Raw genomic sequence first — 57252 nt, forward strand, 5'->3', positions numbered from 1 at the left:
GGAGAAACAGCTGCTGATTGCACGGGGGGTATTGACCAACAGTATCGCGCGAAAAGCGGCCTATATACCGGACCCTCGAGCGTGAAATATATAAAAGAGCTGAATCAACGGGTGGTTAACCTGGTCAAAACATTAAAATAAATAGGTTTAACATGGAAGACTTTAACGGGCAGGTCGCCATCGTCACGGGGGCGGCATCGGGTATCGGTCTGGCGATAGGACACAATCTGCTGGCGAAGGGTGCGCAAGTGATCCTGTTCGATCTGAACAGCGAGGGGCTGCACGAAGAGTTCGATAAGTATGGGGATCGCGCCGTTCCGGTATCGATCGATGTGAGCGACCAGGCGCTGGTCGAGCGGACCGTAAAGGATATGGCGGGCCGTTTTGTGAAGATCGACATCCTGGTCAATTGTGCGGGCATCACGGGCCTGACGAATATCTTCAGTCACGAGGTGGACAGCGCGGACCTGCACAAGGTATTCGAGGTGAACTTCATGAGTAGCTTCTATACGTCCAGGGCGGTGCTGCCGCATATGATCGACAGGGGTATGGGCGCATCTTGCATATCGCCTCGATCTCGGGGAAAGAGGGGAATGTGGGGATGCTCGCATATTCGGCCAGTAAAGCCGCGGTGATCTGCATGGCCAAGGTCCAGGGAAAGGAGTATGCGGAACGGGGGATCACGGTCAACGCGCTTCGCGCCGGCGGTCATCCGGACGCCCTTAGTGGACAATATGCCGGAGAAGCAGGTGAGGTATATGACGGACAAGATCCCGATGAAACGGTGCGGGACGCTCGAAGAAGCGGCGAATATCGCGGCGTACTATCGTGTCGCCCTATAATAGCTTTTCCACGGGATTTACGTTTGACCTTTCGGGTGGGAGGGCGACCTACTGATATGAAACTGCTGAATTTTTGGGAAAATGGCCTTCTTTGCCGGGGGACCCTTACGCCGGAGGGCGTAGTCGATGAGTCGGGGGCGCTGAGGAAGGAGGAAGATCTCCTGATCGGGCCCTGCGTGGGGACGCCTTCGAAGATCATTTGCATAGGACTGAACTACCGGCAGCACGCTTTCGAGAGCGGTATGGCGATCCCCGCGGTACCGGTAGTCTTTACAAAATATAATAATACGTTGGTCGGTTATGGCGGGGACGTGTCCCTTGGAAAGGTGGGATCGCAGTTCGACTACGAGGTGGAGCTGGGGGTGGTGATCGGCCGGAAATGCAAGGACGTGGCGGCTTCGGAGGCCCTGGACTATGTGCTGGGGTACTGCGTGGCGAACGACCTGTCCTGCCGGGACCTTCAATTCAGAACAAGTCAGTGGTTAATGGGTAAAAGCCTGGATCATTTTTTACCTTTGGGCAAATATCTGGTGACCGCCGACGAGGTAGGGGACCCGCAGCGGCTGCAATTGCGTTGCAAGCTGAATGGCGAGGTCAGGCAGGATTCCAACACGTCCGATATGATATTTTCCGTCGCGGAGATCATAGAGGACCTTTCGAAGCACATGACGCTGGAACCGGGTGATCTGATCCTGACAGGGACGCCGCAGGGCGTCATAATGGGGCTAGCAGAGAAGAACTGGCTAAGGCCGGGCGACGTGGTGGAAGCTGGAGATAGAAAAGTTGGGGGCGACCAGGAACAAAATGATTCAATGAGTGATTCACTTGTAGCGGAGCTGGAGCAGCATTTTCCGGCGACGCGTCTTAAGAGCAAGGCTGATCGACAGGCATGCATATTCTTCCGATGCAAGCTTTTATACCCGGTCCCCAGGGCGATAGTTTTTCCTGAAACGGTAGATGAGATCAAGTTGCTATTCCGGCTCGCGGCGGGTTTTGGAACTTCGCTGACCTTCCGTACCGGTGGAACGGAGTCTTTCGGGCCAGTCGGTGACGGACGGCATCCTGGTGGATGTTTCGAAGCACTGGCCCCTTGTGCGGGTGGAAGACGGCGGCGGCCAGGGTCCGGGTGCAGCCCGGCGTGACCGGCGCGGTCGTGAATCACGTCCTCCGGGGATACGGTCGTAAGATCGGCCCCGACCCGGCATAGCATCAACGCCGCAATGATCGGCGGCATACTTTCCAATAACTCCAGCGGCATGTGCTGTGGGGTTGTGGACAATTCCTATCATACTTTATTGCACCTGCGCTTTATCCTGGCCGATGGATCGGTGTTCGATACGGAGGTCCCGGACGACTATGCGCGCTTTGAGCATTCACGGCCTGAGCTATTCGCGGGGCTTCTGGCGCTGAGGCGAAAGGTGATGGAGGACGCTTCGCTGGTGGCCGAGATCAGGGAGAAATACAAGATCAAGAATACGGTGGGGTATGGGATCAATGCATTCGTTGACTATAAGCACCCGTTGGATATTCTGGCGCATCTGCTGATAGGGGCCGAGGGGACACTGGCTTTTATCGCGGAGGCAGTACTACGGACGATACCGGACAAACCGCTGAAGAGCGCGGCGCTGCTGTTCTTCGATTCGCCCCGCAGTGCCTGCGACGCGGTGCCTGCCCTGAGAGATTCAGGGGCCGAGGCGCTCGGAATTCATGGACCGGGCGGCCCTGCGTTCGATAGAGCATCTGGCGATTGCTCCTCCATTCCTGCGGGAATTGCCCGAAGGGGCGTCCTGTTTGCTTTGTGAGTATCAGGCGGAGAGCCTTGCCGCGCTGGAAGAGAAATTGGTCGCGGCCCGTCGGTGCGTTGGTGGGTTATCCCCGGTTTCTGAGGCGGCATTCACGTCCGATGAAAAGATTCGTGGAGACTATTGGAAGATTCGGGGAAAGGAATGTATCCTTCCGTAGCGGCCGTACGTGACAAGGGGACTTCGGTGATGCTGGAGGACGTGGCTGTGCCTGTTGATAGACTGGGGGACGCGATCATGGCGCTGCAGGAACTGTTTCAGCGCTTTTCCTATCATAATGCGATCGTGTTTGGGCATGCGAAGGACGGGAACCTGCACTTTGTAGTTTCACAGGCGGTGTCGACGCCCGAAGAGATCCGGTTCTTTGGCGAGTTCAATGACGCGCTGGCGGAACTGGTGATCGTTCGCTTTGGCGGCGCGCTGAAGGCCGAGCACGGAACGGGAAGACAGATAGCGCCCTATGTGGAGGCCGAGTGGGGCCCGGCAGCCTATGCGGTGATGAAGGAGCTGAAGGCCCTGGTCGATCCGGCGAATATCGTCAACCCCGGGGTGATCCTGAGTCCTGGTCCTGATAGCCATTTGCAGCACTTGGAAGTCCCTGCCGGTGGTAGAAGGGGAGGTCGACAAATGCGTGGAGTCGCGTGTTACTGCGAGGGCAGCTGCCCGAGCCGCAATTTCACGCTGACCCCGAGGCAGCGTATTGTCCTTCGGCGCTCTCTGGCCAGACTGAAGGCAGCGGGAGATTCTGCCGCTCATGATGAAATTTTACACGACTATACGTTTGACGGGATGGATACCCTGTGCGGTGGACGGGATGTGCGCGACCAACTGCCCGGTGGATATCAATACGGGGGAGCTGATCAAGCGCCTGCGGCGCGAGAATCATTCTGCTTCGGCGAATAAGACGGCGCTGCGGGTGGCGAAATCGTTTGCTTTTGTCGAAAGGCTGGTGAAAGTGGGGCTGCGGGTTGGTGGCGTATTCGGGCCTTCGGCGATGGGGCGGCTGAGTGCCGCCGTCCGTCGCGTGGTTCCGGACTTTCCACTATGGACACGCGAGCTGACAGGGCCGGTTAAAGTGCCTGCGTCGTCTGGTTCGGGGGCTGTCTATTTCCCGACCTGTATCACACGGATGATGGGCAAGGATATTTCAGAACGGGATACGATCGTGGACGTGTTTTTGAGGGTGGCTCGTCGGGCGGGGATTCAACTGTTTGTGCCCTCTTCGATGACAGGTGTTTGTTGTGGACAGGCATTCTCGTCGAAGGGATTTGCAGACGCGTACAAATGGAAGGTGAATGAGACGGTTGAGAAAATATGGGAGTGGACCCGTCAGGGAGCTATTCCGGTGGTGCTGGACATCAGCAGTTGTCACTCAATCGCTGCATACCAGCCGGCCTTATCTGACGGTAGAGAATCAGGCGCGTTTCGACAAACTGCGGATCCTGGACAGCCTGGAGTTCGCGGTTGATGTTCTGGCGCCGCGGCTGAAAATAAATAAATTGGCGGGAAAGGCGGTTTTCCATCCGGTGTGCTCGCTGCACAAGATGGGTACCTATAAGAAGCTGGAGCAGCTGGGTGCGATGACGGTTGCCGAACCGGTGATACCGTTTTCTTCGGGATGCTGCGGTATGGCGGGGGACAGAGGCTTTTATTATCCGGGGCTGACGGCTGCGGCGGGTATGGCGGAGGGAGCCGAGGCCGCGGCGGTGGATGGCCGCGGGTATTACTCGACGGGTAAGACCTGTGAGATGGCGTTGTCTGCCGTATCGGGGAAGGAGTACCGGTCGATACTTTACCTTCTGGATGAGGTGAGTTCGGACCAGACGCGGCCGCGACGGTGAAGTCCAAATTTCCCCCTATAATGTCCAGTTGATACCCCCGTGAAGTGCTCATTTAACGGGAAATTTGGACATGTCAAATTATAAGGAATTTTATCAGCTGCACCACCAGGCCGACCCATTCATTCTGGCCAACGTGTGGAATGTCAGAAGCGCACAGATAGTACAAAACTGTGGATTTAAGGCGATTGCAACATCAAGCGGCGCCATTTCTGAATCGCTTGGATATCCGGATGGTGAGCAGATCCCGTTCGCCGAACTACTTTATATCATCGGGCGTATCAAAAAGAATACTTCAATCCCATTGTCAGTCGATTTTGAAAGGGGTTATTCGAATGATCTGGACAAGCTAACGGACAACATACAGAAATTGCTCGACGCCGGGGTCGTTGGAATTAACCTGGAAGACAATGAAGGAGAGGCGGTGTATTTGAAAAAACTGAGCGCCATCAGGAACTATTTGCTTAAGACTGGACAGGAGCTATTTATCAATGCAAGAACGGATGGCTTTTTGCAGAAACTGCCATCCCCGCTGGAAACAACCATCCGAAGGGCGGGGCTATACCTCGGGGCCGGCGCCGATGGTCTTTTTGTGACCGGAGTGCAGGACGCTGACATCATCCGAAATATAACCTCCTCCACAGCGTTGCCGGTCAACGTAGTTGGGGGTCCAAAGATAGCCAGTGCAGGCGTGCTGGCGGAATGTGGAGTAAAACGCATCAGTATGGCCCCACTCTTGTATAAGGCCACCTATAATAATATGGAAAGGATCGCGGCGGAAATATTGCAAAAGCAATCGCTGGCGCCTTTGTTCCAGTAGCAGCGCGGATGGCCTTGATCAGACCTGACTTCCGGTAAGGAATCGCCCCTTATATTCTTTGGGGATAAGACCCGTGTGTTTTTTGAAGTGACGATAAAAATTAGAGAGGTTCTCGAAGCCGCTCTGGTAGCATACTTCGGATATATTGTGATTTCCTTCCATTAGTAGCCTGCAGGCATTGCTGATGCGGATCTCCGTGACATAGTTCGAGAAGGTCTTTCTTGTATGGTGTTTAAAGTAGCGGGAGAAGGAGGCAATGCTCATGTTCAGTTTTTCCGCTATTTCTTCTATGTATATTTCGTTCTTGTAGTTTTTCAGGATGAACTGGAAGACAGAGTCGATCTTGTCCGTGTCGCTGCTATTGCTGGCGGTGAAGGTGCGGGACAGGATGGGTTCAAGGTCTTTGCTGGTCGATAGAAAGACGAGGATCTCCATCAGCCGGATCAGCCGGTTGGCGGGCGGGATCGTCTCCATCTCTTTTAATTTTCCTTTTACGTATTTGTTGGCTTTGCCGAGGATCTCCAGACCGAGCGAGGACCGGTCGAGCAGGCGGCGGACGAGTTTCATTTCGGGCAGCTGGAAAAACTGTCCCCCAGGAAGTCGTCGGTAAAATGGATAAAGCTTGAGCGGGCCACGAGGCCCTTGTTCTGGTAATATTCTTCCGTGTTCCGGTAGAGGTGCGGGATATTGGGACCGATAAGCATGAGGTCGCTCTCTTTGATGAAGTTGACCTTGTCGCCGATAAAGCGGGTGCCCTCCGTCCTGTCGATTAGTACGAGCTCGTATTCCTTGTGAAAATGCCAGGCCTTGTCAAAATAATTACATTCCCAATTAATATAAATAAAGGACGAGTCGGGTGACAGCGGAAGTTTATGCAACTGGGGCCTCATGCTACAGAATCGATTGGTTAGAACCTGATTAGCAATATATGGATTTTCCCCCATCCCGCCGAAATTTGTTCACTTCCGCATTTCCCCCGGCCAGCGGCTCACCCGTTTCCGCCAACCGCTAAACGCCTTTTTCTGGCCGGGGGGCTGTCGTACTTTAGGCCGGTCGGGTGATCCAAATATTAGTACATTTAAGAATGTGGCGCTCTCTCTTTTTGGTTTTTTTACAGAGCCTGATGGCTGGAGGGCCGTCCGTCGAAGCTCAGTCGACCAGGGCGGCCCCTTTTCATGGGTCTTTTGTGTCCCGGAACATCGACGTGGTAAATGGCCTGATGAGCAACAACGTCCTCTCGATCGCCCAGGACAAAAAAGGCTTTGTCTGGATCGGGACGGATAAGGGCATGCAGCGCTATGACGGCCTCCGATTCGTCACCTGCAATCTGCAGGGGACCTCGCCGAACGCGCTCGACGTTCCCGCTATCTACCCCGACGACGCCCAGGGCAGGATCCTATACCGCCGGGCGGACGACAGCCTTTGGCAGTGGGATCCGCTGCGCCATACAGCAGCGCCGGTAGCCACTCCTCCGGTGTCTTCGAAGGACCTCGTCTACACGGACCAGCAAGGGAAGCACCTGACCATCCGCCCGGTATGGAAGGACGGAGACGTACCGCAGAAGAACGGATTAGTATTGGTTCATGAGGAGGGCGGCGACCAGGACAAGCCAGCCACCTACCTGAGAGACAGCGCCCGTGGCCGGCCTGGCTCCTCATCCGCGGCGGTGGCTTCCAGCTGCTGGACGAGATCCGGCGGACGACATTGGCTGCTCCGCTACCCATCAATCCTATCACCATCCACTCCATCTTCTCCGACAGGAACGACAACCTCTGGTTGATCAGCTGGTCAAGAGAATTTTATCGGTACGAGCTGAAGACGCATAAACTGCATTCCTACTCGCTCGCCAATATTCTTACGCAGGAAGGAAATGACAGCACCCTTCCGGTATGGATCTCCGCGATGCTGCACGACAACCACGGCGCCCTCTGGCTGGCAACCGGCCAGGCAGGCCTGTTGCGATACGATCAGACGAGCGATTCTTTTTTATATATTCTGCGCCAGACCGGCAATAGTCTGGGGCTGCAGTACACAGACCAGCTTAATACCATTTTCCAGGACAAGGAAGAAAATATCTGGCTCGGTACCGACAAAGGGATCAGCATCATTCATCCTTACCGGCAATATTTTTCCGTGCTTTCGAACCTTGAGGCGGCTACGCCCTCGAAGATCGTCAGTGATATCATACCGGTGCGGCTGATAAAAAACCAGCTTTGGGTGGGTTCATGGGGAGGCGGGATAAAGGTCTATGATACGGCCTGGAAACTCCGGAAACATTACTTTTTCCCTGGTCTGTATGACGAGAATATGGTCTGGTGTTTCCTTGAAAGGGAAGACGGGACTGTCTGGGCGGGATGTCAGTCGGGAGCGATCCATATCATCGATGCGCATGGTCAGCTTGTCCGGACGATGCGGCCTCCGGAATTGGAGCACCACACGGTAAAATGCATGACGGACGATGGGCGGGGAAATATTTTGCTCGGCCTGCAGAACGGCTGGATCGTGGTCTACGACAAAGTCAGCGACCGATTTCTACGCCATGTGCCGGATAGTTTTTTTCGCCGTACACCGGTGGAAGGGCTCTATATGGCAAAAGACGGGACATGCTGGACGAGCACCAGCCGGGGTCTTGCCGCGTTTGATACCTACGCCCGTCACTACACGGGGCTTTACCGGCCGGCAGCAGTCGACGTCCGGTGCTGGGGAGTTTGCCCATACAGGGATTCTTTGCTGATTGTCGGCACGGAGAACGCCGGGATGTATTATTTTAACATCCGGACAAAGCGTTTTAACAGGATCCTGGTGAACAACGAACAGCAGTATTGGTCCGCCCACGCGATAAAGGTCGACAGCTCGGGAAAGATCTGGTTTACCGACGACCACACCGTATGCTGCTACGATCCGCAGAGCGGTAATTTCTTTTCCAGTCAGCCTGAAAGGGGATTGCTGAACAGTTCATTCCAGGGACAGGAATTTCTCGCCGCTCCCGACGGAAAGTGGATGACGGCGACGGGCACGGAGGTAGTAGCTTTTTCTGTACAGAATCTTCTGGCCCGGTGGCGGGCCGCTCCAAGAGTAGCCATCACGGGATTCCGGGTCTTTTCCCATCCGATCTTTATCGACTCTTTGTTGCAGGAGGGCAAACCCGTCAGGCTGGCGGCGGGACAAAATTTCCTCGACATTGAATTCTCGGGTCTCCAGTATGCCGGTATCGAACAGGCGAAATACCTCTACAAGCTGGAAGGCGTGGATCCGGGCTGGGTGACAGGCGGGACACTGGGTGTGGCCAGCTACACAGACCTGGCGCCGGGAAAATATACATTCCGGGTCCGGACGGAAAGCTCCTCCGGCGAGCAGGAAATGGCGGTAATGCAGATTTATATCGCGGCTCCTTTCTGGGCCACCTGGTGGTTCGATGCACTTGTTCTGGCGACGGCCGTTCTGATCGTTTTCCTTCTGTTTCGCTGGCGGGAAAATTCACTCCGGAATAAAGAACGCCTCAAGCAGCAGGTGGCCGAGACCGAGATGATGGCTCTCAGGGCCCAGATGAACCCGCATTTTATATTCAACTGCATCAACAGTATCGACGCGCTCATCCAAAGCAATGACAAGTATCACGCGACCGTCTATCTGAATAAATTTGCAAGACTTATCCGAAATGTTCTTGAAACGAGCAAGCAAAAGACCATTCCGCTGATGCGCGATATGGAGAACCTGCAGCTGTATATCGACCTCGAGCAGTTTCGGGATGAGAACAGATTTGCCTGCGAGATCACCCTCGACCAGGAGCTATTGGAAGAGGACTGCAGGGTGCCGCCGCTGATCATCCAGCCTTACGTCGAAAACGCGATCGTACATGGCCTTCGTACGCGGGAAGACGGACAGGGCCGGTTGATCATCAGGATCATGAGGGAGGACGAGCACCTGGTCTATCTGATCGAGGACAATGGGGTAGGGAGGACGGCGGCGCTAAAAAGAATGGCCACCGGTCATTGGGAATGGAAATGAGCCGTGAAAGGGTCAACCTGTTCAATGGGGAGGCATATTTTCCGGTCATTATAACCGATCTTTTTGAGTTCGGCAAAGCTGCGGGGACCCGGGTGCAGGTCTCTTTAAAAATCAACTGACGATGAACGCAATTATTATTGACGACGAATCAAAGGGACGCCTTGCCCTTCGGGAAAAGCTGAAAAACTATTGTCCCGGCATCACACTGGCAGGCGAAGCCGAGGATGGCGAAGCAGGCCTGGCGCTGATCGAACGGCTCCAGCCGGATATCGTTTTTCTGGATATACAGATGCCCAGAATGGATGGTTTTGAAATGCTGCAGCAGCTGCAGCGGAAATCATTTCATCTCATTTTTACCACAGCATATGACCAATACGCTATAAAGGCTATCCGGTTTGCCGCATTCGACTATCTGCTAAAACCAGTCGATATTGAAGAGCTGAAGGCGGCGGTTGAAAAAATAATTCAGATGGGTCAGCCTGTTAACAATGGTGGACGGCTGGAAACACTGGCTTACAATCTGCAAACAGCACTTAATAAAATAGTCATTTCTACTGTCGAAGGACTGCTGTTCTTCGATATCAGCGAAATTGTTCACATAGAAGCGCAAAGCAACTACACCGTATTCAGTTTTACCAATCGCCCCCGCCTTACCGTGAGCAGAACCCTGAAGGAATTTGAAGACCTGCTGCCGGCGGAACAGTTTTTTCGGACCCACCACTCCCATATCATCAATCTCCAGTTTATCAAAAGGTATATAAAGGGTGACGGCGGTCAGATCGAGCTCAAGAATGGCGAACTGGTGGATGTTTCCAGGAAGAAAAAGGAGGAATTCCTGAAATTGTTGGGCATGAGATGAAAAAAGAAATAAAACATAAATAATGGACAAACGATCCCTCAGCTACGTCTATCTCTGTTCGATTCCCGTGTTGACCTTTGTTTTCGCTTTTACTACCGGTCATATCAGCTACAAGCTATATATCCCCATATGGCTGCTGAACTTTTGTATCATGGCGCTCGCTACATGGACGCTGTCTAAGTCGGCCCCGAAGGAAAAAAATTCCTGATCTTTGGCGGCTGTCTACTCGTCCTGCCCATTGCCATGCTTTCGATACTATTTGGGATGGGGGCTCCGCCAGACACCATCCGGGGATGGGTGGATACGGCTACCGAACAAAAGGTGCGGTTCGATATTTTGCTCGTTGACGGGATCCTGGTAGCCCTGGGACTGTCCCTCATTAAGCACTTTCTTCAGGAGGAAGGCGAGAAGCTCTTCACCCAGCTGGGCTTTACCGCCATAGTCATCGCCATTCCATTGTTCTTTATCAATACCTCGTTCTGGCATAGCTTTGCTCTGCAAACCTATAAGATCAAAATTGCCGGGAACAGCCCCGAAAAACCACTGGAATGGTTTGCTCCCGCCGCTCAACAGATCTGGGTCATTACCATCGGTCAGGTACTGCTTACCTATTTTTCTGTTGCTATGTTTGCCGCCTCGCTGCGACAAACCGGGATATTCAGGCGGACGCCCATGTTCATCTATATTGCATTCAGCATCATCGCCATTCTGTCCATCACGCTATTCCCTCTCTATCCGGGCGCGACAGCTTTCTCCGGATTTCCCTATTATCCGTTCATGATACCGGCCGTTCCGATCATGCTATTTTATTATGTGGGGGTCAATCTGCTGAGATATGCAGGAAAAGCTTCTCCCGCCCTGACCATTCGGTAAAAGCGGCCGCCTTTTATGAGGGCGTTCCGGTCCCTGTCTCACAGAGGGACTTCAGGCTTTTCATGAATAACGCCCACTGGTAGTTGCATTCGGCGTAGAGGTCCGTCACGGCCCTCCAGCCGCCATGGGTAAAACGCAGTACGGTATTCCCGTTCCTTTCCGTCAGATCGAAAGAGATCGTGGTGTCAACCCATTCGTCGACGGATTTGATACCCTTCCATTCGACCTTTTTACCGGGGGTGAGGTTGGATATTTTGAATTCACTCACGTCCTTTCCAAACGTAAACACGTTGGTGAATCCCAGCTCCGGTTTGGCAACCGTATTCTTACACCACCAGGACTCGAGACCTTTCTGGCTCGTAATTGCTTCGTAAACTTTTTCCGGACTAACCTTTATGACCAGCTTATGGATAATTTCTGCCACGACTTCGGTTTTAATGATTAAGTGATTGTTTGTTTGACAAAACTCCTTCTTAATCGGCAATTTTTCTGGGTGCCATATGGACTTTGTGGAGGGGAGATTTGGACGAATCCCCTAACTTTAAGCTATGTCAGGACCCCCGTGTATTATGAAATTGGATAAGGATGCCCCGCTGCCTATGTCCTTGTTGTTGCTCGCCGACGAGACAGTCGGAAGCGATCGAAAAATATATTTACCGCTGTGACGTGTATGTTCTGGTTCTGGATCATATCGGACAAATAGGCGTTTTTGCCTTGCACCAGAATAGCCCGGAGGAGGTCGAATTAAAAAATATGGCCGTTCTTGAATCTTTTCAGGGGCAAAGGGATGGGCGGTTTTATGCTCAGTGAGATACGACAAATTGCTGCCCGGGACGGTTATCGCAGGTTACTCGTGGGAACTGCGACCGTCGGAAGACAAGTCGATTTTTATATAAAGAATGGTTTCTCGCCCTGCGGCCTTCGCAAGAACTTCTTTCCGGACAATTATCCTGAGCCGATCTTCGAAGAGGGGAGAACGGCTTTGCGATATGTTGCTGCTTGAAATGAAGTTGTGACCCCACTTTACTTTACTGCGAGCAGCGTAACCGCCTCGATCCGCGGAGGTACGGAGAGAAGCTCGTCCGCCTTTTCCATTAGCGCCCGTGCGATCGGTCCGCCGAGATGCGCCTGGCGGCCGTCCTCCGCAGCAAACGTATCGAAGATGCCGTATATCGAGGGCCCCGGCTGAAGCGCATACCACCGGATAGTTTCCGGTTCGCTCTGAGCCAGCGCCAGCGCGCTTTTGATAAATTCTTCGAGTTCTTTTTCCTTTCCGGGTCTGGCCTCTAGTCTGACGAGGAGTGCTAGTTTTTCCATGGCTCGAATCTCCCAAAACTTTGGGGCTCTGCAAATGACAAAACTTCCCGAGGCGTTGCCTAAACGGGAAAAAATAAGAAATCGGATTTTATTTAGGGAAATCTGTATAAAGGTTTGGGTGTAATAGTCATTGCCGGCGCATGGACGCGCGGCTAATTTTACACCAGTTATTTAATCGACCAAACTTGGTCAATTGATTAGTTAACCGGAAAAAATAAAAAATGAAAAAGAATCTTTTTGCCCTCTCATTTGCAGTAGTATGTATCCTCAGTGTAAAAGCCCAGAAGCAGGAAATCTTCTCGCCTGGCGGTAAAGCCATCGACGGCTATGACGCGGTGGCTTTTTTCGCCAGTCCAAGCCAGTAATGGGCGCAGACAGCCTTTCTTATATGTACAAGGACGCTAAATGGCTTTTCGCGACAAGGGCGGACCTGGACGCTTTCAAAGAAAGCCCCGAGCACTATACTCCTCAGTATGGCGGGTATTGTGCATATGGTACGGCGCAGGGTCATAAGGCGCCCACAAAACCTGAGACCTGGACGATCGTCAACGACAAACTATATTTCAATTATAACCTCAAGGTAAAAGAAGCATGGATGAAGGATCAGCAGGCCTTTATCGAAAAGGCGGATAAGAGCTGGCCCGATCTGAAAGACAAACAATAATACTCAATATATGCCCCTGCCCGCGACGCTCGTTTTTATCGGCTGTCTGATCCTGGCCTGGTCCCGCAGGAGCCAGCTACTGAGTTTATTTAAAATGAATAACCACAAGGTACTATGAACCCCATACTTACCGGACAGCTGAAGGCTATAATAAATCAGTTGGAGGATATGCTCCTCAGGTTGTCCGATGAGGAGTATAGCTCCAATATAGAATTGCTGTCCAATGCCACACTAGGACAGCACACGCGGCACATTATTGAATTTTTTATCGAACTGTTCATCGGTTACGACAATGGAACCGTCAACTACGACCGGAGAAAGCGGGATCTGATGATCGAAACCCACCGGGAATATGCCCGGAGTCACCTTGGGGCGATCACGGCATTCCTCGATTGTAAGGACAAGGAGTTGGTTCTGGCGGCCGATTTTGGCGGTCAGACGGTCAGGGTGGAAACCAATTTTCACCGCGAACTGGTTTACAACCTGGAACATGCAGTTCATCACATGGCCCTTTTGCGAATTGGCGTGAGTTTCGTTTCCGGTTTGTCTCTTCCTGCGGATTTTGGCGTGGCCGCGTCGACGATAAAATACAGACAGGAATGTGCACGGTAACGTTCGTTCCTTCCGCAGAAGGATTTTATCTTACGTCGAATCGCGACGAACGCGCAGGCCGCGGAATTGCACAACCGCCGAAGGTGTATTCAGATGGACCCGAAGGGCTGATTTATCCAAAGGATCCCGATGCGGGCGGCAGCTGGATCGTTATGAAAGAAAGCGGTTCGGCGGCCGTCCTCCTGAACGGAGCATTCCTGAGGCACCAGCGGAGAAGCCGGTACCGGATTAGCAGGGGGCTGGTTCTGCTGGAAATCATCCGGGAGACCGACCCGTTGGCCCATTTTCGTGATATGGATTTGGAGGACGTCGAACCATTCACCCTGATCCTGCTTTCAGATGGAACGCTTAGGGACTGCCGGTGGGACGGCATTCGGAAATATGTGCTTACTCCCGATCCGGAAAGACCGCATATCTGGTCTTCTGTAACACTATATGATGAGGCGGCGGCGAAAGAGAGAATGCAATGGTTTGAAGAATGGTGCCGGGGCAGAAAAAGCCCCGCGTCAGCCGATGTGATCCAATTCCACCGGTCGGCGGGCAAGGGAGACATCCGGAACGATCTCGTCATGAACAGGGATGATAGGTTGTTTACGGTAAGCGTGACATCTATCGTTCGGGCAAATGGGGACTCACGGATGGTCTACAACGATCTGAAGTCGGGTATCGATGCTGCAGTTTCGTTTGACAACCGGTCCCGCGGCACAAATAAAGAGAGTGCATGGGATCGTTTTTGCTGGTTTTCGAAAAGATTTCTTACCCGGCTAACCCACTGGGAGTACTGGCCTGCGCATGTGGTGTATGGACCGCTCTATCTCTATTGGTTGTGGCTGAGTATCCGCGCGAGGTCCCTGTTCTTTTTCAGTGCTGCCAATCCGGGTATTGAATACGCCGGGTTTACGCACGAGCGAAAAAGCAGCATCTACCGGCAGATGCCCCCGGATCTTTTTCCACGGACCTGGTTGTGTCCGTTAGGCACTGACTGGGAGGCGCTGACGAAAGAACTGGACCAAAGACAGTTGTATTTCCCGCTGATCGCCAAACCGGATATCGGGGAAAGGGGCAGACAGGTGCGCCTTGTCAGGTCGGCCTCCGAACTGCGGGCCTATTGGCTCGGCAGCCAGGTCGATTTCCTGGTACAGGAATTTGTCGACCTTAAAATGGAAGCCGGTATTTTTTATGCCCGCATTCCCGGCCAGGACAGGGGACAGATCACGGGTATCGTCGGCAAGCAACTGCTGACGGTGACTGGCGACGGTCGCTCTTCGATAAGGATACTGCTCCGGCAGAACCCCCGCTACCATCTGCACCTTCGGTCTCTGAGCGCGAGATTTGGAAGCTATCTCGATACCGTTTTGCCAGAGGGCGTCCGCGAGACGCTGGTGCCCTATGGGAATCATAGCCGTGGGGCTAAATTCGTCGACTGGAGCGACAAGATCACAGAAGATCTGACGAGGGCAATCGATACGGTCTGCCGGCAGATTCCCGACTTCTATTTTGGGCGCCTGGATATCAAATTCTCCAGCTGGGACGATCTGCTTCAGGGAAAGAACTTTTCCATCATTGAACTGAACGGGGCAGGAAGCGAGCCCACACATATCTACGATCCGGATCACTCGCTGTTGTTTGCCTGGAAAGAGATCATTCGTCACTGGCGTTTGCTCCGCCGGATCAGTCTGGCCAATTCAAAGAACAGAAATATTCCTTTGATGCAGCTGGCAGAAGGACTGAAAATGCTGCGACTTCACGCCCGCCACTTGCAACTAATAAGGGAACTATGAAAAGGTTGTTTTGCTGGGCCTTGTCTGTCAGCTTCCTCGGGTCGTTGCCTCTCGGCACCCTAAACCTGAGCGTGGCTAATTATGCTTTTCAGCAGAATACCACCGGAGCGGTCGGTTTTTCACTCGCTGCCATTTTTGTAGAAGTGGCTCTTGTTCGCCTCGCGGCAAGCGCGGTGCAGCGGCTGGAAAGGATGAATCGATTTATCTTTTTTCAGGATGCTAACCTGTGGCATTTTACTGCTGCTTGCCGGCAACAGCCTGCTTGCCGCCTGGCAAATGGAGACATTTCGCTCCGGCCTGCCAGTTACATTGCCAAACCCCGTACTGTCTGGATTTGTTCTTAGTCTGATCAATCCGCTGCACCTGCCGTTCTGGTTGGGCTGGACGGCATTGTTCAGATCCAAAAATTTACTCGATGACCAGCCCCGGTCCTACAATATCTTTGTACTGGCTGTCGGCCTGGGCACAGAGCGCCGCTTTTTTCTGTATGGTTTTGCCGGAGGATTCCTCATACAGCAGCTGGGTAGCCGGCAGGTACTGCTGAACTGGATCGTTGGCGTTTCCCTGCTAATCACCGCGGGATGGCAGATCTATAGAGCTTTTTATAAAAAAGCGGGGCATGGCCCCGCCGGTTTTTCACGGTAAAGTATACCGCTGGAAAAAATCCCATAAGAGATCGGTCGCGTTTAGCGCCGTAGACGGTGGATCGGCCTTGTCCCTCGGCTTTTGTCCTCCCGGCCAGGGAATGTCCGCCGTCGGAAGTGAGATAGCTGTCGATCGCAACGCGACCGTGCAGGTCCTTCCACTCCGTGAGCGTGTAGCCCGCACCATCGGTGACAGACGGCGGCGTGTCGCAGCTATCGTTCATTGCCCAGACGCTCAGCCCGGAATCCACTGGTGAAAAATAAACATTGTCCATTCCATACCCGCCATTGAACGGAACCTTCGTGTCCAGCGCCGAATGGATATGGAGGATAGGAACAGCCCGCGACGGCTGGCAGGGAGAAGAAGCCATCAGCGTACCGCTCACCGATGTGATAGCGGCGATCTTTTCAGATAAAGCACAGGCCAGCGTGTAGGTCATCATGGCGCCATTGGACATACCGGCGACATAGACCTTCTTGGGATCGATCTTGTAGTTGGCGACCAGTTGGTCGATGAGTGAACTAATAAAATGTACGTCGTCGATATTATCGCTTTCGGCGACGAAGCAGCACCTTCCGGCGTTCCAGCTTCTTAGTCTGAACGGCCCGTTACTGGGGACACCGTCGGGGTAGGCGACCACGAATCCCTCGGCATTTCCCTTGTCGGTGATCCCATAGTCCCTTTCCATCTCTGCGGATGTTCCGCCAAAGCCGTGCAGGGCGATTACCAGCGGCAGGTTGGAGCTCTCATAATAGTTAGGAGGCAGATTCAGTAAATAGGTGCGGGACAGGCCGTCGACGGACAGCCGTCCGTTGAAACGAAAGGTTTTGCCAGGGTCGCCCTTCTGGCAGTTCGCGAATGCGATCGGACATAAAAGTAATAGTGCGATACGGAAGAGATAGCGTGTCATAGCCTTTTTTCTGTAAAAATGCGCACCGGCGTTAGACCCTATGTTGGGAATCACTGCGAGGCGGGCAAAAGCCCAAAGGAAGCGGGCTGCCCGCTTCATCCGATTTTTGGGCCGTTTCACCGGCAATTTCCGGCCCGGACGGAAAAAAGGTGAATTTTGCGCCATGCTGAAGCTCTACAATACCAGGGCCGGCCTGGTCTTTTCCGTTTCTATCGCGACGATAGCGGTGTTGCTGCCGCGGCTTATCCGTCTCGATACGGACAGACTGTTCCTCACACTGTTCAATTTTATCTACCTCACCTGCGCCTTTTTCTTCTGCTGGCTGGCCCATCACTTCTTTCTGTTGACCTTCCGGCATCGACTGACGCCGCTGCTGAGCATCTGCTGCTGCGTCTCTGTGATCGCTATTCTGACGTGGGGCCTGCACGTGATACCGCTCAACCGGTTTTCCGGGGTAGAGGTGAGGCGCGGGCAGGTGCCTTTTTATCCGCTTGTTCCGGGCGTTCATCATCAGTGCGATCGCGTGGATCGCCGTCTTTTATTTCCGGCTTTTCGTGCTGTACCAGCAGTCCCGTCTGGAGAACGAATACCTCAAACAGGGCAATCTGCAGGCACAGCTGGCTTCCCTTCGGCAACAGATAAGCCCTCATTTCCTGTTCAATTCACTGAATACGCTGTCCAGCCTTTCCCATGAGGCGCCGGTGAAAGAATATGTACTGAAGATGAGCGAAGTCTATAGATATGTCCTGCACTACCAGGACCAACAGCTGACCACCGTAGAGGCGGAGCTGGCATTCATTCGCAGCTATATCTATATTCTCGAAACAAGATTTGAAGAGGGGCTGAAGATCCGGATACAGGTTGGCCCCGGCGCCCTGGGCCGGAAGATTCTGCCGTTCGCCCTTCAGTTGCTGGTAGAGAATGCGGTCAAGCACAATGTCATTTCCTTCAGAACGCCGTTGTCTCTGTTTATCTATGACCAGGACGAAATGCTGGTCGTCGAGAACGATCTCCGGCCGCGTACTACGATGGAGACCCCTTCCGGTATGGGTTTGAATAATCTGTCGCAGCGCTACCTGCTGACGGCTGGTAAAGATCTTTGCATCAGCCGCGGCGAATCCCGATTTAAAGTCGAAATTCCCTTGTTGTCATGAAAGTACTCATCATCGAAGACGAAAGAAAAGCCGCTATAGAACTGCGATCCATGATCCTGAGCCTCCGGCCGGACTGGATCATCGCAGACATCCTCCCTTCAGCGGAAGAAGCTATCGAATGGCTGACCGAGAACAAGGCGCCCGACCTCATTTTCAGCGATATCCAGCTGGCGGACACGGTCAGCTTTCGCGTATTTCAAACAGTTAAGACCGACTGTCCCATCATCTTCTGCACGGCCTATGACGAATACGCCATACAGGCCTTCGAGACCAACGGCATCGACTATCTCCTCAAGCCGGTGGACATGGCGAGGCTCGGGCGCTCGTTGGCTAAGCTCGAATTACTGCAGCGCAATAGCGGGGCGCCCGTCGCCGACATCAACAGGCTGATCGGCCAGTTGTCGGCACCATATAAAAAGACGATCCTCGTTCATCTCAAGGACAAGATCGTCCCCGTCGCCTATACCGATATCGCCTTCTTCTACTACACGCGCGGTATCGTCACCATCCGGCTGATGGGCGGCACCTCCTATCATATCGGCCAGGGCATCGACGAAATAGAGGCGGCCGCCGATCCCCATCTCTTCTACCGGGCGAACCGCCAGTTCCTGATCAACCGGGAAGCCGTCCGGACCATCGAAAAATTCTTTGCGAGAAAATTGGTGGTGAAGCTGTCGATCGATACGCCGGAGACGCTGGTCATTAGTAAGGCGAAGGCCAGTGATTTTTTGAACTGGGTGGAGAAGGGACGATAGGTTCTGCCCGTTTTACCTGAGTTTTTGCCCGTTTCGACGGGGTCCTTGCGATCCCATCGCCCGCCGACGGTCAAATTTGCAAAAATGTAAAAAATGAAAATAAGATTTGCAACCGTATTTCTGGCCGCTTTTCTTCTTGTGGGAACCGTCGCCGCGCGCGCACAATCCGCCGACAGTACGCGCACGGCGGAGGGCCGGGCCAACCAACTTACGGAGAGAATGAAAACAGAACTTTCTCTCACGGAAGAACAATACCCGAAAGTGCAGGCCATCAATCTCAGGCATGCACAGAAGAACGAGGCTATCTTCCAGGGCACCGGAGCCCGATTTGCCAAATTCAGATCGCTAAAGTCCTCCCAAAAAGACAAAAGCAAAGAGATGAAGTCCGTCCTCACAAGCGACCAGTACAAAAAGTATGAGCAGATGATGGAAGAGATGAAGAACAAGGCCCGCCAGCAATACCAGAGCCGGGGTCAGTCGGCGGGGTAGCCCGTCTATCGCTCTACAGTTGATTTCCCTTCCAACCGGCCGATATCGAGAACGATGCGGGTGAACAGGAACCGGCCGTTGAACCCGAACTGGTTGGCGCCAAATAGTAAACGGCCCCTGTTGGACGCATCCCGGGCTGAATTATATCCCCCAGGCGCCTTATTTGCCCCTGCGATAGGATTGTCGTGTACCGCTGAGAGGGAGTTGCGGGGATCAACGAATACCCTGTCCGGATAGACGTCGAATAGGTTGTTCCCGCCTATGGATAAGATCACGCCAGCGCCGGCCTTATAGGATACAACAATATCGGTTGTGACTTTCGCACTGAACACCTGGTCCGTGCCGGTCCCGATATCATTAAAAAATGCGCCGTTGGAAGGGTTTATCAGGCCCGGGTCGATATTGTTGAGGAACTGCACCTTGCCGAACCGGACGGCACGCACGAGGAAATCCCACCGGCTCAGATTGTAGGATGCGGTTAGATTGATTTTATTCTGCGGCTGACCTGTTTCGATACGTCCTTTCTGCTGGCGGTCGAATAAAGTAGCGGCAAGATCGTTGGAAGGATTGGCGGCCTTATTGTTGAGGCTCGGGTTATACTTTGGATCGTCGATGACGGAATTGGTATGCAGCCGGCCAACTACGGAATTTTTATTAAAATTTGCTGCCAGCAGAAGGGTAGCATTGCCCTTGCCCAGCCGAAACTTTTCCGTGATCACCGCGTCGATGCCCCTGGTTTCCGTATTGATGGCGTTAGTCCAGAATTGAAGGGACGAAGTGGAAGGGTCGACGTGATTTGCCTTCAAAATGGTATCCACCAGCGGATTACTTCTGTTAAAGGCAGTGGACAGCACGATCCTGTCTCTGATGGAGATGAAATAGGCGTCTACCGTCACCGTAAGGCCAGTACTGATCTTTCCGACGAAACCCAGACTATAACTGACAGCCGTCTCGGGTTTCAGCTCCCTGATGCCAAAAGCGTTTCGTACGATGGAGTTTTGATTATTGGCGGTAAGGGAGTTCTGGGGTTGGCCTCCGACGAACTGTGTCGACGTATTCTGAAAGTAACGCTGATGCAGCGACGGGGCCCGGAACCCATTGCTCACCGAAGCCCTTAGGGAGAACCGGGACGACAATTCATAACGGGTGCTGAGCTTCCCGCTGAGGTTGTGATAGCTGAAGCCCTGTTCGGCATAATCCTCAAAGCGTCCGGCGCCGTCTATCAGCAATTTGCCGAGAGAAAACTCCAGATCGCCATACGCAGCGTATATATTTCGGGTAGCTTTAACCGCATCGACGTCCTTGAAGCCCGGAAAGACCTGCGATCCCGAGGCCGCCGCCACCGTGCCGAAGCTGGTCCATCTGGTAGTTCCGGGATAGGGAGGGATCGAGTCTACTGTAGCGATCCTGTTACCGTTGATGTAGGAATTGGCCTCGCCCGACGATATCTGAAACGCTTCATGACGGAGCTCTCCTCCAAATGCTACGTTCAGGGATGCCCCGGTATGATAGTCGTACCGGCGGCTGATATCCAGGTTTACCGTATTTTGTAAAAAGGACAGCTCGCCGGCATAGAACCTGGTTTGGACCTGGTCGCTTGCCGATAGGGATGCATTACCGGAATTCTGCACTTCATAACGGACGCTATTGCGACCGGCCATATTGCTGAAATCGACCTTCCAGCCGCCCGCCCGGATGGAAAAACCCGTCAGGAGATTCCAATCGACGATCCTGGGAGCTATTTGTGGCAAAAAACCATTGTAGTAAAAACGTTCGCCACTCGCAAGCACCGGTTCCTGGCTAATAGCGTTGGGATTCCTGCTGAATCCGCTGGCTACCCCATCGCGTTTGTTGATGCCCGCCGTGAGGTAAAAGTCGATGTTACTGCTCAGGCGGGTGCCGGCGTTGACGTATGTGGAGAGATTTTGTTCGTAGGAGTTGCCGGCGACGATGTTATGGCGGCTGTATCCTTGTTTTCTGACGATATCCGCATCCAGGTCCATCAGGTATCTTCTGTAGTCTGCATCGGAAACGGCCGACGCATACGGATTGGTGGGAAAAGCGCCGTTGTTGCCTGCGTAGACCAGGGGATATTGTCATCGCCGCTGCGATTGGTATTATACCTCCGCGAGAACTGACCGCTGATATTCAGGTATGTTCCATTGTCTTTGGCGAAGCCGCCGCTGAAGTCTATTTGCTGGTTGACGCCATCATACATATGTATCCCGCCTTTATAAGGCAGGGTGGTTATATTCTGTCCGAGCAGGCTCGACACGGTAAAACCATTGTAGTTCTTTTTCAATACTACATTGATGACCCCGGCGATAGCATCCGATCCATACTGTGCGGCCGCTCCGTCGCGCAAAACTTCGATACGCTCGATCGCCGCGGCTGGAATGGTGTTCAGGTCGGTGCCCACGGATCCTCTGCCAACCGTGCCATTGATATTTACCAGAGCAGCGGAATGCAGGCGGCGGCCATTCAGCAGTATGAGCGTTTGATCGGGGCCCAGACCGCGCAGACCGGCAGGATCGATATGGTCTGTTCCGTCTGATATGGTCTGGCGGGCAGACTGAAAGGAGGGAATAGTGTAGGTGAGCATCTGCGATACATCCGTCTGGGCAAAGGGCTTGATCTCCTTTGTGCTGATCACATCGACGGGAACTGTAGTGGAAAGCTTTGATCTCACGCCCGCCCTCGAACCTACGATGACGACTCCTTCGAGGTCCTGCATTCTGATCGTGTCTGTCGTGGATGGTTTGGCGGTGTTTTTTCCTGTGCCGGTCTGTGCCGGAAGCTGTTCCAGAATAAAAAGGAACAGCAGGCAGGATAAGAAATTTCTCATAGTGCTAGCTTAGGTTGTTTGAACGTGAAACTAGAAAGTTGAAATTTATCCTTCGTCCGTGTTTTCCCTGCGGAGCCCATTTTTTCCCAATCGGACGGATTCGAAAAGTTCGTGCAAAAAGCAGAAGATATTTATCTTAGCGGCATCATGAAAAGACTTGCCGCCCTCTTATCCCTCGTTCTCCTTTCATTTTATGCCTGTTTTGCCCAGTCCGCTACGGGCAAACAGGAAGTAGATTTTGTCAACACGATCATTGGAACACCCTTTGCCGGTTTTGCGCCGGGTTTGGAAGGCGGGGGGACGATACCCGCGGTAGGACGCCCTTATGCCATGACGAATTTTCTGGCACAAACGGGAGAAAGCAAGATGGGGCGGACCTCCTATGTCTACGAGGACCAGCGGATCATGGGATTTCTGGCCTCTCATCAGCCAACTGTATGGATGGGAGACTATGGCTATGTCTCTGTCATGCCTCAGATAGGAGAGCTCAAAGTAATGCCCAAACAGCGGGCATTGCCTTTCAGTCATGCCGATGAAGTGACCAAACCCTACTATTATTCCGTTTTGATGGATGCGGGCGCCAGTCAGAAAATAAAGGCGGAGATCAGCGCGGCATCGCGGGCGGCGATCTTTCAATTTACCTTTCCTGCCAGCCAGGCGGCGCATCTGGTCATACAGGGGATCAATCTGAATCCCGAACTTTCAGACGAATCCAACGACTATACAGAAAGGATCGGTAAGTTAAAGGGATATATAAAGATCGATCAGGAAAGAGGGGAGATCACCGGTTACAATCCTGACCGGGTGTCCGCTCGGCTGGGGCCGGACCTGCCTAATTTTAAGGGGTATTTTATCCTCCAGTTCGACAAGAAATTCAATTCTTTTGGCGTCTGGGATAAAGGGACGGTGACCCCTTCGACTTCGGAAGGATACGGGACGAGGGCGGGTGCCTATATTGACTTTGCCACGCATGAAGGGGAAACAGTAAAGGTCCGGATCGCCACCTCTTTTATCAGCATTGAGCAGGCCCGGATCAATATGGAAAAGGAATTGCCGGGCTGGGACTTTCAGCAGCTGGTGACGTCTACCAGGAATATCTGGCAGGAGAATTTAAGCCGTTTGAAAGTGGAAGGAGTCTCGGATGATACGAAGTCCATTTTTTATACTGCGCTATTTCATACGATGCAGTTCCCCGGGAATTTTCCGAATACGGAAAATATTACAGCGCATTCGACGACAAAATTCATAGCGGGGTTTCCTATACCGACTTTTCTCTTTGGGATACCTATCGCGCACTGCACCCTTTGTTATTATTTACCCAGCCCGATAGGGTGGAGGGCATGATTACCGCGCTGATCCAGATGTATAAGGAGGAGGCCGGTTGCCGATGTGGCCCAATCCTGCCGAGACGAATATCATGATCAGTACGCATGCCGATGCGGTGATCGCGGATGCGTATATAAAGGGAGTTCGGGGATATGACGTGAGTACGGCATATGCCGCCCTTTTAAAAGACGCGATGGTGCCACCCGTCGATGATGTTTCGCTGCCTTATGCGGACCGGGACAAGTGGACCGGATATGAGGCAAGGGCCGGGCTCACCGCCTTTAACAGCATCGGCTATGTGCCTTTTGGCAGAACGGCCGAATCCGTTAGCCGGACGATCGAATATGCTTCGGATGACTATGCCGTCGCGCAGATGGCAAAGGCATTGGGTAAAACCGCCGACTATCGGCGGATCCTGAACTGGAGTTATAATTATCGCAACTTATATGATTCGGGTGCGGGCTTTTTTATTCCCAGAAAGGCGGATGGCCGGTTTGTGCAAATTAACCCCAAAGACAAATTAGGACGGCAGGATGGGTTTACGGAGGGGGACCAATGGACTTATCTTTTCGGCGCCATGCAGGATATACCCGGAATGATCCGGCTAATGGGTGGCCCCGAAAAGTTTTCGGCAAAATTGGACGAGAATTTTCGCGACAACCACTATCATCACGACAACGAGCCGGGGCATCACTACATCTATTTGTATGACTACAGCGGCCAGCCGTGGAAAACGCAGGAGCTGGCCAGAAAGCACACCTCCATCAACTATCGCAACCAGCCACTGGGCATCAACGGCAATGAGGACTGCGGTCAGATGGCAGCCTGGTATCTGTTCAGTGTCATGGGCTTCTATCCGGTGACCCCCGCTTCGGGCATCTATGCCATCGGCGCGCCTCAATTCCCCCAACTAACGCTGACCTATACCGCGGGCGGTCAGCCCAAAACATTGACCATCCTCGCCCAAAACCTTTCCGACGCCAATAAATATATTCAAAAGGTCAGTTTGGATGGTAAACCGATCGAACATCCTTTTTTATCCCATGCCGCGTTGCTCGCGGGTAAACGGCTCGTTTTTACGATGGGTCCTCAGCCGAATAAGGATTGGAAATAAAGGCGTGTCAATTTTCCCAATAACCGTGTCAATTTTGACCAAAACCGTGCAGGCGGCCATGGGGTTGTTAGAGCGCTCATATCTCCCATCCAAATCCATTATATTTATGCTTTAATACCTTTATGAACTCACCCCTACAACCGATTTTTAGAAACGTACTCCTGTTCTTAACTCTGGCACTTAGCGCAGAAACGCTTTATTCCCGTGTTTCACAAAACCCTCCTTCTTCTCCACATTCTTTGCTGTGGCGAATCTCAGGAAAGGGGCTCACAAAACCTTCCTTTCTGTATGGTACTGATGCATCTTACCGACAAACGCCTTTTTCGTTTTGATGACTCGGTCTACCGGGCGATTGAAAACGCAGAAGGCATGGCCATCGAGGTCAACCCTGATGAAATGGCCGCCTATTTTGTAAACAAGCTATTCGACCAGCTGGAGAACAGAAAAAAGCTCCAGGATGTCGTTGATCGGCAATATTTTAACAGGAATCGTAAAGCGCTGTCCAAAAAATTCAATAAGCCGGCGGAAGAGATCAGTGCCTCCGATGTTGTCAGGGAGAAGAATAAATGGATGGCAGAATATATGGAAAAAGGCGAAATGCCTACGTTTATGGATGCCTATCTGTATAACATCGCCCGGCGCCAGGGAAAATGGGTGGGGGTATCGAGGACCTTACGGACCAGACTGGAATGATCTCGGACCTTGTTGACCAGTCGGATATCAACTACCTGCTGGCGAGTGACAGCGCGACCAGAGGATCTGCCGCCCACGTCTATCTGGAGAAAATGATCGCGGCCTATTCAAGCCAGGACCTTGGGGCGATCGAGAATATGACCGAGTTACAGACTTCAGCCGAGGAGAAAGATAAAATGTTGATCCGCCGGAATATCAAGATGGCCCGGCGCATCGACAGCCTTGCTTCCGTTCGGACGATGTTCCTTGCCATCGGGGCGGCTCATCTGCCTGGCGACAGTGGCGTGATCGACCTGCTGCGCAGGCGCGGCTTTGTCGTTGAACCGGTTTTCTCGAAGAACAAGATCGATGCGAAAGATTATACTTTTCAGGAAATACACCTGCCCTGGGTGCCGGTGTCCGATGCCGGGGAATACTATAAGGCGGAAATGCCAGCGAATCCCGCGACGGTCAGGTTATACGGGCTCATAGAGATGAAATTTCTCATGGACCTGTTCAGTATGACGGGTTATGGTACGATGGCCGTCATGAATTCTTTGCATCTGGCCAATACCGACAGTCTGTTTGGTTTAACCGTCGGCAGGATGTTTCAGAGTGATATGGTTAAGCCTGTCAGAAGCCTTCAGCAAAATGGCGTTTCGGGTCGGGAATATATTCATACGTCGGCGCAGGGAAATGTCCGCGTTCAGATGTTCGCAGACGACAAAATGATCTATATGGCCGTTTTGTCAGCATTTAAAAAAGAAAACCTCCGATCGGCTGACGCCGACAAGTTCTTCGATTCATTTGTCATTAACCGCGCTAAAGAGCAGACAGCGTCAATCAGCGGCAACTTCGTAGACTCTGTCATGGGCATCAGTTTCACGACACCCACGCAACTCACTTACAACGACAAAATCAGCAAACTGCAGGCCGACGATTCGTGGAAGATTAGCTGCTTCGTGGGAGCCGATATTTCGACAGGAGCCTATATCATGTTATTTTCAAAGGAGGTAAAACCTGGATTTCATATTCCTGACGAAAACCTCATCCACGAAAATTTCTACAAGGCGATGAAAAAACAGTACAGGGATCTGCACGTAGATAGTTCAACCCTCGATAATCTGAAAATCGTCAAATTAACCGGCAGGAATATACAGCAGAGAAATATATATGGCAATGCTGTTTCTGTCGTAAAGGACGGCCGGAACGTCCTTCTGATGGCGATTGGTGATTCGGCATCGGTCTTTTCTCCCGCCATGCAGGCTGTGATCGGCTCCTTTCATTTTATTCCGCATCCTTCCGTGAACTGGCAGAAATATGAATCACCCGACCACACTTTCAGCGCTTATCTGCCCTCCTCCATCCAGGAACATTTCTATAAATCGGGGAATAAGATGCAGTGGGTTTCCTATGATACTACGACAGCTACTTCATACATGGTCATTCCCGATACGCTTGGAAAATATAGCTGGTATGCTTCCGACAGCCTCTTTTGGAAGGCAACTATCGGCAGGGATACGGCCGCGGACCGGCTACTTGATATAAAGGATGTCGTCAACGGGGATATGGTTGGAAAGGAATATATTGTCAGGAACAAAAAGAACAACGCCGCCTGCTCCAGGACGAGACTGCTCCTGTCCGGCAACAAAATATACAAAATATTTGCTGCAGCGAATAAAAGCACGTTGACCAGCCCGGAGGCCAACCGGTTTTTTGATGAATTCCGGATGCAGGGCATTTCTGCCCCGAGTACCGTAACCGAGTCTAAGGCTTCCCTGCTGATACATGATCTTGGCAGCGCCGACTCCTCTACCCGCCGTGATGCATATATAGCCCTGTTTTCCGCTAAATTTGTAAAAGCGGATGCTTCGTTGCTGAGAGAGGCCGTATTCAAATCATATCGATCTCCTTATGATACGTCGCAGGCGACGATCATCAACGACAGGCTGGCACGGGAACTCGCAGAACTGAATGATCCCTCCACTGTTGCCTATATCCGGCAATCGTATTCGTCTCTTATTAACGAAAAGCAGAAGCTGCGGAACTGCGCTTTATCGATCCTTGCCCGCCGGCATGTTGCCGATAGCTATGCTGCACTTGCCGAGCTGCTTCGGCAGGGGCCGATCAGCGAAAAACTGGGATACCAGTTTACGACCGCTGTGAAGGACAGCATGCCCTTTACAGCGGCCTTATTTCCTGCGTTTCAGGCATGGATCGTCGATACACTGCAGGCCCCCACAATCGCGTCTATAGCCTTATCGCTGCTTGATAGCGGATACCTGTCGAAAGATTCCCTCAGCATGTATGAACCAGCATTCCTCAAATCCGCTGCCGCCCTGCTCCCTGCTTTGAAGGTGAATGATGGATACGGAGATTACAATATATATTCTCTGTTGCGGCTGATTCGTCATTTCAATACGCCTTCTTCTCATGCCCTACTAAAAAACTTTCTGACCGTCAAAAATAAATACCTTTTGAAGGAGGTAGTCTTGCAACTTGTGAAAGGAGGACAGACAGATATTCCCATAACGGTCCTGAACCGGCTTGCTTCAGATCGGGAAACCCGAACCCCTTTATACGACGGCCTCAAAGAGGAGAAGAAAACTGTCCTGTTCCCGAAAGCGTATATGACGCAGTCTTTTTTTGCGGAATCTGCCGTTTATAACGCTAACGATGATGAAGATGACGACGAAACATTTGATAAGCTGGTTTTCCTTTCGAAGAAAACGGCCGCTTATCATGGTACGGTCTATACCTGGTATTTATACAGGGCTGATTTTGAGAGCGACGGACTGTCTAGCCAGTATCTTGCTGTTTCCGGCGGGTATGATGCTGCGGGTGTCGGGTTGAAACCCGTGAAAAATCTAACTGGCTTTTACAGGGAGGAGAAATTTGACCCCAAGAATATCGGAGTGCAGTTTGCCGCATATTTAAAGGGATTGGATGTTGATGAGCCTTTGTCAACCAAATAGGGCGTTTTTCAAACCACTTTATGGTGGATTTGAGATGGATCGCTGAATTAAGTGCCTGATTTTCGCCGTTTGCTGTCTTCGATAAAGCTCGTCAGGTCCAATGCCGGACGGATTTCCCAACTATTGCCGCCGCGCCCCAGCCGGAGAGACGGATGCTTGGACAGCAGGCGGATGGCATGATTCAGATCGGTAGCTTCAACTATCATGATCCCGCCGATTTGCTCTTTGGACTCGGCGAAAGGACCGTCGGTTACGGAAACCTTGCCGCCGCGCCATCTTAATGTGGCAGCATTTCGGGCTTCCTGCAAACCCTCTCCGCCCGCATAGTGACCATTCTGCCGAAGCTCATCATCGTAACCAAAACACTCATCCATAAAGGTTTGCCGTTCGCTTTCGGAAAGTGTTTCCCAAGCTTCTTCATTCATGTATCCAAGACAAATGTATTTCATAGTGATTATTTATTGTGTTGAAGAATGACATGTGTAACCTTCTCCGATGCCTCGAATCGGACACATTCGTAACCCAATTTACGCAAGTCCACGTTATCGAACAGCCTTTCACCTCCACCTAATATCGTCGGTGTGATGGCAATATGTAGCTCATCGATCAATCCTTCGCGGAGGTACTGTTGTATGATGCTCGCTCCGCCTCCAATTCGGATATCCTTTCCATTGGCAGCTTCCCGGGCCCTGGCAAGCGCATGATGAATGCCTTCGGTAATAAAGTAAAAGGTCGTTCCCCCTCCATCTCCAAAGGAGGTCTTGCGTAATGTGTTAGCACATAGACCGGAACGTGATAAGGAGGATTGTTTCCCCACCAACCCTTCCAGTTCATATCCGGCCAGGGGCCCCTAACAGGCCCGAACATATTCCTGCCAATAATCCAGGCACCGAGATTTTCTGATCCACGCTTCAGAAAATCGTTGTCGATCCCTTCCGTGCCGCCCTCCTGTCCAACAAGCTGACTCCACCAGCGGGTGGAAAATACCCATTCATGAACGGCTTTACCATCAATGCCCATCGGATTGTCAAGGCTTTGATCCGCGGCCGCCCCGTAGCCGTCAAATGAGATCGAGAAACTAGCCACCCGGACCTTCGTCTTTTTTTCAGTCATGATCCATAATTGTTTTTTGTGATGTAATGCTTGATTTCATTAGGTAGTCGAATGGCCATGGACAAAATCGACAACCAGGTTGAAATTTTTTACACCTTCAGGAATTACGATCCCAATTCGCTGAGCTTTCGTTGGATAAACTGCCGTTCCGGGGCTTGTTGTGCCAGGGCGAGGGCGCGTTCCCATGATGTCCTTGCCTGGCTTGTACGGCCCAATTTCCGGCAAAGCTCCGCCCGCGCGGAGTGGGCCAAATGATAGTCGTCCAGGTCCCCACGCTCCAGGATCGCATCTATCTGCTGCAGACCAGCCTCAGGCCCCTTGTGCATGGCAATCGCGATGGCGCGGTTTAATTCAATAATTGGAGAGGGATTTATGCTCAGCAGCCGGCTATATAGCCAGGTAATCTGAGCCCAGTCCGTAGCTTCGGGACGTACGGCCTCAGCGTGTAGGGCCGCGATGGCTGCCTGTAGTGTGTAGGGGCCTGGCGGTTTGGATGAAAATGCCCGTTCTACCAGCGTCAACCCCTCCTTAATCATATCGCGATCCCAACGCGATCGATCCTGATCTTCCAAAAGAATGATATTTCCTTTTGATGAAGTGCGGGCCGGTCGGCGGGACTCGTGCAGCAGCATGAGGCCAAGCAGTCCTGTAACCTCAGGATCTGGCAGCAAAACGTGCAGCAGACGCCCAAGCCGGATAACTTCGCCTGAAAGGTCAGCACGGGTTACTGACTCGCCGGATGAAGCATAATAGCCCTCGTTGAATACCAGGTAGATCACCTGAAGTACGGCTCCGAGCCGGTCTGGCAATTCATGTTCCATCGGCACTTCAAACGGTATTTTTGCCTCACGAATTTTCGCCTTGGCGCGGACTATTCGTTGGGCCATAGTAGAGGGTGTAACAAGAAATGCGCTTGCGATCGCTTCGGTGGTCAGATCGCAAACCTCACGCATGGTCATGGCCGTGCGTGCATCAAGCGACAATGCGGGATGACAGCAGGTGAAGACCAGCCGGAGCATATCGTCTTCTATCGCATTGTCAATTAGCCTGGAAACATCGGGGGCGCAGCTTCCGTTTGCAAGATCTGCTGCTGCTCCAACGAGTCGAATTTTGATTCGCGCCGGATGCGATCGATTGCTTTAAACCGGCCGGCGGAAACAAGCCACGCTAGCGGATTCGAAGGAATGCCCTTTTCACCCCATTGTTCAAGTGCAGCCTTAAAAGCATCGTGCATGGCGTCTTCGGCAAGATCAAAGTCTTTAAGCAAACGTATCAAGGTGGCAAACACCAGGCGCGACCTGGTACGATAAATCTCGCCTACAAGTTGAGGAATATGTTCCGGAGTATTGGGCATGGTTGATTGTTCGACTCTTATAAAGGTAATCGATATACGCCTATTCAATGCCACTGTCCTGAAAGCGGTGGGTTCGCATCCATCCGCCAGGATGAACAAGTTCGCCCCGCTTCTGGAATGCAAAAACCCTCGGCATTTATGCCGAGGGTTTTTGTGACCCGGATTGGACACTTTTCAAACCATTTCTTGACTGATTTGCGGTTGATCTCAGAGGTAAGTGCTTGATTTTTAGTTAATATCGGAATACGGATTGTTTAACAATTGCCCTTTGTCGCTTCACCTTGCCTTCAAGTGGAGCATTATTATCTCATATATCATAAAGAACTAAAATATACTAAGAAGTTTTTTAATTAGACCTTTTAGTATATTTTTGTAGCAGAAAACTTAATGATCATGCGTACTAAAGCAGAAAGAACAAAACAATTCATCCTGGAAACTGCAGCTCCTATTTTTAATCAGAAGGGGATATCCGGCGCTAATATAGACGACGTACTTGCTGCCGCAAAGCTGACCAAGGGATGCCTTTATGGTCATTTTGAAGGTAAAGAAGATCTGGCCCTTCAGGTTGTTGATTTCATGCTGGATAACAACGGCAAAAAGATGTTATCGACCATCAGCAAGGGTAAAACAGCAAAGGCTAAGGTATTTGCTTATCTCGATTTTTATAAGGACCCCTTGAATACTTACCTTAAAGGCGGATGTCCTGTATTTAATGTTGCTGTGGAATCTGATGATAGTTTTCCGGCCATCAAAGAAAAGGTAGCGGGTATTATTCGACATGGACAGGAATTGTTTGTTAGTATTTTAAATCAAGGCATTGCAGACGGTGAATTTTCTGACAAGCTTGATCCGGCCGTCTTTGCGTTCAAAGCGGTGGCTGCTGTTGAAGGTGCTGTTGTTTTGTGCAGATCGATGAACACGGCAAAACCGATGGCCGGTTTGCTCAGGAGCCTGAAAGCGGAATTGGAAAGCTACGCGCTGTAATTTTTTTTAATATAAAATATACTAAAAAGTCTTTTTTATATCTAACAAAATCCCAAATGGGGAAATCAATAATCAAACAATAAAATGAAACAAACAGTTTTAGTCACAGGTGCCTCATCCGGCATCGGACTGCTTGTCGCCAGCAAGCTCCACGAAAATGGCTACCAGGTGATCGGCACAAGCCGGAATCCGGAAAAGTACATGGCTAAATTACCATTTAAGTTATTGCCATTGGATCTGAATGATGACCATTCCATAGCATCGTTTGGCAAGCAGCTGTTTAGTCAGATCAAACAGTTAGATGTGCTGATCAACAACGCAGGTTATTTAGTAAACGGACTTGCCGAGGAAACCTCTATTGAGCTAGGCAAGCAGCAGTTTGAAACCAACTTTTGGGGAACGATAAAAATAACTAACGAGTTGCTGCCCTACTTCAGGAGGCAAAAACATGGCAAAATAATCACTATCGGCTCGCTGCTGGGCTTAGTGGGACTTCCAAATGTAGCCTATTATACCGCTTCCAAACATGCACTCGAGGGCTATTTTAAGTCGCTTCGGTTTGAATTGAACCAGTTTAATATCAAGGTGGCGATGGTTGAGCCGATCAGTTTCAAAACCAATATCGGCGAAAGTGCGACTATTGCAGCAGGAACCATCCCAGACTATGATCTGTTCCGCCAAAAGGTCACCGCATATACCAAAAAGTCATTTGACAATGCACCCGAGCCTGCGCCAGTTATCGCTACTTTATTGCGAACAGTAAAGGAGCCCAACCCGAAGTTTAGTTATCCTGTGGGAAAAGGATCGTCATTTGTGCTGCTGCTTCAACATTTCGCCTATAAGGTTTTCGAGAGATCCATTCTGAAATCAATTAACGCTTCAAAATAGAAATAACATAAGGACTAAAGCATAAATGAATTAAAAATAAAATCAATGCGTGCATTCATAGTGAAACGCTACGGAAAGAAAGAAAAATTACATCTAACTGAATTACCGGAGCCGAATGTAAAGGAAAATGAGTTACTGGTACAAATACATTCAGCAGGTGTCAATTTGTTGGACTCACTCATTAGAAATGGGGATTTTCAAACTGTTTTTACCTTACAAGCCACCATTTATTAATGGACATGATCTGGCAGGTATTATAACGAAAGTTGGTTCGAAAGTCGGCAAATTCAAAATTGGGGGACGAAGTGTATTCAAGAGTAGGTAATTACAGAATAGGCACTTTCGCTGAATACATTTCTGTCAATGAAGCTGATTTGGCATTAAAGCCAAAAAATCTTACCATGGAAGAGGCAGGCTCCATACCATTGGTTGGCTTAACCGCCTGGCAAGCACTTGTTGAAATAGGAAATGTAAAAAAAGGCCAAAAAGTTTTCATTCAGGCAGGTTCGGGTGGTGTAGGTACATTCGCCATTCAGTTGGCAAAGCATTTCGGGGCTTATGTCGCCACAACTACAAGCGATGCTAATATTGATTGGGTTAAAAAGCTTGGTGCAGACCTTGTTATTGATTACAAAGTCGAAGATTTTGAAACCAAACTTAGCAATTATGATTTGGTCATACATAGTAATCGTGACACAAAAATCCTTGAAAAATCACTCCGCATCCTAAAACCCGGCGGACAATTGATCTCATTAGTTGGGCCCCCTACTCCGGAGTTTGCAGAAAACATTGGGTTACCCTGGTATTTAAAATTAGTAACAAAGCTTTTGAGTTTCGGCGCGAAGAAAAAGGCAAAAAAACTAGATGCCAGGTTCCTATTCTTATTTATGAGGGCAGAAGGAAGTCAACTAGGGAAAATCTCCCAGCTCATTGAGGCAGATATTATAAAACCGGTAATTGACAAAGTATTTCCATTTGAACAAACTAATGCAGCGATGGCTTATGTGGAATCTGGCCGCACAAAAGGAAAAGTTGTAATAAAAGTTAAATAGTCATAAAATGAAAAAACTAAGGATGATATTGTTGCTGTGCCTTTTTTCAGCAGCAAAAGCTTTTGCACAAACACCGGAAGCTGATAAGATATTAGGTATATGGCTCAGTGAAGATAAGACGGGTAAAATCGATGTATATAAGGCAAACGGAAAGTATTACGGTAAGCTGATCTGGGGCAAAACGATGTACGAACCGGACGGAACTTCTTCCCGGAAAGACGTAAAAAACAAAGATGAAAAGTTAAGGACACGTAACCTCAAGGATCTGATCATGCTTTACGATTTTGTCTACCATGATGAGGTTTGGGATGGTGGTCAGATTTATGATCCCTATAGCGGCAAAACATACAGCTGCACCTTGAAACTAAAGGACAATAAACTAAATATCAGAGGGTATATTGGGATATCTCTATTTGGGAGAACAAGTGTTTGGGAAAGAGTAAAAGTAACGTGTCAATATCCCGGGGAATAGGCAAAGAAAAGTGGCAAAAAGAAAGAATATACAAATGAAAAAGGATTTGTAATCGGGAGATTATCGATGTTTTTTTCTGACCGGGGCGGGATTGGCTCCGCTGATCCCGATACCCCTCTGAAGGCCTTACCTAAGGCCCCTCATCCCGCTATCGCGGGATGGGGCTGTTTCATCTGTCCGCTTATGCGAACAAGTTCGCACCGCTACCAAATAAAACAGCCCCGCACTATCGTGCGGGGCTGTTTGTGACCCTGTCAGGATTCAAACCTGAAACCTTTTGATCCGTAGCGGTTTGGCTACCCTAACTTAGCTTAACCGAACCTATTTTAACTACTATGCTGATTTCTAAGGCTTTTTCATGTTGCACATTAACTCAGTAGCACCTTCCCACTCTGAATTTTAACGGGTGTTTAGGTGCAAATTGGGTGCAAATTCCCGGAAGAGGTATTGAAAACCTTAAGAATATCAGTATGCTAGTACGAATCTCTATCGTCCTGGATGGGCGACGCGCGAAGAAAGCAAACAAATACCCGGTTAAGTTGCGGGTCAATTACCAAGGCAAAGTGAAATACTACTCGACGGCCTTTGACCTAACAAAAGAGGACTTTGGTAAGTTGACCGCGAAGCGGATTTCGGCTGAGTTTGAAAAAATCAGGGATCAGATTAACGATATTGAGAGCGAAGCCAAAAGCTTCGCACGACAAATGGACCGATTTGTTCTTTCCGAATTTGAAAGGGAATTTGTATCTCAAAATAGGTTACTCGATTACAAAGTTCCTAAAGATCAACAATCCATTATCAACGAATTTGATTACAGCCCCTTTTATACCAAATTTTCGATTTTAAAGGAAGGTATTAAATCGACGAACACAGTTGCATTTGAATACTTGAAATACATTCAGCAGCTGTTACAAGAAGGACGGATCAGTACGGCAGTCAGCTACCATGCAAGTTATTCCTCTTTAAGTAAATTTCAACTCCCCGAACGATTTTCTGATATTACGCCGACATATCTGACAAGATATGAACAATGGATCCTAAGCCAAAATCTTTCTAAGGCTACGGTTGGAATTTACCTCCGGCCTCTTAAGTGCCTTTTCAACGAAGCTAATGCTGCAGGGATTATCAGGAAAGAGAAATGTTATCCCTTCGGCCGAAGGAAATATCAGATTCCCAAGGGCAGAAATGTTAAGAAGGCCTTGTCTTTGGCGGATGTTGAGAAGATTTATTATTATCAATGTGACCGTTCTAATCCAAGTGAGGAACGAGCCAGGGATTTCTGGTTATTTTGTTATTTTGGTAATGGAATGAACATCAAGGATATTGCGCTTCTTAGAAACAAAGACATTCATGGCGAAATGCTGGCATTTGAAAGGGCAAAGACGGAGAGAGCGATGAGATCTGATCCGAAAGTTATTACGGTCATCATTACAGAAGACATGAAATTGATTATGGATCGCTGGGGCAGTAAGTGCAAAGATCCCGATAGCTATGTCTTCCCAATTCTGACACCAGGAGAAACACCGCTGCGAAAATATGAGCTCGTTCAATTGTTTGTTAGTTTCGTTAATAAGTGGATGAGGGAGATTGTAAAGCGGCTTGGCATCGATAAGAATGTTACTACATATGTGGCCAGACATACATTTTCGACCGTTCTAAAGCGGTCAGGGGCGAGTATGGAATATATTCAGGAGGCGTTGGGGCATGCTGATTTGCGGACTACTGAAAATCACTTGGATAGCTTTGAAATGGAGGTGAAGAAGGAGTTTGCAAGCAAATTGACGGCGTTTAAGAGATAAAATATAGTGGTTGGGCGCATTTGGCATAAATCGCACAATTCTTAGGGCGCTTTACTTATGGGCATGCAATCGTGATACTAGTGAGAGGTCCATTGCTTCAAACGTTTATGCAGCTCTGAGATCAGCTGAGCATTGTTCTGATAGATAGAATTTGTCATGATAAGATGCGTTAGTTTGGCGGATGCATCGACCGGTGCCAAACTCCCGCTTCGACGAGTCTGTCAAAGATCCACAACATTCCATGAATTTCGATCGATTTGTTTTTGCGAAATTTCTCACTGCCTTGTCACTGCTGATGACTATTGCATTAAGCCGTTCGGCTAGATAGAGTACCGTTTTATCGTTAAAAGACAGACTTTTGGGATAAGGGGAATTTGCAATTTGCTGCCGATCCTGCATGGAGAGGTTGTGTACGGTCAGCTTGTTAACAGATTGATAAGCTTTTAGCAACTGCTGTTGATGTGGATACAACTCGTTGAAAACATCCAGAGAGGTATGTAAGTCTAAAGACAGCAAGAAAAAGCTCGCCGTCAAGTCTAGCTCGTACAGATCGATAAATATGCAGGCATCGGTAATGGCAATTCTCATTCGACCACGGTGATTTGTTTCCGGAATTCGATCAAAGATTGATTACTTAGTGCTGCCGCCTTGTCGATGGAAATAAGCTCTTCAGCCAATGCCCGGAAAATGAGTTGCCTGAACCGATTTGACTTTTCAGAACCCTCGTATTGGATGGGCTCGTTTACCTTCCAGTGATTGTAGGCCATGATCATCATGAATTGTTTTAAGTAAGCGGCAGAAACAATTCCAAGGTCATTGGCTCTATAGATCAACGCTTGTATGGAGACCCCATATTGTTGCTTTAAAGCCCCCAATTCCTGGATGAACAACTTCTTCCGATTTTTGCCCATTTCGTTTTCTGCCGCTTCCTTGGGAAACAGGACGGCCGCCGCAAATTGGTGACAAAGACGTTCCTTTTTCCTTTTCAGCTAAAGAATGAAGGGGGAGCAAGAGATGGCCCAGTTCATGAAGTACGGTGAACCGTATTCGGTCAGGTGCCCTTACGCGGCTCATATTAATGACAATGACCGGTATACTTCCATTTACCCAGTGTCTGCATGCCGTCGAATGCATCATCTCGGAATTAACCTCAATCACCTTAATGTGGTTGTCTTCCAGCAGTTCGATGGTGTTGTAGATAGGATCCGCGCCCAGTTTCCGAGTGCCTTTCGAAGATCTGCGGCTGCCTTCTCCACCTCTTCGAAAGTGCTGATCACTTTTCTCCCGGCGAGCGGGTTTATAAAACCACTTTCCATCCCGAGAATCTCTTCCAGTTCAAGATAACGGGAAAGCACATCTTTGGTTAACTCGATGATTCTGCTCTGTTCTTTGGCCAGAAGCCCTTTTAACTTTCGGAACTCAAGCGGGCCGAGTTCAACAAGTGATTCCCGGAAAAAATAATCTTGTTTAAGACCTAAGGCATCGGTCAAGTCCTTCATCATCTCGCTGTCAGGAATAACTTCTCCCTTCTCATATTTATGAAGCGCTTGTCGGGACACCGGATTTTTGAGCCGGGTCGAGAGCTCCGGAGCGAGAGCCCGTTCATTAGCCGCGCGGACTTGAAACGTTCGGCAAAGAGCTGATTTACAGTAGACTTATTGGATTCGGCGGTCATTAGAATGCGTATTGGTTGACAAAGATGGATCAATATGGTTAACGATGCAACTATTATGCCTCTGACAGGTAGCAGCTTGTGATCAGTAATATCATGTCAGTCAAGGGTGCAAATATGGCAGAGTAGGAAAAGTTGACATGATTGGTTGACAAGGTACGATATTTGAACCAAATTTGTAAACTAATTGTTATGAGCGGTAAGGGTGTTTTTAGTCTTATACTGGGATCGGTTGGCTGGCTGATTTTCGGACTCTTGCATGATGGGGATTGGAAGAAGATCGCCATAGGGGCCTTTTTCGCTGGAGTATTGGAACTGCTGGGTTACCTATGGGAGAACAGGGGGCATTGGAAGATGATGAAGATGCAATTCATTCATCCCCGTCGGGCTATCAGGGTGACCACTGCCTATTTATATCGAATTGAGTACAATGGAAAATATTTGCTGATCAAACGGCATAAGAAGGATGTGGTTGGCTATCAACCGGTTGGTGGGGCATATAAGTATTATAAAGGAGAAACCCGAGACCTGTTCAACAAGTTGGGTATCACCCTTGCAACCTCGTACCGAGAGACGAAGATACCGTGGATGACCTACGGATCGTCATTAAAAAAGGAAGAATCTCGTCAATTACCTGCAGTGGCTGGCCAGCCGCAAGAACCGGGAGATCGACCCAACGAGGGAGTTCAATGAGGAGTTGATAGTGCCGGGGCTTCTACCCGAAGCGGCGTTCCGTCATTTGACCTATGTCTTTTTGGGTAAGCACGAGGAACTTGAGATTCCCTCCAAGGCCTTGCCGATTGATGAGTTCAGGTATGCAGACATATTCGAGCTGCGACTGGAGACCAAGGAGCAGGAAGAGGCGATCAGGGCGCTGGCCGAAAAGAGCGATGAGGTACTTTTTGCAAGCTCGGAGGAAATAAAAAAGGTCGGACTGATGACGGCAGGGTCATCCTGCCACACAGCTTTAAAATCTTACCGCAATGATAACATTACAGGAGAAACGGACACAGATCGATGATCTGCTGGACCGGATGGCCGAGGATCTCCAATTGGACGATACCCGAAAGGCCAAAATGAAGCAGCATTATGAGGCAAGCAAGGACTGGATTGAAGCCGACGAGAAATTCTTCAAACCCTATCGCTACGATGTCTATCCGCATGGGTCCGTCCGCATCTTAACCACCGTCAAACCGATCGGCCGGGAAGAATTCGACCTTGATGTAGTGATCCATCTGAAAGCAAAATGGAACACGCACACCCCCAAAAGAATTTACGAAGAGCTAAAACGGCGGCTGGAAGAACACGCTACGTACAAAGGCATGCTGGAGCCTAAGAACCGCTGTCTTCGGTTAAACTATGCAGGTGATTTTCATATGGACATCTTGCCGGGAATTCAGGAAAACGATTGGGATGAGAACAGGATCATGGTGCCGGACCATGAGTTGGGTAGATGGGTCAGTAGCAGTCCCCGAGCGCATGCGGATTGGTTTCTGGGTCAGGCTAATCTGGTGAAGGAGAGCCTGCTCGAGAAAGCGCTCCGTGCGGAACAAGCTGCCGGCCGACAATTTTGCCAGGAAAAACCTCTTCAGCGTGCGGTACAACTTATCAAGCGTGACAGAGATTTGTATTTCCAGAACGACGATCGGTATAAAACCTCTAGCATAGTATTGACTACGCTGGCCGGATTGCTCTACGAGGGACAGGATGGCATTTTTGATACAGGGATGGTATCGTTAGCAAACTTCCGCGACAATATTCGAACGAATATTGGCCGGCTGAAGGTTTTCAATCCCGTGAATCGCACCGAAGACTTCACGGATAAATGGGAACAAATTCCTGAGTACTACATTGCCTTCAAGCAATTCGTCGATCATTTATATGATAACTGGCAACAATTGAAGCAAGAGCAGGGTCTGATCGTTGAAAGCAAGATTCTAAGGAACGTCTTTGGCGACGAAGTATTTATAAAAGCGCAAACCGGACAGGTTGAACAAATTGAGCAAATGCGCAAATCGCGTGTGCTCGGGGCGACGCGATCGACCGGAACGCTAAGTGCACTTGGCGCCGGGGCCGCTTCCATTAAACCCAATACCTTCTTTGGCGAATAATGCTTTACGGAGTCAACATACCATTCAAGTCCATCGCGGAGCAGGTGGCGGCCTTGCGGCATATGTATCCTCAGTTTACAACGCTTGCCTGGTCTAACAGGCTCAAGACTACCGGTATAACCCGACCGACATCGCGTAGTAAGCCATATACCATATCAATTACCTATGAACTAAAGCAAAATCCCATCATAAAGGTGTTAAAGCCACAGCTGGTTTCGAACGCTAAAGGAGAGAAGATTCCGCATCTTTATTATCCGGACCGGACCCTATGTTTACATCGCCCCATCTATGGGGATTTTACATACAATCATTTAATATCCGAAACCATCCTGCCCTGGACGAGTCTGTGGCTATACCATTATGAGAATTGGCATATCACCGGAACTTGGATGGGTGGAGGTGAACATCCGGACTAACACACGCTTATGAGAAGGAAATCACGTTATATGTCGACTTGCGCCGTATTTGGCGGTGCACTCCTGTTCGCGAATGATTTCGTGAACCAACGGACAACCTGCCATGACAACGGTGTCGAACTTACCCTTGATAATTATGACTGGGGACGCGGTCTGAAAAGCAGCCTGGCCGGGGCGACCATCGGTGCGGGATTGGGTTGGGTTTACTATCAATACCTCCGCTATGAAGAGGCGAAATTTCCTTTTGACCCGGATACTTATCTCGAAGCGGTTTTGTTGAAAGAACACCTGAAGAGTGATCCTGGATTCTTACGACAGTTGCTAGAAATCCGCGACCGGGTTTCAGCAAAGCTGAAGTCGATTTTTGGCGACGACCTGATGGAAAACCCAATAGTAGCCGGGTCTTTCCGCAAGCGCACCGCCATCCTGTCAGGGTCCGATCTGGATATAATCCTCGTATTCTCGAAGAATGCTTGTGGAACATTGGAGGAGATGTATGAATATGCTTACGATCGGATCAGGGCGGAGTTTTCGGAAAAAGCGATCGTTACGAAACAGCGCCGATCCATTGGATTGACATTTGACAGTGGTGAGGATAGCATTTATGTGGACATAATCCCGGGGCGGGCCATCGGGGACTATCCACGGGACAGACGACTGAACCTTTATGTCCGTCCTGAATGGTTTTGGCAGCGCGGATCTTCCATGAAGGTAAATATCAAACAACAATTGGCGATCACAAGAAATTTGCCAGCTGCCCGAAAGATCATTAAGTTGTTGAAAATATACCGGGAAAGATTTGCACCGGCGCTGCCAAGTGCGGTGATCGAGCAATGCACGGTGCAGGCACTGTCTCAATACGGATGGGGCATCTCACCATCGATAGCGGAAAACCTACTTAACGCAATGGAATCGCTTGCGCGAAAGCTGCGCCAGACCGCACAATGGGATATGGGCAATTCGAATAATAACCTGAATAAAAAAATGAGCTCCTGGGAACGGAATGCCATAGCTAATCGGTTGGATTCCGATTTGGAGGCAGTTGATGAAGACGAGAGATATTTGATAGAGATTTTTGAGTGAATTATGTATCGACTCGGCCCTATCGAATGTTTACAAGTAGTTCACCCTCCAGTGCTAAAAATACCAAACTCTAACTCCAGATGGCGTTGTTCAACGACCAAACGGGACTTATACCCCGGCCGGAGGAAAAATTCACTTAGTTTCAACATTATCCCCCGTTAAAACACCCATTTTTGGCTAAATCATCGACATTTGTTGGCACGCATAAAAAACTAATCGAATGATTCTTTATATTAGTTTTTATGGGAAAATCGGTCAATTCAGCAAAATGGAACGTTGTATACACACGACTAGCCCGCCAATTGCATAAATTCTACCAACGCTATGCCGACGAGTCAGGGAGTCGACTTTTTGAGTTACTCAATAGTGCACCGGCTTTTCGGAAATATAATTTGTGGCTTGAGAATTCGAGAGAGCTTCGCGTGCGTTCGGTGGATCCAATTCAGCTATTTTTGAGTTTTAGTAGGTCGAGACAGAAAAATGACATTCGAACAGAAATCATAAATATCATAGCGTCACTGCTGGATTTAAGAAATAAATCTTGGAAGAATATTAGTTTTGAAGGTTGTCCCGCCGTAATGCCTTTGAAGGTGCAAAGGATAAGAAATGTGAGTGAGCAGATGCAGATATGGAAAAGCTTTGATGAAGTAATGAAAATTGGTAAATCTGCTATAACGCCGGACCTTTGGAGGAATGCCAAAAGTTGGGAGGGAATACAAATTCCGGTATTTACCATGTTTTTGTTCTGGGTTGATAGTAGGACATTTTTGCCGCTTGATAAAAATACCCGGTTATACTTGGAACGCGCGGGGTATGTGCCTGTTAATACTGGATTGACTTTTGAATTATATAATAGTTTATTGAACAACGCTGAGTTAGATAACTATGTACAATTGGCGTGGGAATCCTATTACTTTTCTTATGACTTTAATGCTTTTAAACAAAAATTTCCTAGCAGCTATTTGAGCAGGAATAGCGATAATAGAATTATAGATATCGAATTCAGGTTGGTTGGCCTTAGAACCTTAGGCCGTAATAAAGAGGCGCATAAAATCCTAAAATCATACACGTATTACCCTCTTGACCGCGTCGTCATTCCGCAACAATTAAATACCTCAACTAAGAGGCCGTTAGAGTCATTTCTTTTTAATCCCGCAGAGGCAGAATCTTTGTATAATCTTAGAGAACTGAAGGTAAATATTTCTGCGATCGTTGGAAAGAACGGATCGGGGAAGAGTACCTTGCTAGATTTAATGCTGATGGGAGTGTATAATTTATCTATTCAGTTCGGCTATTTAGATGCGAGTGAGTATAAACCAATTGGTAAATTGAACTTTGAGGTATATTGGCACGCCGATACCTTGTACAAAGTGACTTTTGGGAAAAAATCTCTTATTTATCGATTTGGCCGGGTTGAGAAAGGAGGCCACTTAACCTATCAGCTTGAAAAGGATCCGGTGGCTATAAGCGACCTTTTCAAGGTTTTCTTTTATTCCATATTAGTTAATTATTCTCACTACGCTTTAAATAGCAATGACTATAAAATTGATTGGGTAACGCCACTGTCTCATAAGAATGACGGCTATGTTACTCCAGTGGTTATTAATCCGAAGCGGACAGAAGGCGAGATAGCAGTTAATAATCAACGTGATCTACTCAACATAAGACTTTTGCTGAATTTACTCGAATTGCATAATCCAGATATGCCGGAGGAAAGTTTTCGATATATTGATAATGGGAAAGTTTTGAAATATTTTTCCGTGGCATATGGAAAAAGCAATAATGGTAAAAAAAGGGAAGAGGCAGAGAGACGAACTTATAAAAATGCTAAGATAATTCGCCTTATAATGGACCAGGTTTATGGGGTCTTTGGAGTGAATTCTGTAGTCGAAAGGGACGATACAGATTTAGAATATTACATAGTTTACAAAATGTTGGCTATTATCGAGAGATATGATAGGTATATTAAGGAGTATAAGAGTGAAATAATTGAATTGATATCGGAGGTGAATAGGTATAGTAAAACGGGAAGTTCCGGTGGCAGGCCGGAACTTGAACTGGCCAAGAAGGTTTATAAGCTTCTGCAAGAAATAAAAGATGATCCCAGTCATGTTACAGTAAAGTTCAAGCAAGCAGTAAATTATTTGAAATTCCCGCAATTAAAAAGATTTTTGATCAGATCGGTAAAGATGCGGGAGCCTATAGAGTTGGATAGGTACGCAAAACTCATTAACGGAATTATTCTTTCAAATCCGAAAGCGCAGATAGATTTAGCGCAGCTATTGCCGCCGCCAATTTTTAAGCTGGACTTTTATTTGGATGATGATGATAAGAGTAGCTTTTCTAAAGCCAGCTCAGGGGAATACCAAATGGTGAGCGTTTTAAGCACCATTGTATACCATTTGCGGAATCTGGAGTCCGTCGACGAACAGTATAGGTATAACTACGTAACTGTATTGCTTGATGAGACTGAGCTTTATTTCCATCCTAATATGCAGCGCCTTTTTGTTCGGAAAATGTTGGAGGCTTTGTCTAAGATGGAGACCCAGCTTTACGGAATTCATATTGTATTTTCCACGCATTCTCCGTTTATATTATCTGACATTCAGGAAAGAAAAATTCTTAAATTGAAGAGTGGGGATATAGTGCAAAATGAAAATGAATATAATACTTTTGCCGCGAATATACATGACCTGCTGACCGATGATTTTTTTATGGAAAATGGATGTCTGGGTGCTTTTGCGCAAAAGAAAATTGAGTATGGAATCATTTTGCTTAACTATATTAAAGTGAATAATGATATTAAAAATCTCAATAAGACGTATGAATCGGAGCCTGCTCCCTTAAAGACACTAATAGCGGAAAAATTGGAAAAGGAGCGATTTTTCTATCGGCAAAAGCTTGTGGAATTTGAGAAGTGGGAGCAACTTGATAAGATTGAAGAATGGATTTCTAATAATGCTCAAAGATACTTGGACAATCTTATCGGAGTGGTAGGAGAGCCCGTTATCAAGGCAAGAATGATCAACATGTTTAATGCGGCTTTTCCTGTTAATACGGACATTGATGAGCATGCCTTAGTCAAGGACAATATTTTGCAGATGATGCGTAAAAATAATATCAATCCTGAAGAACTCCTATAACTATGCTATCTATAGATGATCACTCCCCTCAAGTCCAACACGCAAAGATGATTCACGTCAAGCGTATTACTTGTTATGTTCGAATTAAATTGAATGGTCGAAATTCGAGGTCGATCTGCAACGATAAATTGTGTCCAATATGTACCGGCGGAATCCGGAAAGCAAATATTAGCGCAAAAGTTCGAAAGATTTTAAATCGGATAGATATACTGAAAGTTATAGAAGGCCGACCTGCGGAGCTATTGCAATTAAATAGAAGGATTATAGGTCGAAGCAAAAAGATTCCCGGTAAAGTCCGCAATGAAATCGAAAAGATATTTAACTATGAATGGTTTTCTGGCAAAGACAATGATAAATATAATGCCTATGACTTGTGTAGCAATTTAGGAATTGAGACTTGTATTTACTGTAACAGGCTTTATACTTCAACAGTAATGGATGCCAAGGGAACCAAAATAATACGGCCTACATTGGATCATTGGTTTCCTCAGGTGGAATATCCAATATTATCACTTTCATTTTATAATCTGATACCGTCTTGTTCGTCTTGCAATAGCTCTGTTAAACACGATGCTATATTTACTTTGAAGAAAAATATTCACCCCTACGTTGATTTGAATATAACGAAGTTGTATAAATTCGAAGTTGTTTATAAGAAGGGCCTCGGAACATTTAATGTACGCATCAAGACTAAGGATGATCGAATTGAACCAACGTTAGAGGCAATGCGAATAGCTGAGATTTATGGACATCATCAGTCAGAGTTAGCTGATTTGGATTTTTTGCAGAGAAAATACAATAGGAAATACTTGAAGGATTTAGGGAAGTTGTTGGATAGTAAGTTGACGGAGAAGGACGTTTATCGAATTTTGTTCGGAGTCGAATATGATGATGAGAATTTCTATAAGAGACCGCTTAGCAAATTAAAAAGGACATTCTCAAATTGAAAATTACATAGAAGGGAACGTGGCCGTCCGCCAAGCTGTCTGGCACCTATCTGATTTCTTCATATCGGGCAACGGCTTCCAGCAACGTCATCGGCTGGACGTGAGCAGCATGAAATTGTTCATGCAACCTGCGAAGGTTGACTTTCAATACTTCCAGGTCGACAAGCGTATTTTCATTTTCAACAATAAAAGCTGTCACTTTGGTCGTAACTTGATCCAATGCCTCCTTTGATTGGATGCCAATATTGAACAGCCCGTCAAGGAGTTGACTGAAGAAATAGCCAATTTCATCCTGAGACCTAATTGCTGGGCGGAGCGCAACGGCAATTAGTTGGAGTAGGTAAGGCAATGCATCGAGCGACTTAATGCGAGCGATTGAATGAATTAATTCGAAGTTATGATGGCCAGCTTTTGAACTACTGTTTTCTATCTGCTGAGCAATAAAAGCTACTCCTCGAGCATCATTTAGCCGTATTAGTTGCTTGGCCGCTTCGAGTCTATGGATCAATTCCACGGATGTGTCGTCAACTATGCCGGCCAAAATGGATGCCGTTACAGAATTTTGCTTGGACGCTTTTGCCATTACCGAAAGAGCAGAAAGCCGAATAGATATATTGACGGCTGTCTTTGCGACGGTATCAATATTTGCCACTTCCTCTTTAGCCGCCCATAGTTCCAATAGCTCTTGGTATTTGTAATCGAAGTCCGGTGTAGCCACAAGATACTCCGTTATAAGAGGGTAGGTTTGCGATAGCCGATGCTTAATGGCATAGGAGGCATTGTTTAGCCATTGCAAGGCGGGAAGCGATTTTGTCAGAAGATTTGCTGTTATTGTTTCAAATAGCGTCTCTTTGCTGACTAATTTCTCGAGTTCATCAATGGTGCCGATGTCACCAAGGTTCACTTTGACCTTAAAGTCATAATATAATGTGAAAGGAAGCAGCTTTTCGGTTGGGGCGTCGATATGGAACTTAAGAATAAAATGCCATAGCACTCGGACAATTCCGTCTGAGCAAGCAATTGCGCGACCGAGGTCACGGTTATCAAGCGTACGTAAAACCCATTCAGAGATTCTTTCTTGCTGTTCTGCATTAATTGTAACCGAAGAATCTGACGATTCTTCTAGTATTCGGTAGACTTGCTGCATAGCCCAGTTGTCGAACGCGGGGGTATCCACCGATCTCAGAGTTTCTTCCTGGTCGTATGAAATTTGGGAATGGAAGTAATCGGAGAAGAAGGTGAACACCGGGCTGTCTGCTGAAAAATCGTCTCGATGCTTAGCCCTGGATGTGACAACTTCATCCCACGAAATCGCGTTCTTTCCAATGCGTCGATAATAGGATGTTACTCCTTCTTTGAATCGTGTACGGTTGAACAACAGATTTACATTGGCCTGAGGATCTTTCTTTGGTATTTGGGGCCACGCGGGGACAGAAGGTTGCTTTAAATGGATGCCTGAAGATTTTTGGAAGGCGTCCTCGAATTCGTCGAGCAAGTCTCCTTCTTTACCATAACTCCGTTTATGCCATATAAGGGCAGCGTGGATTTGCCGAATTTGTGCCTCCGTGAGCAAATCGTTTAGATATTGGTCCATTATATATTGTATAGTGCTGGGCTCAAGTAGTAGTGCGAGCAATTCTCCGCTGACGAAATCCGTGGATTGAGAAAGGACCTGAAGAATGGCTTCATAGGCGGTTCCTGTGGCTGTGAAAAATCGAGATAGTCGTACACAATTGTCGTGGTCGAAAGTTTTTGCACTTTCGATGGTCGCATTGAGCAGTTCGTTAAAAATAGTGCTCTGCGTTTGGTAAGAAACGATAGCGATGTTTACGATGTTCTCTAAAATGGCTTTGTTGTCATCCCGACTCAAATGGCGCCAGGAACCGGGTTTGCCAAACCGTTTCAATACCTTGATTGCGCTATCGGCGGTAGCTATCCCCGCAAGTCCATCCACTAGACGTATCGATTCATTCATTAGGGTAACTGAACTTCTGGTGCCGGTTGGGGTCGTTATTGTGTTGATATCGAGGCCATCGAGGAAGATGTCCACGTAATCATCGATATGCTTTGTTGTAATTATTAAGGAGTAGAGACCTGCTCGAATATATGCATTGATATTATTTTTGTATTGAATGACCAAGGAATTGATCTCGTCTGGATTCAACATTTGAAGGCTCCCCAATGTGTTCAAAGCTGAATATTTTAGATGGTTCGGCGTATCCTCTTTTCTGACTAAGAGAAGTAGACTGTCATTGAACGTTTTTTTCTCTGTTGGGAAACGGTCGTAGTTCATGTATCGCAGTATCCGGAATGCATTCATTTTAACCGTAATGGTTGTATCGGGACTATCAAGGTCGCGCTGTAGGTGATGAATTACGTCAGGGAAAGCCCCGATGCGGGCGATGTCCTCCTCGGTAAACAGGGTTGAGGAGATCCAAATATTTTCCTTTGCGTAGCTCTGGATGATCTCCAAGGCAACCTGTATTCTGATTTCTTCGGGTATTCTTTCGGCTTCAAGGCGGAAGATAAACGCACTTTGATGTTGAACCAGCCAAGTAAGCAGGGCCATTACTATATTGTCCTCTCCAATGCTGATAAAGAAGGAAAGGGTGTTGGTCCAACTGGGTTTAATTGCATTTGTACCTGGAATAGTGATCAGTTTAAGCACATTGTCGAATGGCAATTGTCTTAGGACACTAGCGGCGAGATATTCCTGGGTATTATTATGCTCGAACTGCCAGCGGTGCTGCTCATCGTCATGAAAAAACGTAGGTAGTTCCTTTACAAGTTCGCGGTCTTCGTATATGGGAAATAATGCTCGCAGTTCCTGATCGGAAAGATAGTTCCTCCCCATCTGCTCCATGATAAAACCAATTTTTTGCAGCATGCCGAGCGCGGTGTCATTATCAAGTATTCTGCCGTGCTCTGTCGAATTCAGGCGCTGGCGATTGGAAGCGAGCTGTGCCATTAAAGCCCCTTCGATAATGGCGCTTCGCTTGTGCGTGAGATTGCCATGCTCCTGAAAATATTGTAACAGAATTTCTAAAAAGAAAGGTTTTTGTACAAGATCTAGCAAACGATGGCGCTGGGCTTCGATAAGAAAGAGACTGCCATCGAGCCCTTTCACATCAGTTACATATTTTTTTATGTCCAATAAGGAGATATCGTTCAACTCGTAGACTGAGAAACTATTTAGGGTGCCGGAGAAGTTGCGCTCGGGTAGCTCATAGAAATTGTTCCGACAGGTGATGATGAATTTGGAGTGGGGATGATTGGTGACAAAGTCCTCCAAACTTCGGACAGCATTGCCGAAATATTGGGGCTGCACCTCGTCCAGACCGTCGAGGAGAAAGACGGCCATGTATGGGTCCACGTCTTCCCATCCCTTGGGAAGAAAGTGGGAGATTTGTTGGTCGACGTAGGTGTTGAAGCGCTTATAAACAGGCAGAAAACGCCCGCCGGATTCGTTGAGGCGTTCTCGAAGGCGAAGCAGCTCGCGTGATTTGCCTGAGCCGGCATTGCCTAACACCACAAACCGGTTTTCGTATTCGATAAGATCAGTGATCTTCTTCCTATCGGTTTCGAGCCCAAAGAACGAAGTTATACGTTGATTGGCGTCCTTGGGAGATAGCGTACGCTCAATATAAGGGCCAAGCGGTGGACCAGGAGGAAGCGGGAAGGCTGTGGTAAGCTCGCCGGCTTTTTCCTCGAGTGTCGGATCAGTTGTCTCAAAAAGTAAGATGCCGCCGTTGTGTCCCACGCCCGACAGCGGGGCCGCATCGGGGCTCTGGGCTTCGGGGCTACTGAAATCACTTTTAACAGATGAGAAAAGTTCGGTTGCTGGGAAACGTGCTTTTTTATTGGTTTCCAGGAACTTACAAATGCTACTCATGAAAGGGCTGCCTTTGCCAGCGTGGCCATCCTTTACAGTCTCTTCCCCGCCGGATACGAACACCCACCGCGATTCCAGGGCATCCGCCTCCTCCAAGCTGGAGGGTTGGGGCAGTGCCGGGGTCCGGGTAATGAAGGTGCCGGAATAGCACGAGTCGGAAATTAGAAGAATATGTTTGAATTTCATCAGGGCCATTGCCTGTAGAATTCCAGAATTCCAAAGAAGTTTCTGCTTTTTGGCGGGGTCCTGGGCGTCAATCGTATACCAAAAACCTGTTTTCCTCACATCTTCCTGGCCACCGTGACCGGCGAAAAAGATTACCAATACATCCTCCTCATAGCTTTCCGCCGCTATGGCGAAAAGAGCCTCTTCAATGTTTTCCCGAGTTGCATCCTCGTTGAAGAGGGGGTCTCTGGCTATGGCAAATCCATAGCGTTCTTGGAGAACTTTTGTCAAGCGGCGACCATCCGCGACGGGGTTGTCGAGGGGCTGGCAGTGTACGCTGCTATAGCCATCTATCGCAATAACAAAAACTTTCTTAGCTCGGTACATAAGTGCATTTGGTCATCAGCAAGATACGATATCTAGGACATTGTGCCGAATCTTGCCGGTTGGCCGGCCAGCTCGCAAATGTCCATAATGTCGATGGGCCTGGACAGGTGATCATGACCGTGGTATCTAACGTGGGGCGTGTCTTTTGGCTTGGCGTAAGATCTTGTATGATTTGGAATCAAAAGGTTTTGGTCACACTTAATTCATTTTAACCCGGATGAATCTATCTTAACTTCTCTGTTTCCTGAGCGACTTCAGTGAAGTGAATAAATATCAACCATATACGCAGCGCCGTTACTTTTTCTTCACTTATTGATTACCGATAGATCAACCAATTTGCACACGATTTCTGTGCAAAAAACAAAAAAGCACCTAGAAATATTTTTCTAAGTGCTTGATTTTCTGTGACCCTGTCAGGATTCAAACCTGAAACCTTTTGATCCGTAGTCAAATGCTCTATTCAATTGAGCTACAGGGCCTCTAGTGACTCGTTGACTTCCCCTTAAGGGGCTGCAAATATACGGCGAAAAATATAAAAAGGAACAAATCCTTTACAAAAGTTTAGAATGAGTCAGTCGCGGCCCGAGGGGCAGCGTTACTCATAGATCTTCATCGCCGTCTTCTCCACCATCCCCTTCGGCAGCAGCCACGCCATAGCCGCGCCCAACTTATTGATAAATCCCGTGATGACCTCGGTCTTGCCGGACAGCATCGACTGGACAGCGCTACCCGCCACAGCCTCGGGTGACATATTGAACTTCGCGGCGGCTTTCATGCCTTTTTCGCCCAATTGGGCGCGGTTGGGGAAGTCGGTGTCGGTGGCGCCAGGGCTGACGACGGTGACGGTGACGGGACCCCTGGCCAGCTCCTGATGGAGGCCGCGGCTAAAGGCGAGGACAAAGGCCTTTGTAGCGGCGTAGAGGCTCAGTTTCGGCACGGCCTGGTAGGCGGCGGACGACGCGATATTCATGATATACCCCCTGTCCAAAGCCTGCAGCGAGGGCAGGAAAAGACGCGTCAGGCCGACCATGGTCTGCATATTCAGCTGCATCATATTCCAGGACTCTTCGAGCGTATATTTTTCAAAAGGGCCGCTGAGGCCGTAGCCGGCATTGTTGACAAGAGCGGCTACGGTATAGCCTTTGGCTCGGCACCAGTCGTAGACGTTCTGCGGGGCGGTGGGGTGGGAGAGGTCGAGGGCCAGCCAGTCGGCTTTAACGCGAAAACGCGAAGTGATCTCCGTGGCGGCCTTTTCGAGCAGGGGCTCGGAGCGAGCGACCAGCAAGACGTTGAATCCTTTGGAGGCCAGCGCGGTGGCGATGGCTTTGCCGATGCCCTTACTGGCGCCGGTAATGAGTGCGTATCCTTCCATGCGGCGAAGATAGTGAGGTTGCGATAAAAAAGAGGCCGCATTAAAGCGGCCTCCGAAATATCATATGGGGTCTGGTTAGTTCTAGTTCTGCACTCGTGCAGCAAGGCGGTGGTAGAAAGGGGTCTTGCTGTTAGCATCCTTTGGCTGGTACTTGCCGGTGATGATGGGGACATACATTACGCGACGGCGGCTGGCCTCACCATAGAGGGGAGACTGCTGGGCCCTGTGCCAGATGCGGCCATCGTGCACGGTAAGGTCGCCGGGGTGAAGATCAAAGCCGATCTCGCGGCGGTCAGGATTGTTGTCGATAAAATATTTCTTACCGAACAGAAGACGCAGGATACCCTGTTTGTGGGTGCCCGGCAATACCCGCAGACCGCCGTTCTCGAACGGAGTGTCGTCCAGGTGAATGCCCACGTTCAGCATCGGCATGATCTTCTGGCCGAGGAAGAGGTCGCGGGGGCTGTCAGTGTGCCAGCCCATCTGCGTGAAATTGCTTTCCGGCATCCGGACATAGTGATTGAGGATGAGTCCGTCCTTCTCGTTCTCGCTGATGCGCCCCTCGTAGGGAGCAAGCAGGGCCGTAAGCGCCTGAATGCGCGGATCCTGCAGCAACTCGTGCAGAGGCTCGCTGTAAAGTGAGAGAAAACACATCCGCTGGATCATCTTGTTGCCATGCTCGTCCTTGCCAAATTTCAACGGAATACCGTTGATCTTGTCGCGGCCTTCATCCAGCCATTGTTTTTCAATCCTGTTCAGCTCAGATATGAATAATTGAACGGTCTCCGAATTCAGTACATTCTTAAAAATGATCACGCCGTACTTGTCGAAAAAGTTGAATTGTTCTTCTGTTATCTTATCTCCGAGGACAAAATCGGGACATTCGAATTTTTTCATAAATGCTAGCTTTATTTTAGAAAAGGAAGGGTCGCATCCCTTTCCAGCTCCATAGCCTTAAAATATTGGGTTAATTGAATTTTAACAAATTGTGAATTCTTCATTAAACATCAAATGTAAGAAAATTAGAATTTTCAACGTTAATTTGCCTCGTTTTATCGACGGACATTAATAAATAATATACAACATTGCCCTCTCATTCGTTCAGAAAAGTACAATTTATCTATTTTCTTGGGCTTTGTTGCCTTATTTTTACTTCATTGGGCGTTAAAGCCCAAAATGACAGTCTCCACACGGTTCCGGTGGAAAAACTGCCACTTGCCGATAAAAAGTCCGGCAAATATACGGCATGTTCTCGTTTTGCCAATCATTGCCAGGTCGATAGAGACCGGCTGGTCGTTTGGCGTGGTCAGCGCCGCCACCTTTCACCTCAAAAGCCACGATACCGCAACGCGAACCTCTAACGCCCAGGCTCTGGCGCTGTATACAACCCGCAAGCAATTTGTAGTAGCGCTAAATGGTTCCATCTATTTCCCCGGCGAACGGTTTATCATCAACGAACAGTTCTCCTACAGCAGCTTCCCCGACAATTTCTGGGGCCTCGGCAAGCGCGCACCCGATACCGCCAGGGAATCTTATAAATACAAGCAGTATTATATCTACCTGCACCCCCAGCTGCGCGTCGGACGACGTCTTTTTTTGGGCATTGTCCATGAGTATCAACGCGTTTTCGACGTAGAATATGCGAAAGGGAAGCTATTTGATCTGGACAATGTCGCCGGCCGCTATGGCTATCACGTCTCGGGTCTTGGCCTCAGCTTCACCTACGACACCCGAAACAACGCTTTCTCGCCGGACCACGGGTCGATGCTGCAGTTCTGGTTCGACCATTTCGCGTCGGCGCTGGGGTCTGACTACCAGTATACTAACTATGTTTTTGACGTCCGACGCTACTTCCGCATCTATAAGAAGCAAGTGCTGGCCCTCCAGGCTTTCGGTAGCTTTAATTCCGGTGAGACCCCGCTGCGCAGCCTGGCCTATATCGGCGGCGCCAACAACCTCAGGGGATATTACGCCGGCCGTTTCCGCGACAAGAACGCAGCGATCGTCCAGGCCGAGTACCGGGTGCCGCTATTCTGGCGCTTCGGCGCCGTCGGCTTTGGCGGGATCGGCAATGTGGGGCCGCGGCTGGAAGACGTCAACCTTAAGTGCCTGAAATACTCCTTCGGGGGAGGGTTGCGCGTCGCGCTGAATCAGGCGGAGAAGCTAAACCTCCGGCTCGACTATGGCATCGCCAATGGCCATTCCAGCGGGTTTTATTTACAGATAGGAGAAGCGTTTTAGCGCAGGACCGCGGACAGGGGCTATCGGCCTTCTAGTACGTATACCCATCAAAATCCCGGACGATCGTCCGGCGCGCCAGCTGCCAGGCAATCCAGGCAAATACCAGCCCGCCGAGCACATCCAGCGTGTAATGCACGTGGTGTACCAGCAGCAGGAAGCCTACACAGGCGGTTGCCAGCAGCGCCAGCTTCTTGTCCGTCTTGCCGGGTATCGTGAAGTACAGCAGGAAGACGGTAGAGGTATGCCCCGAGAAGAACAGGTCCTTCGTCACAAACTTATCCCCGTAAAAGAAATTGCTCAGCGGATCCTTCAGTGCGATCAGCCCCGCAGGCGGGTCCAGGGGGACCAGCGTGATCGTCATCGTCCGGAAAAGGGATAGAAAGATATAGGCCCAAAGAAAGGTGACGAACATGGCCGGGGTCTGCGCCGCACGGAATACGGCCAACAGCGTAATGGACCAGATGATGATGAAAAGCGCCAGGGGATACATTATGGGGCGGGAGTAAACGCAACAGGGGATCGTTCAGTACGATCCCCTGCCTCAGCTCGATTGTCTGGAAAAATATCGGAAACAAGGAAAGAATGGAGATGATAACAGCCATACCGGCCATTACTTTGGTACGGAACGCCGGCAGCTGCCAGGCGCTGGCCCATTCTTCCTTGACAGTGATAAGTGTAGTATTCTGTGGCATAAATCGAATGCTACAAAAATACACTTTAAAATAGTTAACGCAAATTTAATGACCGGTTAACGTGCGGGTTAATAATGCCACCGAACGAAGGCTTCCATTGCGGCATATTTGGTCAATCCCAACTGCGCATATAAGTTCGCGGTATTGGCATTCCGGTCCTCGGCCCTCTGCCAGAACTCGCGGCTGTCGCTGCCCTGGAAGGGAACCATGTCTTTTTGGGACTGGTGGATAAAGATTCCGAAACGTTTCTTGAGCACCTGGTCGGGGCTCATCGGGATGGCCATTTCGATCTCGCTGATATCCCACTCCTGCCAGGCGCCCTTGTAGAGCCAGAGCCAGCAGTTTTTGAGCCAGTCGTCGCCGGCCTCTTTCAGCCTTCTCAGCGATTCAAAAACTACATCCAGACACACTTTGTGCGTCCCGTGCGGATCGGCCAGGTCGCCGGCGCAGAATATCTGCTGGGGCTTTAGCTTGCGCAGTAGCTCGACGGTGAGTACCACGTCCTCTTCGCCCATCGGCTTCTTCTCGATGGTGCCCGTCTCGTAAAAAGGCAGGTTCATGTAGTGGATATTCTCGTCCCTGATGCCGACGTAGCGACAGGTAGCCTTCGCCTCGCCGCGGCGGATCAGCCCCTTGATAGACCTGATCTCCGGAGTATCGATGTCGCTCGGCTTTTTATTCTTCAGATAGGTCGTTGCCTGTTTGAGAATCTGCGAAGACTTCTGACTGTCGATGCCTGACAGCACTTCAAAGCCTACCGCAAAATCGAGGTAGCGGGTAACGAATTCATCGGTCACCGCGATATTCCCCGAGGTCTGGTAGGCTACGTGCACGTCGTGGCCCTGGTCGTGCAGCCGCATGAACGTCCCGCCCATCGAGATAATGTCGTCGTCCGGGTGCGGAGAGAAGATCAGACAGCGTTTGGGGAAGGGCTCCGACCGCTCGGGATGCGTCGGCAGGTTCGAGCCGGGCTTGCCGCCGGGCCAGCCGGTGATGCTGTCCCTCAGCATATAGAAGACCTGCAGGTTGATCTCATAAGCGTCGCCTTTTTCCACCAGCAGGTCGCTAAGGCCGCTGTCGTTGTAGTCGCCGTTGGTAAGGCTCAAAATTGGCTTTTGGAGTCTGAGGGCCATATTGACAACGGCCTTGCGGATCATCGCCGGAGTCCATTCGATCTCGCCCGACAGCCAGGGTGACTTGAAACGGGTCAGCTCGGAGGCGGCTACGTCGTCGAGGACAAAGGTCACGTCGTTGTGCTGTTGCAGCAGGGAGGCGGGTATCTGTTCGGTGACATTGCCTTCCACCGCCTTCTGGATCACGGGGGCCTTGATCTGTCCCCAGGCCATCAGGACAATCCTGCGGGCCTTCATGATCGTGCTGATGCCCATCGAGATGGCCAGGCGCGGAACCTGTGACATATTCTGGAATTCGTGCGAATTGGCGATGCGCGTAGAGTTGTCGAGCGGCACGAGGCGGGTATGGGAGTAGATGCTCGAGCCAGGTTCGTTGAACCCGATATGGCCGTTGTTGCCGATGCCGAGTATCTGGAGGTCGATACCACCGGCTTTGTCGATCATCTCTTCGTATTCCACGCAGTGTTTCTTGATGTCTTCTTTCTTCCACTGGCCGTTGGGAATATGACAATTGGCCGGGTCGATGTCTATTTTGCTGAAGAGCTGCTCTTTCATGAAGCGGTTGTAGCTCTGCAACGCGTCGTTTTCTATGGGGTAGTACTCATCCAGATTGAAGGTGATCACATTCTTAAAGCTGAGCTTTTCTTCCCGGTGCAGTCTTACCAGTTCGGAATACAGAGACTTGGGCGAAGACCCCGTTGCGAGTCCTAAAACCGTCTTTTCGCCTTTCGCGTCTTTTTCGCGTATCAGCGACGCAATCTCTTTGCCAATAAAACGAGAGCCTTCTCCCAGAGAACCAAAGATCTTAACCGGAATTTTTTCGAATGAGTCTACCATGCTCATAGATCAACTGTTTTAGATTAAATGTTTCACCACCGGTGAAGGCCGGTAGTGCAGCGAAATTAATGTCAATTTTGCTTATTACCGGTGTCGGCGATTAAAAAATTGTAATCAAACGTTTGTGTGAAATGCTAAAGAAAGAGTAAAAAGAGCTCCATCGTCCCCGCCAGAATTGATTTCAGGGACTTGATCGCCTGGTATAATAAATTCCGCGCGACCTGGTAGTTGATGTTCATGATCTCGCTGACCTCTTCATAGCTGAGGTTCTGATAGTATTTGAGGTAGATGATCTCCCGCTGACGGTGCGACAGCTTTTGAAGGGCTTCGAGCACCTTCCTCTTCCTTTCGGCGCTTTCCTGTTCGGCGATCAGCAGGGTTTCGTGACTAAACTCGAAATTGACGTCGCTGTCGTATAGCGGCAGCAGCCTGCCGGACTTCCGAAAAGCTTTTAATAGTTTGTATTTTAGCGCTTTAAGCAGATAGGCCTTTACCGAAAGGATGGGTGAAGTGGACTTGGCCTGCCATACCTCGATAAACAGCTCCTGAATCGTGTCCTCGAGGAGTTCGCTGTCCGCAGTGAACTTGCTGCCAAAGCGGTACAGTGTCTCATAGTGCGACCGGAACAGCGCTGCGAACGCATCCCTGTCACCTTTCCGGAAGGATTCCCATAGTGTTATGTCTTCAGTGGCAGAGCTCAATGGTAGATGTAGAATGTCCATGAAAATAACGGATTCTTGTTGTCCTTTTCAAAAAAAGTTTAGCAGAGTAGGAAAAAACACTGAAAAAATGTAGTTTCGGCTCTTACATCTTGTAATGATAGAGACCTTTAATGAGCCGGAAGACCTTCTCGTGGACGAGTCATTTCTGGCGTGGCATTTCAAGCTGCCGCAAGCCGAGCCGCAGAAATGGGAAAGCTGGGTCAGTGGTCATCCCGACCGTGCCCGCCTGGTCCAGCAGGCCATCCGTCTTTTGGATACTGTCCGTCCGGCCGAGAAGGCCTTGTCTCTGCAACAGATTGCAGCGGCTGAACAAAGGCTGATGCAATCCATTTCCGGCACACCCAAAATATCCTTCTCCAACCGGCGCCGTTGGATGATCGCCGCTGCTATCCTCATAATCCTTGGCGCGGGGCTGGTCTATACCGGCGCCACAAAGTGGCGCGGCACCGCGATCGCTACGGCTTTTGGCGAGATAG

At 49.4% G+C, this 57252-nt stretch carries 56 protein-coding genes, 1 tRNA gene and 3 pseudogenes (2 of these 60 only partly in view); 37 read left to right on the top strand and 23 right to left on the bottom strand.

Translation table 11 applies throughout. The annotated features are described in order from the left end of the window. The 9 genes and pseudogenes from ACQ86N_RS12760 to ACQ86N_RS12800 all read left to right on the top strand — a co-directional run. A protein-coding gene (locus tag ACQ86N_RS12760; RefSeq protein ID WP_431215481.1) for a hypothetical protein crosses the window boundary here: on the top strand, window positions 1–85 show its 3' portion. It extends 50 nt beyond the left edge of the window; only the last 85 of its 135 coding nucleotides appear in the window; its start codon lies beyond the left edge, outside the window; it ends in the stop codon at window positions 83–85. A gap of 67 nt (window positions 86–152) precedes the next feature. Continuing rightward, a pseudogene (locus ACQ86N_RS12765) lies at window positions 153–649 on the top strand (SDR family NAD(P)-dependent oxidoreductase); the annotation flags it as partial. A 16-nt stretch (window positions 650–665) separates the two neighbouring features. Further along, entirely contained in the window at window positions 666–842 is a 177-nt protein-coding gene (locus ACQ86N_RS12770) for a hypothetical protein (RefSeq protein ID WP_431218071.1), read from the top strand. A gap of 56 nt (window positions 843–898) precedes the next feature. After that, complete coding sequence (locus tag ACQ86N_RS12775) at window positions 899–1984, top strand: fumarylacetoacetate hydrolase family protein (RefSeq protein WP_431217385.1); 1086 nt, start codon at window positions 899–901, stop codon at window positions 1982–1984. A gap of 78 nt (window positions 1985–2062) precedes the next feature. Further along, the gene (locus ACQ86N_RS12780; protein ID WP_431215482.1) at window positions 2063–2644 is read left to right on the top strand and encodes an FAD-binding oxidoreductase; all 582 of its coding nucleotides are present in this window, start codon (window positions 2063–2065) and stop codon (window positions 2642–2644) included. A 144-nt stretch (window positions 2645–2788) separates the two neighbouring features. Then, window positions 2789–3547, top strand: a complete 759-nt coding sequence (locus ACQ86N_RS12785) for an FAD-linked oxidase C-terminal domain-containing protein (RefSeq protein ID WP_431215483.1) — start codon at window positions 2789–2791, stop codon at window positions 3545–3547. Continuing rightward, window positions 3480–4112 (top strand): hypothetical protein, encoded by a 633-nt coding sequence (locus ACQ86N_RS12790; protein WP_431215484.1) that lies wholly within the window; start codon window positions 3480–3482, stop codon window positions 4110–4112. Before ACQ86N_RS12785 ends, ACQ86N_RS12790 begins: the two co-directional genes overlap by 68 nt. A gap of 31 nt (window positions 4113–4143) precedes the next feature. Beyond that, window positions 4144–4485, top strand: a complete 342-nt coding sequence (locus tag ACQ86N_RS12795; RefSeq protein WP_431215485.1) for a hypothetical protein — start codon at window positions 4144–4146, stop codon at window positions 4483–4485. 70 nt (window positions 4486–4555) lie between these two features. Next, window positions 4556–5302, top strand: coding sequence for an isocitrate lyase/PEP mutase family protein (locus tag ACQ86N_RS12800; RefSeq protein ID WP_431215486.1), 747 nt, complete (start codon window positions 4556–4558; stop codon window positions 5300–5302). An 18-nt stretch (window positions 5303–5320) separates the two neighbouring features. Here ACQ86N_RS12800 and ACQ86N_RS12805 read toward each other — a convergent pair whose 3' ends face one another. Together ACQ86N_RS12805 and ACQ86N_RS12810 are read right to left on the bottom strand one after the other, a co-directional pair. After that, the gene (locus ACQ86N_RS12805) at window positions 5321–5869 is read right to left on the bottom strand and encodes a helix-turn-helix domain-containing protein (protein ID WP_431215487.1); all 549 of its coding nucleotides are present in this window, start codon (window positions 5867–5869) and stop codon (window positions 5321–5323) included. Next, window positions 5866–6192 (bottom strand): AraC family ligand binding domain-containing protein, encoded by a 327-nt coding sequence (locus ACQ86N_RS12810; protein ID WP_431215488.1) that lies wholly within the window; start codon window positions 6190–6192, stop codon window positions 5866–5868. Before ACQ86N_RS12810 ends, ACQ86N_RS12805 begins: the two co-directional genes overlap by 4 nt. Before the next feature lie 233 nt (window positions 6193–6425). Between ACQ86N_RS12810 and ACQ86N_RS12815 the strand changes: the two genes are divergently transcribed. The 5 genes from ACQ86N_RS12815 to ACQ86N_RS12835 all read left to right on the top strand — a co-directional run bounded on the left by ACQ86N_RS12815 (window position 6426) and on the right by ACQ86N_RS12835 (window position 11042). Next, complete coding sequence (locus tag ACQ86N_RS12815) at window positions 6426–7082, top strand: two-component regulator propeller domain-containing protein (RefSeq protein WP_431215489.1); 657 nt, start codon at window positions 6426–6428, stop codon at window positions 7080–7082. Further along, window positions 7007–9310, top strand: a complete 2304-nt coding sequence (locus ACQ86N_RS12820) for a histidine kinase (RefSeq protein ID WP_431215490.1) — start codon at window positions 7007–7009, stop codon at window positions 9308–9310. The genes ACQ86N_RS12815 and ACQ86N_RS12820 overlap by 76 nt, the downstream gene beginning before the upstream one ends. A 121-nt stretch (window positions 9311–9431) precedes the next feature. Then, window positions 9432–10169: a LytR/AlgR family response regulator transcription factor gene (locus ACQ86N_RS12825; protein WP_431215491.1), complete on the top strand. Its 738-nt coding sequence runs from the start codon at window positions 9432–9434 to the stop codon at window positions 10167–10169. Between the two features lie 22 nt (window positions 10170–10191). Further along, a complete protein-coding gene (locus ACQ86N_RS12830) occupies window positions 10192–10377 on the top strand; it encodes a hypothetical protein (RefSeq protein WP_431215492.1) in 186 nt (61 codons plus the stop codon). Window positions 10378–10433: 56 nt separating this feature from the next. Beyond that, on the top strand, window positions 10434–11042 hold the full coding sequence (locus ACQ86N_RS12835) for a hypothetical protein (protein ID WP_431215493.1): 609 nt from the start codon (window positions 10434–10436) through the stop codon (window positions 11040–11042). A gap of 13 nt (window positions 11043–11055) precedes the next feature. On the opposite strand, the gene ACQ86N_RS12840 is transcribed toward ACQ86N_RS12835, so the two are convergent. Then, on the bottom strand, window positions 11056–11466 hold the full coding sequence (locus tag ACQ86N_RS12840; protein ID WP_431215494.1) for an SRPBCC family protein: 411 nt from the start codon (window positions 11464–11466) through the stop codon (window positions 11056–11058). Between the two features lie 599 nt (window positions 11467–12065). Then, a complete protein-coding gene (locus ACQ86N_RS12845) occupies window positions 12066–12359 on the bottom strand; it encodes a putative quinol monooxygenase (RefSeq protein WP_431215495.1) in 294 nt (97 codons plus the stop codon). 221 nt (window positions 12360–12580) lie between these two features. On the opposite strand from ACQ86N_RS12845, the gene ACQ86N_RS12850 reads away from it, so the two are divergent. The 5 genes from ACQ86N_RS12850 (at window position 12581) to ACQ86N_RS12870 (ending at window position 15760) form a co-directional block, all read left to right on the top strand. Then, a complete protein-coding gene (locus ACQ86N_RS12850) occupies window positions 12581–12724 on the top strand; it encodes a hypothetical protein (RefSeq protein ID WP_431215496.1) in 144 nt (47 codons plus the stop codon). 23 nt (window positions 12725–12747) lie between these two features. Then, window positions 12748–13023, top strand: coding sequence for a YHS domain-containing (seleno)protein (locus tag ACQ86N_RS12855; RefSeq protein WP_431215497.1), 276 nt, complete (start codon window positions 12748–12750; stop codon window positions 13021–13023). A 114-nt stretch (window positions 13024–13137) separates the two neighbouring features. Next, the gene (locus tag ACQ86N_RS12860) at window positions 13138–13635 is read left to right on the top strand and encodes a hypothetical protein (RefSeq protein ID WP_431215498.1); all 498 of its coding nucleotides are present in this window, start codon (window positions 13138–13140) and stop codon (window positions 13633–13635) included. Continuing rightward, window positions 13623–15416 carry an NRDE family protein gene (locus tag ACQ86N_RS12865; protein ID WP_431215499.1) on the top strand — a complete coding sequence of 598 codons (1794 nt, stop codon included), beginning with the start codon at window positions 13623–13625 and terminating at the stop codon, window positions 15414–15416. Before ACQ86N_RS12860 ends, ACQ86N_RS12865 begins: the two co-directional genes overlap by 13 nt. Continuing rightward, entirely contained in the window at window positions 15413–15760 is a 348-nt protein-coding gene (locus ACQ86N_RS12870) for a hypothetical protein (protein ID WP_431215500.1), read from the top strand. The genes ACQ86N_RS12865 and ACQ86N_RS12870 overlap by 4 nt, the downstream gene beginning before the upstream one ends. Window positions 15761–15987: 227 nt before the next feature. Here ACQ86N_RS12870 and ACQ86N_RS12875 read toward each other — a convergent pair whose 3' ends face one another. Further along, on the bottom strand, window positions 15988–16971 hold the full coding sequence (locus ACQ86N_RS12875; protein WP_431215501.1) for an alpha/beta hydrolase family esterase: 984 nt from the start codon (window positions 16969–16971) through the stop codon (window positions 15988–15990). A 31-nt stretch (window positions 16972–17002) separates the two neighbouring features. Then, complete coding sequence (locus ACQ86N_RS12880) at window positions 17003–17482, bottom strand: hypothetical protein (RefSeq protein ID WP_431215502.1); 480 nt, start codon at window positions 17480–17482, stop codon at window positions 17003–17005. On the opposite strand from ACQ86N_RS12880, the gene ACQ86N_RS12885 reads away from it, so the two are divergent. The 3 genes from ACQ86N_RS12885 (at window position 17463) to ACQ86N_RS12895 (ending at window position 19369) form a co-directional block, all read left to right on the top strand. Continuing rightward, on the top strand, window positions 17463–18125 hold the full coding sequence (locus ACQ86N_RS12885) for a sensor histidine kinase (protein ID WP_431215503.1): 663 nt from the start codon (window positions 17463–17465) through the stop codon (window positions 18123–18125). The genes ACQ86N_RS12880 and ACQ86N_RS12885 overlap by 20 nt on opposite strands. Then, window positions 18122–18880: a LytR/AlgR family response regulator transcription factor gene (locus ACQ86N_RS12890; protein ID WP_431215504.1), complete on the top strand. Its 759-nt coding sequence runs from the start codon at window positions 18122–18124 to the stop codon at window positions 18878–18880. Before ACQ86N_RS12885 ends, ACQ86N_RS12890 begins: the two co-directional genes overlap by 4 nt. A 93-nt stretch (window positions 18881–18973) precedes the next feature. After that, window positions 18974–19369, top strand: coding sequence for a hypothetical protein (locus ACQ86N_RS12895; protein WP_431215505.1), 396 nt, complete (start codon window positions 18974–18976; stop codon window positions 19367–19369). Window positions 19370–19374: 5 nt separating this feature from the next. Here ACQ86N_RS12895 and ACQ86N_RS12900 read toward each other — a convergent pair whose 3' ends face one another. Further along, on the bottom strand, window positions 19375–21372 hold the full coding sequence (locus tag ACQ86N_RS12900) for a TonB-dependent receptor plug domain-containing protein (protein WP_431215506.1): 1998 nt from the start codon (window positions 21370–21372) through the stop codon (window positions 19375–19377). After that, a complete protein-coding gene (locus tag ACQ86N_RS12905; RefSeq protein WP_431215507.1) occupies window positions 21372–22214 on the bottom strand; it encodes a TonB-dependent receptor plug domain-containing protein in 843 nt (280 codons plus the stop codon). Before ACQ86N_RS12905 ends, ACQ86N_RS12900 begins: the two co-directional genes overlap by 1 nt. A gap of 147 nt (window positions 22215–22361) precedes the next feature. Here ACQ86N_RS12905 and ACQ86N_RS12910 point away from each other — a divergent pair. Beyond that, window positions 22362–24654 (top strand): annotated as a pseudogene (locus tag ACQ86N_RS12910) (GH92 family glycosyl hydrolase). A 297-nt stretch (window positions 24655–24951) separates the two neighbouring features. After that, window positions 24952–28301 (top strand): annotated as a pseudogene (locus tag ACQ86N_RS12915) (TraB/GumN family protein). Window positions 28302–28348: 47 nt separating this feature from the next. Here the strand turns inward: ACQ86N_RS12915 and ACQ86N_RS12920 are convergent. The 5 genes from ACQ86N_RS12920 to ACQ86N_RS12940 form a co-directional block, all read right to left on the bottom strand. Then, on the bottom strand, window positions 28349–28750 hold the full coding sequence (locus ACQ86N_RS12920; protein WP_431215508.1) for a YciI family protein: 402 nt from the start codon (window positions 28748–28750) through the stop codon (window positions 28349–28351). A gap of 5 nt (window positions 28751–28755) precedes the next feature. After that, window positions 28756–29022, bottom strand: a complete 267-nt coding sequence (locus ACQ86N_RS12925) for a dihydrofolate reductase family protein (protein ID WP_431217386.1) — start codon at window positions 29020–29022, stop codon at window positions 28756–28758. Continuing rightward, window positions 28908–29414, bottom strand: coding sequence for a hypothetical protein (locus ACQ86N_RS12930; RefSeq protein ID WP_431218072.1), 507 nt, complete (start codon window positions 29412–29414; stop codon window positions 28908–28910). The genes ACQ86N_RS12925 and ACQ86N_RS12930 overlap by 115 nt, the downstream gene beginning before the upstream one ends. 104 nt (window positions 29415–29518) lie before the next feature. After that, on the bottom strand, window positions 29519–30433 hold the full coding sequence (locus ACQ86N_RS12935) for an RNA polymerase sigma factor (RefSeq protein ID WP_431215509.1): 915 nt from the start codon (window positions 30431–30433) through the stop codon (window positions 29519–29521). Between the two features lie 23 nt (window positions 30434–30456). Beyond that, entirely contained in the window at window positions 30457–30768 is a 312-nt protein-coding gene (locus tag ACQ86N_RS12940; RefSeq protein ID WP_431215510.1) for a sigma factor, read from the bottom strand. 393 nt (window positions 30769–31161) lie between these two features. On the opposite strand from ACQ86N_RS12940, the gene ACQ86N_RS12945 reads away from it, so the two are divergent. The 6 genes from ACQ86N_RS12945 to ACQ86N_RS12970 all read left to right on the top strand — a co-directional run bounded on the left by ACQ86N_RS12945 (window position 31162) and on the right by ACQ86N_RS12970 (window position 35963). Then, window positions 31162–31752 (top strand): TetR/AcrR family transcriptional regulator, encoded by a 591-nt coding sequence (locus ACQ86N_RS12945; protein ID WP_431215511.1) that lies wholly within the window; start codon window positions 31162–31164, stop codon window positions 31750–31752. 84 nt (window positions 31753–31836) lie between these two features. Continuing rightward, the gene (locus ACQ86N_RS12950; protein ID WP_431215512.1) at window positions 31837–32640 is read left to right on the top strand and encodes an SDR family NAD(P)-dependent oxidoreductase; all 804 of its coding nucleotides are present in this window, start codon (window positions 31837–31839) and stop codon (window positions 32638–32640) included. A 187-nt stretch (window positions 32641–32827) separates the two neighbouring features. Beyond that, window positions 32828–32965 (top strand): alcohol dehydrogenase catalytic domain-containing protein, encoded by a 138-nt coding sequence (locus ACQ86N_RS12955; protein WP_431217387.1) that lies wholly within the window; start codon window positions 32828–32830, stop codon window positions 32963–32965. Beyond that, the gene (locus ACQ86N_RS12960) at window positions 32946–33692 is read left to right on the top strand and encodes an NADP-dependent oxidoreductase (RefSeq protein ID WP_431215513.1); all 747 of its coding nucleotides are present in this window, start codon (window positions 32946–32948) and stop codon (window positions 33690–33692) included. The genes ACQ86N_RS12955 and ACQ86N_RS12960 overlap by 20 nt, the downstream gene beginning before the upstream one ends. 7 nt (window positions 33693–33699) lie before the next feature. Further along, on the top strand, window positions 33700–34164 hold the full coding sequence (locus ACQ86N_RS12965; protein ID WP_431215514.1) for a DUF2147 domain-containing protein: 465 nt from the start codon (window positions 33700–33702) through the stop codon (window positions 34162–34164). 470 nt (window positions 34165–34634) lie between these two features. After that, window positions 34635–35963 (top strand): phage integrase SAM-like domain-containing protein, encoded by a 1329-nt coding sequence (locus ACQ86N_RS12970; RefSeq protein ID WP_431215515.1) that lies wholly within the window; start codon window positions 34635–34637, stop codon window positions 35961–35963. Between the two features lie 105 nt (window positions 35964–36068). On the opposite strand, the gene ACQ86N_RS12975 is transcribed toward ACQ86N_RS12970, so the two are convergent. The 3 genes from ACQ86N_RS12975 to ACQ86N_RS12985 all read right to left on the bottom strand — a co-directional run bounded on the left by ACQ86N_RS12975 (window position 36069) and on the right by ACQ86N_RS12985 (window position 37522). Next, complete coding sequence (locus tag ACQ86N_RS12975) at window positions 36069–36551, bottom strand: hypothetical protein (RefSeq protein ID WP_431215516.1); 483 nt, start codon at window positions 36549–36551, stop codon at window positions 36069–36071. Continuing rightward, window positions 36548–36853, bottom strand: a complete 306-nt coding sequence (locus ACQ86N_RS12980) for an ImmA/IrrE family metallo-endopeptidase (protein WP_431215517.1) — start codon at window positions 36851–36853, stop codon at window positions 36548–36550. The genes ACQ86N_RS12975 and ACQ86N_RS12980 overlap by 4 nt, the downstream gene beginning before the upstream one ends. Before the next feature lie 264 nt (window positions 36854–37117). Beyond that, window positions 37118–37522 carry a hypothetical protein gene (locus ACQ86N_RS12985; RefSeq protein ID WP_431215518.1) on the bottom strand — a complete coding sequence of 135 codons (405 nt, stop codon included), beginning with the start codon at window positions 37520–37522 and terminating at the stop codon, window positions 37118–37120. A gap of 305 nt (window positions 37523–37827) precedes the next feature. Here ACQ86N_RS12985 and ACQ86N_RS12990 point away from each other — a divergent pair, with 305 nt between their 5' ends. The 5 genes from ACQ86N_RS12990 (at window position 37828) to ACQ86N_RS13010 (ending at window position 44388) form a co-directional block, all read left to right on the top strand. After that, a complete protein-coding gene (locus ACQ86N_RS12990; protein WP_431215519.1) occupies window positions 37828–38328 on the top strand; it encodes a hypothetical protein in 501 nt (166 codons plus the stop codon). Continuing rightward, complete coding sequence (locus tag ACQ86N_RS12995) at window positions 38303–38656, top strand: hypothetical protein (RefSeq protein ID WP_431217388.1); 354 nt, start codon at window positions 38303–38305, stop codon at window positions 38654–38656. Before ACQ86N_RS12990 ends, ACQ86N_RS12995 begins: the two co-directional genes overlap by 26 nt. Next, on the top strand, window positions 38619–39746 hold the full coding sequence (locus tag ACQ86N_RS13000; RefSeq protein WP_431215520.1) for a nucleotidyltransferase domain-containing protein: 1128 nt from the start codon (window positions 38619–38621) through the stop codon (window positions 39744–39746). The genes ACQ86N_RS12995 and ACQ86N_RS13000 overlap by 38 nt, the downstream gene beginning before the upstream one ends. Before the next feature lie 425 nt (window positions 39747–40171). Next, window positions 40172–41245 (top strand): hypothetical protein, encoded by a 1074-nt coding sequence (locus ACQ86N_RS13005; protein ID WP_431215521.1) that lies wholly within the window; start codon window positions 40172–40174, stop codon window positions 41243–41245. A 242-nt stretch (window positions 41246–41487) separates the two neighbouring features. Beyond that, on the top strand, window positions 41488–44388 hold the full coding sequence (locus tag ACQ86N_RS13010; protein ID WP_431215522.1) for an AAA family ATPase: 2901 nt from the start codon (window positions 41488–41490) through the stop codon (window positions 44386–44388). Between the two features lie 993 nt (window positions 44389–45381). Here ACQ86N_RS13010 and ACQ86N_RS13015 read toward each other — a convergent pair. The 4 genes from ACQ86N_RS13015 to ACQ86N_RS13030 form a co-directional block, all read right to left on the bottom strand. Beyond that, window positions 45382–49779 (bottom strand): caspase family protein, encoded by a 4398-nt coding sequence (locus ACQ86N_RS13015; RefSeq protein ID WP_431215523.1) that lies wholly within the window; start codon window positions 49777–49779, stop codon window positions 45382–45384. Between the two features lie 405 nt (window positions 49780–50184). Next, window positions 50185–50258: transfer RNA gene (locus ACQ86N_RS13020), tRNA-Arg, on the bottom strand. Window positions 50259–50374: 116 nt separating this feature from the next. Next, window positions 50375–51151 (bottom strand): SDR family NAD(P)-dependent oxidoreductase, encoded by a 777-nt coding sequence (locus ACQ86N_RS13025; RefSeq protein WP_431215524.1) that lies wholly within the window; start codon window positions 51149–51151, stop codon window positions 50375–50377. An 81-nt stretch (window positions 51152–51232) separates the two neighbouring features. Then, entirely contained in the window at window positions 51233–52048 is an 816-nt protein-coding gene (locus ACQ86N_RS13030; protein ID WP_431215525.1) for a phytanoyl-CoA dioxygenase family protein, read from the bottom strand. A 360-nt stretch (window positions 52049–52408) separates the two neighbouring features. Between ACQ86N_RS13030 and ACQ86N_RS13035 the strand changes: the two genes are divergently transcribed. Continuing rightward, window positions 52409–53392 (top strand): BamA/TamA family outer membrane protein, encoded by a 984-nt coding sequence (locus tag ACQ86N_RS13035; protein ID WP_431215526.1) that lies wholly within the window; start codon window positions 52409–52411, stop codon window positions 53390–53392. Window positions 53393–53423: 31 nt separating this feature from the next. Here the strand turns inward: ACQ86N_RS13035 and ACQ86N_RS13040 are convergent, their stop codons facing one another. The 3 genes from ACQ86N_RS13040 to ACQ86N_RS13050 all read right to left on the bottom strand — a co-directional run bounded on the left by ACQ86N_RS13040 (window position 53424) and on the right by ACQ86N_RS13050 (window position 56755). After that, window positions 53424–53882, bottom strand: coding sequence for a phosphatase PAP2-related protein (locus tag ACQ86N_RS13040; RefSeq protein WP_431215527.1), 459 nt, complete (start codon window positions 53880–53882; stop codon window positions 53424–53426). 270 nt (window positions 53883–54152) lie between these two features. Further along, on the bottom strand, window positions 54153–56060 hold the full coding sequence (gene nagB / locus ACQ86N_RS13045) for a glucosamine-6-phosphate deaminase (RefSeq protein WP_431215528.1): 1908 nt from the start codon (window positions 56058–56060) through the stop codon (window positions 54153–54155). Between the two features lie 128 nt (window positions 56061–56188). Next, window positions 56189–56755: an RNA polymerase sigma factor gene (locus ACQ86N_RS13050; RefSeq protein ID WP_431215529.1), complete on the bottom strand. Its 567-nt coding sequence runs from the start codon at window positions 56753–56755 to the stop codon at window positions 56189–56191. 115 nt (window positions 56756–56870) lie between these two features. On the opposite strand from ACQ86N_RS13050, the gene ACQ86N_RS13055 reads away from it, so the two are divergent. Beyond that, a protein-coding gene (locus ACQ86N_RS13055; RefSeq protein WP_431215530.1) for a FecR family protein crosses the window boundary here: on the top strand, window positions 56871–57252 show its beginning. The gene runs 611 nt beyond the window's last position; only the first 382 of its 993 coding nucleotides appear in the window; the start codon lies at window positions 56871–56873; the stop codon falls past the right edge of the window.

Source organism: Puia sp. P3 (assembly GCF_050632245.1).
Classification (GTDB): domain Bacteria; phylum Bacteroidota; class Bacteroidia; order Chitinophagales; family Chitinophagaceae; genus Puia.

What these genes read in the sequence shown, in the direction of transcription:
- ACQ86N_RS12770 (WP_431218071.1), top strand. Translation starts at nt 666, where the DNA reads ATGCGGAACGGGGGATCACGGTCAACGCGCTTCGCGCCGGCGGTCATC.
- ACQ86N_RS12775 (WP_431217385.1), top strand. Translation starts at nt 899, where the DNA reads ATGAAACTGCTGAATTTTTGGGAAAATGGCCTTCTTTGCCGGGGGACC.
- ACQ86N_RS12780 (WP_431215482.1), top strand. Translation starts at nt 2,063, where the DNA reads ATGATCGGCGGCATACTTTCCAATAACTCCAGCGGCATGTGCTGTGGG.
- ACQ86N_RS12785 (WP_431215483.1), top strand. Translation starts at nt 2,789, where the DNA reads ATGTATCCTTCCGTAGCGGCCGTACGTGACAAGGGGACTTCGGTGATG.
- ACQ86N_RS12800 (WP_431215486.1), top strand. Translation starts at nt 4,556, where the DNA reads ATGTCAAATTATAAGGAATTTTATCAGCTGCACCACCAGGCCGACCCA.
- ACQ86N_RS12805 (WP_431215487.1), bottom strand. Translation starts at nt 5,869, where the DNA reads ATGAAACTCGTCCGCCGCCTGCTCGACCGGTCCTCGCTCGGTCTGGAG.
- ACQ86N_RS12810 (WP_431215488.1), bottom strand. Translation starts at nt 6,192, where the DNA reads ATGAGGCCCCAGTTGCATAAACTTCCGCTGTCACCCGACTCGTCCTTT.
- ACQ86N_RS12815 (WP_431215489.1), top strand. Translation starts at nt 6,426, where the DNA reads ATGGCTGGAGGGCCGTCCGTCGAAGCTCAGTCGACCAGGGCGGCCCCT.
- ACQ86N_RS12825 (WP_431215491.1), top strand. Translation starts at nt 9,432, where the DNA reads ATGAACGCAATTATTATTGACGACGAATCAAAGGGACGCCTTGCCCTT.
- ACQ86N_RS12830 (WP_431215492.1), top strand. Translation starts at nt 10,192, where the DNA reads ATGGACAAACGATCCCTCAGCTACGTCTATCTCTGTTCGATTCCCGTG.
- ACQ86N_RS12835 (WP_431215493.1), top strand. Translation starts at nt 10,434, where the DNA reads ATGGGGGCTCCGCCAGACACCATCCGGGGATGGGTGGATACGGCTACC.
- ACQ86N_RS12845 (WP_431215495.1), bottom strand. Translation starts at nt 12,359, where the DNA reads ATGGAAAAACTAGCACTCCTCGTCAGACTAGAGGCCAGACCCGGAAAG.
- ACQ86N_RS12850 (WP_431215496.1), top strand. Translation starts at nt 12,581, where the DNA reads ATGAAAAAGAATCTTTTTGCCCTCTCATTTGCAGTAGTATGTATCCTC.
- ACQ86N_RS12855 (WP_431215497.1), top strand. Translation starts at nt 12,748, where the DNA reads ATGTACAAGGACGCTAAATGGCTTTTCGCGACAAGGGCGGACCTGGAC.
- ACQ86N_RS12860 (WP_431215498.1), top strand. Translation starts at nt 13,138, where the DNA reads ATGAACCCCATACTTACCGGACAGCTGAAGGCTATAATAAATCAGTTG.
- ACQ86N_RS12865 (WP_431215499.1), top strand. Translation starts at nt 13,623, where the DNA reads ATGTGCACGGTAACGTTCGTTCCTTCCGCAGAAGGATTTTATCTTACG.
- ACQ86N_RS12870 (WP_431215500.1), top strand. Translation starts at nt 15,413, where the DNA reads ATGAAAAGGTTGTTTTGCTGGGCCTTGTCTGTCAGCTTCCTCGGGTCG.
- ACQ86N_RS12875 (WP_431215501.1), bottom strand. Translation starts at nt 16,971, where the DNA reads ATGACACGCTATCTCTTCCGTATCGCACTATTACTTTTATGTCCGATC.
- ACQ86N_RS12880 (WP_431215502.1), bottom strand. Translation starts at nt 17,482, where the DNA reads ATGATGAACGCCCGGAACAAGCGGATAAAAAGGCACCTGCCCGCGCCT.
- ACQ86N_RS12890 (WP_431215504.1), top strand. Translation starts at nt 18,122, where the DNA reads ATGAAAGTACTCATCATCGAAGACGAAAGAAAAGCCGCTATAGAACTG.
- ACQ86N_RS12895 (WP_431215505.1), top strand. Translation starts at nt 18,974, where the DNA reads ATGAAAATAAGATTTGCAACCGTATTTCTGGCCGCTTTTCTTCTTGTG.
- ACQ86N_RS12900 (WP_431215506.1), bottom strand. Translation starts at nt 21,372, where the DNA reads ATGGACCTGGATGCGGATATCGTCAGAAAACAAGGATACAGCCGCCAT.
- ACQ86N_RS12905 (WP_431215507.1), bottom strand. Translation starts at nt 22,214, where the DNA reads ATGAGAAATTTCTTATCCTGCCTGCTGTTCCTTTTTATTCTGGAACAG.
- ACQ86N_RS12920 (WP_431215508.1), bottom strand. Translation starts at nt 28,750, where the DNA reads ATGAAATACATTTGTCTTGGATACATGAATGAAGAAGCTTGGGAAACA.
- ACQ86N_RS12930 (WP_431218072.1), bottom strand. Translation starts at nt 29,414, where the DNA reads ATGACTGAAAAAAAGACGAAGGTCCGGGTGGCTAGTTTCTCGATCTCA.
- ACQ86N_RS12935 (WP_431215509.1), bottom strand. Translation starts at nt 30,433, where the DNA reads ATGCTCCGGCTGGTCTTCACCTGCTGTCATCCCGCATTGTCGCTTGAT.
- ACQ86N_RS12940 (WP_431215510.1), bottom strand. Translation starts at nt 30,768, where the DNA reads ATGCCCAATACTCCGGAACATATTCCTCAACTTGTAGGCGAGATTTAT.
- ACQ86N_RS12945 (WP_431215511.1), top strand. Translation starts at nt 31,162, where the DNA reads ATGCGTACTAAAGCAGAAAGAACAAAACAATTCATCCTGGAAACTGCA.
- ACQ86N_RS12950 (WP_431215512.1), top strand. Translation starts at nt 31,837, where the DNA reads ATGAAACAAACAGTTTTAGTCACAGGTGCCTCATCCGGCATCGGACTG.
- ACQ86N_RS12955 (WP_431217387.1), top strand. Translation starts at nt 32,828, where the DNA reads ATGGGGATTTTCAAACTGTTTTTACCTTACAAGCCACCATTTATTAAT.
- ACQ86N_RS12965 (WP_431215514.1), top strand. Translation starts at nt 33,700, where the DNA reads ATGAAAAAACTAAGGATGATATTGTTGCTGTGCCTTTTTTCAGCAGCA.
- ACQ86N_RS12970 (WP_431215515.1), top strand. Translation starts at nt 34,635, where the DNA reads ATGCTAGTACGAATCTCTATCGTCCTGGATGGGCGACGCGCGAAGAAA.
- ACQ86N_RS12975 (WP_431215516.1), bottom strand. Translation starts at nt 36,551, where the DNA reads ATGAGAATTGCCATTACCGATGCCTGCATATTTATCGATCTGTACGAG.
- ACQ86N_RS12990 (WP_431215519.1), top strand. Translation starts at nt 37,828, where the DNA reads ATGAGCGGTAAGGGTGTTTTTAGTCTTATACTGGGATCGGTTGGCTGG.
- ACQ86N_RS13000 (WP_431215520.1), top strand. Translation starts at nt 38,619, where the DNA reads ATGATAACATTACAGGAGAAACGGACACAGATCGATGATCTGCTGGAC.
- ACQ86N_RS13005 (WP_431215521.1), top strand. Translation starts at nt 40,172, where the DNA reads ATGAGAAGGAAATCACGTTATATGTCGACTTGCGCCGTATTTGGCGGT.
- ACQ86N_RS13010 (WP_431215522.1), top strand. Translation starts at nt 41,488, where the DNA reads ATGGGAAAATCGGTCAATTCAGCAAAATGGAACGTTGTATACACACGA.
- ACQ86N_RS13015 (WP_431215523.1), bottom strand. Translation starts at nt 49,779, where the DNA reads ATGTACCGAGCTAAGAAAGTTTTTGTTATTGCGATAGATGGCTATAGC.
- ACQ86N_RS13025 (WP_431215524.1), bottom strand. Translation starts at nt 51,151, where the DNA reads ATGGAAGGATACGCACTCATTACCGGCGCCAGTAAGGGCATCGGCAAA.
- ACQ86N_RS13030 (WP_431215525.1), bottom strand. Translation starts at nt 52,048, where the DNA reads ATGAAAAAATTCGAATGTCCCGATTTTGTCCTCGGAGATAAGATAACA.
- ACQ86N_RS13040 (WP_431215527.1), bottom strand. Translation starts at nt 53,882, where the DNA reads ATGTATCCCCTGGCGCTTTTCATCATCATCTGGTCCATTACGCTGTTG.
- nagB (WP_431215528.1), bottom strand. Translation starts at nt 56,060, where the DNA reads ATGAGCATGGTAGACTCATTCGAAAAAATTCCGGTTAAGATCTTTGGT.